Origin of the sequence: Kaistella pullorum, from assembly GCF_014837035.1 — a bacterium.
GTDB classification, from domain to species: Bacteria; Bacteroidota; Bacteroidia; order Flavobacteriales; family Weeksellaceae; genus Kaistella; species Kaistella rhinocerotis.
Genome location: NZ_JACSPS010000001.1, coordinates 1 through 56,273 on the forward strand (window position 1 = coordinate 1; position 56,273 = coordinate 56,273).

Annotated in this window: 54 protein-coding genes and 1 riboswitch; of the genes, 26 read left to right on the forward strand and 28 right to left on the reverse strand. The window is 43.6% G+C overall.

Annotation, left to right across the window (positions count from 1 at the left end; genetic code table 11):
• On the forward strand, positions 1-190 hold a 190-nt coding region (locus H9628_RS00005; protein ID WP_251832064.1), incomplete at its 5' end, for a hypothetical protein.
• A 74-nt stretch (positions 191-264) separates the two neighbouring features.
• On the opposite strand, the gene H9628_RS00010 is transcribed toward H9628_RS00005, so the two are convergent.
• Both H9628_RS00010 and gcvH read right to left on the reverse strand, forming a co-directional pair.
• Complete coding sequence (locus H9628_RS00010; RefSeq protein WP_251832065.1) at positions 265-624, reverse strand: VanZ family protein; 360 nt, start codon at positions 622-624, stop codon at positions 265-267.
• Positions 617-994, reverse strand: a complete 378-nt coding sequence (gene gcvH / locus H9628_RS00015) for a glycine cleavage system protein GcvH (RefSeq protein ID WP_251832066.1) — start codon at positions 992-994, stop codon at positions 617-619. Before gcvH ends, H9628_RS00010 begins: the two co-directional genes overlap by 8 nt.
• Before the next feature lie 164 nt (positions 995-1,158).
• Here gcvH and H9628_RS00020 point away from each other — a divergent pair, with 164 nt between their 5' ends.
• Positions 1,159-2,445, forward strand: a complete 1,287-nt coding sequence (locus H9628_RS00020; protein ID WP_251832067.1) for an aldehyde dehydrogenase family protein — start codon at positions 1,159-1,161, stop codon at positions 2,443-2,445.
• 52 nt (positions 2,446-2,497) lie between these two features.
• On the opposite strand, the gene H9628_RS00025 is transcribed toward H9628_RS00020, so the two are convergent.
• Both H9628_RS00025 and truA read right to left on the reverse strand, forming a co-directional pair.
• Positions 2,498-4,246: an ABC transporter ATP-binding protein gene (locus H9628_RS00025; protein WP_251832068.1), complete on the reverse strand. Its 1,749-nt coding sequence runs from the start codon at positions 4,244-4,246 to the stop codon at positions 2,498-2,500.
• A gap of 73 nt (positions 4,247-4,319) precedes the next feature.
• Positions 4,320-5,069, reverse strand: coding sequence for a tRNA pseudouridine(38-40) synthase TruA (truA, locus tag H9628_RS00030; RefSeq protein WP_251832069.1), 750 nt, complete (start codon positions 5,067-5,069; stop codon positions 4,320-4,322).
• A 62-nt stretch (positions 5,070-5,131) separates the two neighbouring features.
• Here truA and H9628_RS00035 point away from each other — a divergent pair, with 62 nt between their 5' ends.
• Positions 5,132-5,626: a metallophosphoesterase family protein gene (locus H9628_RS00035; RefSeq protein WP_251832070.1), complete on the forward strand. Its 495-nt coding sequence runs from the start codon at positions 5,132-5,134 to the stop codon at positions 5,624-5,626.
• A 31-nt stretch (positions 5,627-5,657) separates the two neighbouring features.
• Here H9628_RS00035 and H9628_RS00040 read toward each other — a convergent pair whose 3' ends face one another.
• Both H9628_RS00040 and cdd read right to left on the reverse strand, forming a co-directional pair.
• A complete protein-coding gene (locus H9628_RS00040) occupies positions 5,658-6,545 on the reverse strand; it encodes a Ppx/GppA phosphatase family protein (RefSeq protein WP_251832071.1) in 888 nt (295 codons plus the stop codon).
• 58 nt (positions 6,546-6,603) lie between these two features.
• Positions 6,604-7,083, reverse strand: coding sequence for a cytidine deaminase (gene cdd / locus H9628_RS00045; protein ID WP_251832072.1), 480 nt, complete (start codon positions 7,081-7,083; stop codon positions 6,604-6,606).
• Between the two features lie 271 nt (positions 7,084-7,354).
• Between cdd and H9628_RS00050 the strand changes: the two genes are divergently transcribed.
• The 3 genes from H9628_RS00050 to namA all read left to right on the forward strand — a co-directional run bounded on the left by H9628_RS00050 (position 7,355) and on the right by namA (position 11,248).
• Positions 7,355-7,921, forward strand: coding sequence for a YciE/YciF ferroxidase family protein (locus H9628_RS00050; RefSeq protein ID WP_251832073.1), 567 nt, complete (start codon positions 7,355-7,357; stop codon positions 7,919-7,921).
• Between the two features lie 19 nt (positions 7,922-7,940).
• Positions 7,941-10,076 (forward strand): catalase, encoded by a 2,136-nt coding sequence (locus tag H9628_RS00055; RefSeq protein WP_251832074.1) that lies wholly within the window; start codon positions 7,941-7,943, stop codon positions 10,074-10,076.
• A 122-nt stretch (positions 10,077-10,198) separates the two neighbouring features.
• Positions 10,199-11,248 (forward strand): NADPH dehydrogenase NamA, encoded by a 1,050-nt coding sequence (namA, locus tag H9628_RS00060; RefSeq protein ID WP_251832075.1) that lies wholly within the window; start codon positions 10,199-10,201, stop codon positions 11,246-11,248.
• Between the two features lie 52 nt (positions 11,249-11,300).
• Here namA and hemL read toward each other — a convergent pair whose 3' ends face one another.
• From hemL to H9628_RS00080, 4 genes are all read right to left on the reverse strand, one after another.
• Positions 11,301-12,584 (reverse strand): glutamate-1-semialdehyde 2,1-aminomutase, encoded by a 1,284-nt coding sequence (gene hemL, locus H9628_RS00065; protein WP_251832076.1) that lies wholly within the window; start codon positions 12,582-12,584, stop codon positions 11,301-11,303.
• 51 nt (positions 12,585-12,635) lie between these two features.
• Positions 12,636-13,685: a glucosaminidase domain-containing protein gene (locus H9628_RS00070; protein ID WP_251832077.1), complete on the reverse strand. Its 1,050-nt coding sequence runs from the start codon at positions 13,683-13,685 to the stop codon at positions 12,636-12,638.
• A 13-nt stretch (positions 13,686-13,698) separates the two neighbouring features.
• Positions 13,699-14,613 carry a 1-aminocyclopropane-1-carboxylate deaminase/D-cysteine desulfhydrase gene (locus H9628_RS00075; RefSeq protein ID WP_394368171.1) on the reverse strand — a complete coding sequence of 305 codons (915 nt, stop codon included), beginning with the start codon at positions 14,611-14,613 and terminating at the stop codon, positions 13,699-13,701.
• Between the two features lie 171 nt (positions 14,614-14,784).
• Positions 14,785-15,114, reverse strand: a complete 330-nt coding sequence (locus H9628_RS00080; RefSeq protein ID WP_251832079.1) for a hypothetical protein — start codon at positions 15,112-15,114, stop codon at positions 14,785-14,787.
• Positions 15,115-15,153: 39 nt separating this feature from the next.
• Between H9628_RS00080 and H9628_RS00085 the strand changes: the two genes are divergently transcribed.
• The 3 genes from H9628_RS00085 (at position 15,154) to H9628_RS00095 (ending at position 17,417) form a co-directional block, all read left to right on the forward strand.
• Complete coding sequence (locus H9628_RS00085; protein ID WP_251832080.1) at positions 15,154-15,330, forward strand: DUF5522 domain-containing protein; 177 nt, start codon at positions 15,154-15,156, stop codon at positions 15,328-15,330.
• An 8-nt stretch (positions 15,331-15,338) separates the two neighbouring features.
• Entirely contained in the window at positions 15,339-15,869 is a 531-nt protein-coding gene (locus H9628_RS00090) for a DUF4136 domain-containing protein (protein WP_251832081.1), read from the forward strand.
• 138 nt (positions 15,870-16,007) lie between these two features.
• A complete protein-coding gene (locus tag H9628_RS00095) occupies positions 16,008-17,417 on the forward strand; it encodes an alkaline phosphatase (protein WP_251832082.1) in 1,410 nt (469 codons plus the stop codon).
• Positions 17,418-17,952: 535 nt separating this feature from the next.
• Here the strand turns inward: H9628_RS00095 and H9628_RS00100 are convergent.
• On the reverse strand, positions 17,953-18,879 hold the full coding sequence (locus H9628_RS00100) for a malate dehydrogenase (protein WP_251832083.1): 927 nt from the start codon (positions 18,877-18,879) through the stop codon (positions 17,953-17,955).
• A gap of 312 nt (positions 18,880-19,191) precedes the next feature.
• Between H9628_RS00100 and epsC the strand changes: the two genes are divergently transcribed.
• Together epsC and cysK are read left to right on the forward strand one after the other, a co-directional pair.
• Positions 19,192-20,007, forward strand: a complete 816-nt coding sequence (gene epsC, locus H9628_RS00105) for a serine O-acetyltransferase EpsC (RefSeq protein WP_251832084.1) — start codon at positions 19,192-19,194, stop codon at positions 20,005-20,007.
• Between the two features lie 52 nt (positions 20,008-20,059).
• Complete coding sequence (gene cysK / locus H9628_RS00110) at positions 20,060-20,992, forward strand: cysteine synthase A (RefSeq protein ID WP_251832085.1); 933 nt, start codon at positions 20,060-20,062, stop codon at positions 20,990-20,992.
• Positions 20,993-21,022: 30 nt separating this feature from the next.
• Here the strand turns inward: cysK and H9628_RS00115 are convergent, their stop codons facing one another.
• From H9628_RS00115 to H9628_RS00175, 13 genes are all read right to left on the reverse strand, one after another.
• Positions 21,023-21,757, reverse strand: a complete 735-nt coding sequence (locus H9628_RS00115) for a DNA-formamidopyrimidine glycosylase family protein (protein ID WP_251832086.1) — start codon at positions 21,755-21,757, stop codon at positions 21,023-21,025.
• A complete protein-coding gene (locus H9628_RS00120; protein ID WP_251832087.1) occupies positions 21,750-22,778 on the reverse strand; it encodes a catalase family protein in 1,029 nt (342 codons plus the stop codon). The genes H9628_RS00115 and H9628_RS00120 overlap by 8 nt, the downstream gene beginning before the upstream one ends.
• 45 nt (positions 22,779-22,823) lie before the next feature.
• Positions 22,824-23,378 carry a biliverdin-producing heme oxygenase gene (locus H9628_RS00125; protein ID WP_251832088.1) on the reverse strand — a complete coding sequence of 185 codons (555 nt, stop codon included), beginning with the start codon at positions 23,376-23,378 and terminating at the stop codon, positions 22,824-22,826.
• Positions 23,378-25,576, reverse strand: coding sequence for an ATP-binding protein (locus tag H9628_RS00130; protein ID WP_251832089.1), 2,199 nt, complete (start codon positions 25,574-25,576; stop codon positions 23,378-23,380). The genes H9628_RS00125 and H9628_RS00130 overlap by 1 nt, the downstream gene beginning before the upstream one ends.
• Positions 25,577-25,623: 47 nt before the next feature.
• Complete coding sequence (locus H9628_RS00135) at positions 25,624-26,640, reverse strand: nucleoid-associated protein (protein ID WP_251832090.1); 1,017 nt, start codon at positions 26,638-26,640, stop codon at positions 25,624-25,626.
• A 145-nt stretch (positions 26,641-26,785) separates the two neighbouring features.
• Positions 26,786-27,079, reverse strand: coding sequence for a thioredoxin (gene trxA / locus H9628_RS00140; protein WP_251832091.1), 294 nt, complete (start codon positions 27,077-27,079; stop codon positions 26,786-26,788).
• A gap of 17 nt (positions 27,080-27,096) precedes the next feature.
• The gene (locus H9628_RS00145) at positions 27,097-27,300 is read right to left on the reverse strand and encodes a DUF6132 family protein (RefSeq protein WP_251832092.1); all 204 of its coding nucleotides are present in this window, start codon (positions 27,298-27,300) and stop codon (positions 27,097-27,099) included.
• Complete coding sequence (locus H9628_RS00150) at positions 27,284-27,505, reverse strand: hypothetical protein (protein ID WP_251832093.1); 222 nt, start codon at positions 27,503-27,505, stop codon at positions 27,284-27,286. Before H9628_RS00150 ends, H9628_RS00145 begins: the two co-directional genes overlap by 17 nt.
• Before the next feature lie 108 nt (positions 27,506-27,613).
• Positions 27,614-29,002, reverse strand: coding sequence for an MBL fold metallo-hydrolase (locus H9628_RS00155; protein ID WP_251832094.1), 1,389 nt, complete (start codon positions 29,000-29,002; stop codon positions 27,614-27,616).
• Positions 29,003-29,224: 222 nt separating this feature from the next.
• The gene (gene dnaK / locus H9628_RS00160) at positions 29,225-31,120 is read right to left on the reverse strand and encodes a molecular chaperone DnaK (RefSeq protein ID WP_251832095.1); all 1,896 of its coding nucleotides are present in this window, start codon (positions 31,118-31,120) and stop codon (positions 29,225-29,227) included.
• A 535-nt stretch (positions 31,121-31,655) separates the two neighbouring features.
• Positions 31,656-33,695, reverse strand: coding sequence for a TonB-dependent receptor domain-containing protein (locus H9628_RS00165; protein ID WP_251832096.1), 2,040 nt, complete (start codon positions 33,693-33,695; stop codon positions 31,656-31,658).
• 62 nt (positions 33,696-33,757) lie between these two features.
• Positions 33,758-34,126, reverse strand: coding sequence for a hypothetical protein (locus H9628_RS00170; RefSeq protein ID WP_251832097.1), 369 nt, complete (start codon positions 34,124-34,126; stop codon positions 33,758-33,760).
• 115 nt (positions 34,127-34,241) lie between these two features.
• Positions 34,242-34,628 (reverse strand): c-type cytochrome, encoded by a 387-nt coding sequence (locus tag H9628_RS00175; RefSeq protein ID WP_251832098.1) that lies wholly within the window; start codon positions 34,626-34,628, stop codon positions 34,242-34,244.
• A 146-nt stretch (positions 34,629-34,774) separates the two neighbouring features.
• Here H9628_RS00175 and H9628_RS00180 point away from each other — a divergent pair, with 146 nt between their 5' ends.
• From H9628_RS00180 to H9628_RS00215, 8 genes are all read left to right on the forward strand, one after another.
• Entirely contained in the window at positions 34,775-35,272 is a 498-nt protein-coding gene (locus H9628_RS00180) for a c-type cytochrome (protein ID WP_251832099.1), read from the forward strand.
• Positions 35,273-35,310: 38 nt separating this feature from the next.
• Complete coding sequence (nosZ, locus tag H9628_RS00185; RefSeq protein ID WP_251832100.1) at positions 35,311-37,311, forward strand: Sec-dependent nitrous-oxide reductase; 2,001 nt, start codon at positions 35,311-35,313, stop codon at positions 37,309-37,311.
• A 52-nt stretch (positions 37,312-37,363) separates the two neighbouring features.
• Positions 37,364-37,960, forward strand: coding sequence for a hypothetical protein (locus tag H9628_RS00190; RefSeq protein WP_251832101.1), 597 nt, complete (start codon positions 37,364-37,366; stop codon positions 37,958-37,960).
• A gap of 31 nt (positions 37,961-37,991) precedes the next feature.
• Positions 37,992-38,402, forward strand: a complete 411-nt coding sequence (locus H9628_RS00195) for a nitrous oxide reductase accessory protein NosL (protein ID WP_251832102.1) — start codon at positions 37,992-37,994, stop codon at positions 38,400-38,402.
• 6 nt (positions 38,403-38,408) lie between these two features.
• Positions 38,409-39,635: a nitrous oxide reductase family maturation protein NosD gene (nosD, locus tag H9628_RS00200; protein ID WP_251832103.1), complete on the forward strand. Its 1,227-nt coding sequence runs from the start codon at positions 38,409-38,411 to the stop codon at positions 39,633-39,635.
• A 51-nt stretch (positions 39,636-39,686) separates the two neighbouring features.
• Entirely contained in the window at positions 39,687-40,400 is a 714-nt protein-coding gene (locus tag H9628_RS00205) for an ABC transporter ATP-binding protein (protein ID WP_251832104.1), read from the forward strand.
• The gene (locus H9628_RS00210) at positions 40,397-41,164 is read left to right on the forward strand and encodes an ABC transporter permease subunit (RefSeq protein ID WP_251832105.1); all 768 of its coding nucleotides are present in this window, start codon (positions 40,397-40,399) and stop codon (positions 41,162-41,164) included. Before H9628_RS00205 ends, H9628_RS00210 begins: the two co-directional genes overlap by 4 nt.
• A 95-nt stretch (positions 41,165-41,259) precedes the next feature.
• Positions 41,260-41,817, forward strand: a complete 558-nt coding sequence (locus tag H9628_RS00215) for a fasciclin domain-containing protein (protein WP_251832106.1) — start codon at positions 41,260-41,262, stop codon at positions 41,815-41,817.
• Between the two features lie 70 nt (positions 41,818-41,887).
• Here H9628_RS00215 and H9628_RS00220 read toward each other — a convergent pair whose 3' ends face one another.
• A complete protein-coding gene (locus tag H9628_RS00220; RefSeq protein WP_251832107.1) occupies positions 41,888-43,117 on the reverse strand; it encodes a hypothetical protein in 1,230 nt (409 codons plus the stop codon).
• On the reverse strand, positions 43,117-43,713 hold the full coding sequence (locus H9628_RS00225; protein WP_251832108.1) for a Crp/Fnr family transcriptional regulator: 597 nt from the start codon (positions 43,711-43,713) through the stop codon (positions 43,117-43,119). The genes H9628_RS00220 and H9628_RS00225 overlap by 1 nt, the downstream gene beginning before the upstream one ends.
• 114 nt (positions 43,714-43,827) lie before the next feature.
• On the opposite strand from H9628_RS00225, the gene ppk1 reads away from it, so the two are divergent.
• Together ppk1 and H9628_RS00235 are read left to right on the forward strand one after the other, a co-directional pair.
• Positions 43,828-45,894, forward strand: coding sequence for a polyphosphate kinase 1 (gene ppk1 / locus H9628_RS00230; RefSeq protein WP_251832109.1), 2,067 nt, complete (start codon positions 43,828-43,830; stop codon positions 45,892-45,894).
• Positions 45,895-45,916: 22 nt separating this feature from the next.
• Positions 45,917-46,087, forward strand: a riboswitch (cobalamin riboswitch).
• 101 nt (positions 46,088-46,188) lie between these two features.
• The gene (locus H9628_RS00235) at positions 46,189-48,102 is read left to right on the forward strand and encodes a TonB-dependent receptor plug domain-containing protein (RefSeq protein ID WP_251832110.1); all 1,914 of its coding nucleotides are present in this window, start codon (positions 46,189-46,191) and stop codon (positions 48,100-48,102) included.
• Between the two features lie 59 nt (positions 48,103-48,161).
• Here the strand turns inward: H9628_RS00235 and H9628_RS00240 are convergent, their stop codons facing one another.
• A complete protein-coding gene (locus tag H9628_RS00240; RefSeq protein WP_251832111.1) occupies positions 48,162-49,586 on the reverse strand; it encodes a CCA tRNA nucleotidyltransferase in 1,425 nt (474 codons plus the stop codon).
• Positions 49,587-49,774: 188 nt separating this feature from the next.
• On the opposite strand from H9628_RS00240, the gene H9628_RS00245 reads away from it, so the two are divergent.
• The gene (locus H9628_RS00245) at positions 49,775-51,211 is read left to right on the forward strand and encodes a peptidoglycan DD-metalloendopeptidase family protein (RefSeq protein WP_251832112.1); all 1,437 of its coding nucleotides are present in this window, start codon (positions 49,775-49,777) and stop codon (positions 51,209-51,211) included.
• Here the strand turns inward: H9628_RS00245 and H9628_RS00250 are convergent.
• Entirely contained in the window at positions 51,198-51,482 is a 285-nt protein-coding gene (locus tag H9628_RS00250; RefSeq protein ID WP_251832113.1) for a hypothetical protein, read from the reverse strand. The genes H9628_RS00245 and H9628_RS00250 overlap by 14 nt on opposite strands.
• A 216-nt stretch (positions 51,483-51,698) precedes the next feature.
• On the opposite strand from H9628_RS00250, the gene H9628_RS00255 reads away from it, so the two are divergent.
• From H9628_RS00255 to H9628_RS00270, 4 genes are all read left to right on the forward strand, one after another.
• A complete protein-coding gene (locus H9628_RS00255) occupies positions 51,699-52,157 on the forward strand; it encodes a GtrA family protein (protein ID WP_251832114.1) in 459 nt (152 codons plus the stop codon).
• 162 nt (positions 52,158-52,319) lie between these two features.
• Positions 52,320-53,045: a lysophospholipid acyltransferase family protein gene (locus H9628_RS00260; RefSeq protein ID WP_251832115.1), complete on the forward strand. Its 726-nt coding sequence runs from the start codon at positions 52,320-52,322 to the stop codon at positions 53,043-53,045.
• Between the two features lie 45 nt (positions 53,046-53,090).
• Entirely contained in the window at positions 53,091-54,536 is a 1,446-nt protein-coding gene (locus H9628_RS00265; RefSeq protein ID WP_251832116.1) for an MFS transporter, read from the forward strand.
• 13 nt (positions 54,537-54,549) lie between these two features.
• On the forward strand, positions 54,550-55,581 hold the full coding sequence (locus tag H9628_RS00270; RefSeq protein ID WP_251832117.1) for a DUF3810 domain-containing protein: 1,032 nt from the start codon (positions 54,550-54,552) through the stop codon (positions 55,579-55,581).
• Positions 55,582-56,273: the final 692 nt, after the last annotated feature.

The window sequence follows — 56,273 nt, forward strand, 5'->3', positions numbered from 1 at the left end:
ATCTATCAACATTTTCGCCCTTAAAAATAATGCTCTTCTGCGCTCCCCCTTCTCTCGATTTGGGACTGCAAAGATACGCACTCTGCCCAATAATCCAAACCAAACCCCGGAAAATTTTTTCCACATTCCACAACTCACTGATTATGCGGGGGAAAAATTTTGCCGGAAGTTTCCCAATAGTAACGATTAACCCGCCCCTGCCACGGCAGGACATAAAAAATCCCGCCGAGGCGGGAAAGGTATATCTTCAAAAAGATTTTATACTTATATATTATACGACCTTAACTTTATAAATATATAGTATCCAGCCAGAACACCCACAGTGTCTGCAACGAGGTCAAGCCCTTCCAGGGAACGGCCAAAGCCCATCACATCCTGCAAAATTTCTGTAAGTATAGAATAGATGAGCATCACCTGTATATATATAGTAAACCTGGTTTTTGGGTATGCGGCCATAAAACAGAAGCCGAGCAAACCAAAGATACTTAGGTGCAACAGCTTATCAATCCCCGAAAACATAAATGGATATTCAAGGTTTTCAACTCCCGGCCGCAGAAGCATATATGTAAGAAATGCCCAATAAATGGGCAAAATCTTTTTAAAAAGTTTTGAAATCTTATCCAAGAGATTCCTGATATTGCTCGGCCGTAAGCAATTCCGAGGCATCTACATCTTCTGCCAACTCCAACTTGATGATCCACCCATTACCGTAAGGATCGGTATTCAACAGTTCGGGCTGACTTTCAAGTTCTTCATTAAACTCTGCCACCTTTCCAGGCAATGGTAAAAACAGGTCTGAAACTGTCTTTACAGCTTCTACGCTGCCAAAAACATCGTTCTCCGCCAGTTCGTCACCCACGGTGTCCACATCTACAAAAACTATATCACCCAATTCGCCCTGGGCAAAATCTGTAATTCCGATGGTAGCGATGTTACCTTCGATTCTAATCCATTCATGCTCTTTGGTGTACCTTAATTCAGACGGTGTGTTCATTTTCTTTAATTTAATTCTTCAAAAATAATTAAAAAATACCATACGGGTAGTCTTTAGAGACTTTATTATATGTAGATCTGAATTGCTTTTACCGTACAGCACGTCTATAATCGATATCTTTGTAGAAGTATGAGCTGCTGCAGCCATTATTAAAAATATAAAAGATGACTTTACAAAAGAAATTAGAGGCCGCCGACAAATCTTTCAGAAACTGGAGAGCGGTTCCGTTTGTACAGAAACAGAAACTACTGCTGAAACTGGCAAAGACTCTCGACAAAAACAAAAAATCATACGCGGAAAACATCACAAAGGAGATGAAGAAGCCCATTTCTCAATCTATTGCAGAGGTAGAGAAGTGCGCACTGATGACCAGATACTATGCAAACGCAAAAAACGTACTTGCCCCTGAAAAGATTGAAACCGAATTCCGCGTTTCAGAAATTCATTACGCGCCCCTGGGCGTAGTTTTAGGTGTGATGCCCTGGAATTTTCCGTTTTGGCAAGTCCTCCGGTTTGCGGTGCCGGCCATATTGGCGGGTAACGCGGTCGTATTGAAGCATGCTTCAATCTGTTTTGGCAGCGGAAAACTGATTGAAAAACTGTTTCTGGATGCAGGTTTCCCAAAAGGCGTCTTTCAAAATCTTGAAATTGGACATTCTGAAGTAAAGACTGTGCTTGAAAATCCCATCGTGAGGGCTGTAAGTCTTACGGGAAGTGAAAAGGCCGGCGCAGAAGTGGCTTCGATAGCCGGAAAAAACATTAAAAAATCTTTGTTGGAGCTTGGCGGAAGCGATGCGTTCATCATTTTGGATGATGCAGATCTGAAGAAAGCCGCAAAAAGTGCTGCCAAAGCAAGACTCCAAAATTGCGGACAGGCCTGTAACGCCGGCAAACGGTTCATCATTCAAAAAAATGTGCTGAAAGAATTTTTGCCCATCTTCATTAAAGAATATCAGAAATACGTCCCCGCAGACCCAATGGAAAAGGACACCAAACTTACAGGAATGGCGCGTCCGGATCTTGCCGACGAACTTGAAAAGCAATATAAAAAGTCTTTGAAAAACGGTGCGGAAGTTATATTACCGCTCGAAAGGATTTCAGATTACGAATTTAATCCCGGACTGATGATGGTGAAAAAAGGCAATCCGGTTTTGCAGGAAGAACTTTTTGGTCCGCTGGGTATTGTGATGGTTGCCAAAAATGATGTTGAAGCGCTGGAACTGGCGAATGACATTCCGTTTGGGCTTGGAAATTCGGTTTGGACCAAAGATAAGAAACGTCAACAGTTCTTTATCGAAAATCTTGAATCGGGAACGGTGAGCTTAAACAAAGAAACAAGTTCCGACCCAAGATTGCCTTTTGGTGGTGCAAAATCATCCGGGTACGGGACCGAACTTTCGCTTATCGCGCTGAAAGAATTTGTAACCGCAAAAACTATCGTCGGTCATTAGATCAGTTCTCACGAAGACAATTTTCCACAAACTCTGATTTATTCAGGGTTTTTTATTTTGCACTCTCTTCTACTTCGTGTTTCAGCTGGGCTTTATACAACGTTGCGTAGTAGCCATTTTTATTGAGCAATTCGAGATGTTTACCTTCTTCTACAATTTTCCCGTGCTCCATCACGATGATCTTATCGGCTTTTTCGATTGTTGAAAGCCTGTGCGCGATGATAATTGAAGTTCGGTTTTTTGTAATTTTTTCGGTAGCGCGCTGAATCAGTTTCTCACTTTCGTGGTCGATGGAAGAAGTCGCTTCGTCGAGGATCAAAATTTTCGGATCCGAAAGATAAGCTCTTAGAAATGATAACAGCTGTCTTTGACCTAATGAAATTGAGGATCCGCGTTCGCGCACCACATAATCGTAACCGCCCGGCAGGGATTCAATAAAATCATCCACTTCAATGTCCTTCGCTACCTGTTTGATTTTCTCTAAAGTCACCGTCTCGTCACCGAACGCCAGATTCTCGAAAATAGTACCGTGGAAAAGGAACACATCCTGCAATACGACGCCGATATGGCTGCGAAGGTTGTACAGTTCGTAATCTTTTAGATCTACATCATCAAGCAAAATCTTACCGGAATTGATGTCATACAAACGCGTGATCAAACTGATGATCGTAGATTTTCCCGCACCTGTAGCTCCTACGATCGCGACTGTCTGTCCCGGTTCTACTTTAAAACTGATCCCTTTCAGTACCTCCTGCTTTTCATCATAGGAAAAATGCACATTGCGGAACTCAATTCTTCCGTCATATTTATCTTTAATGATTTTCCCCTCATTGGGCAGCGCAAAATCTTCATCCATAACTCCTAAAACCCGCTCTGCGCCTACTATTCCACGCTGGATATTATTAAATCTGTCCGCGATTTGTCTTAAAGGCCTGATCAGCATCGAAATATATTGGATAAACGCAATCACCACCCCCGCCGAAATGGTGATGTAACCCCCATAAAACAAAATGAAACCGATGAATAGTGAGGAAATAAGTTCAACAACGGGAAAGAAAAGCGAAAAAATGAAAACCGTTCGGAGCAACGCTGCTTTCAGTGTGATGTTGATGGAATCAAACTTCTGAAATTCGGCTGCCTCCCGGTTAAATACCTGGATTATGGACATACCTGAAAGCCTTTCCTGCACGAAAGAGTTTTGGTTTGCAGTCCACGTTCTCTCGTCACCGAAGGCTTTTTTGAGTCTCTTCTGAAAAAATCTTGTGATCACCACCATTAGCGGCAAAATCGCAAGTGAGATGTAACTGAGGTGAACGTCAACCTGAAACATCATGATGAGAACAAACACAATGCGCAGAATATCCCCGAAAACCATCAGGAAACCGTCCGTATAAACCGTCGCGATGGTTTCTACATCACCTACAGCGCGCGTAACTAGCTGCCCCAAAGCCGTTTTATCAAAAAATGACGTCCGGAAATAGATTAATTTATGGTAAAGACGTTCGCGGATATCGCGGATTACGTTTTGTGAGATGAAATTTGAAAAGTAGACGAGGAAAAAGTTAAGGATTGTTTCTCCGAAAACCAGCGCAACCAGTATGTAAATATGCTTCATCATCAGCTCTTTGTCTTTGAGCTGAATGATGTCTGTATCCACAATCTGCATGGTGAGGTAAGGCCGGTAAGTAGAAATTACCGAAAGCAAAATAGAGATAATAAGCGTAATGATGAACCAGGACCGGAACTTCATCCCAATTCTGAACAGTCTTTTAATAATATCCCAGGTTGATTGTTTCTTCATATTCGCTTAAAATTCTGTGCAAATTTAGTGATTTAGTATTGATGGAGCCTTTACAGATTACCGGCAGAAAATGCTAATCAAATAGTATTCGCTCAAAATCATAACCTACGTCCACCAAAAAAAGACCTTGAGGCGGTGCCGATGTTCCCGCTTTGCCGCGGTCTTTTGCTTCAATGATATCTCTGAAGTCTTCGATTGAAATTTTGCCGTTGCCAATTTCAATCATCGTGCCGACAATGGCGCGGACCATATTGCGCAAAAAGCGGTCTGCAGAAACAGTAAATTTAAGTTCAGTGCCGGTTTTGGTCCATTCTGCGAGATAGATTTTGCAGTTGTTGGTTTTGTTATCGGTGTGCAGTTTGGAAAAACTGGTGAAGTCTTCATACTCTGAAAGGATTTGGCATGCCTCATTCATTCTCTCCAAGTCAAGCGTACGATTGATGATTTGCCACGAAAAATCATTCAGGAACGGATTTTTTTCCAGCGAAACGATGTACTCGTAGGTTCGGAAAGTCGCATCAAATCTGGCATGCGCATCATTAGTTACTTTAAAGACATTTTTCGCAGCAATATCATTGGGCAAAAAACTATTGAGGCGATATACGAGATTTTGCGGAATATCTGAATCTAGATCAAAATGTGCGAAAATCTTTTTAGCATGCACACCCGAATCAGTGCGGCCCGCTCCGGTTATTTTGATATCGCTGCGAAGTATGGTCGACAGGGCTTTTTCAAAGACTTCCTGAACGGTGATTTGTCCTGGTTGAATTTGATAGCCGAAATAATTTTTGCCGTGGTAAGCAAATTCTATAAAATATCGCATGAGGGCAAATTTCCTAAAATATATCGGTAAAAATTAGATAAAAATATAGTAATTTGTGAGGTATGAAAAACATTTTGCTGCTTTCGGACACGCATTCGCACTTGGATGAAAGAATACTGGAATATGCGCAGCAGGTCGATGAAATCTGGCATTGCGGCGATTTTGGTAATATGGAAATAGTGCAGCAGTTAGAAAAAATAAAGCCGCTGCGTGGCGTCTATGGAAATATAGACAGCTATACGATTCGCGCGTCGTTTCCGGAAGTTTTACGGTTTACATGCGAGAATGTGGAAGTTCTGATGATCCACATTGGCGGCTATCCCGGGAAATATTCACCACTCGCGAAAACTGAAATTCAAAAACAGGCACCTAAACTCTTTGTTTCCGGCCATTCGCACATCCTGAAAGCGATGTATGACCAGAAAAACAGTTTGTTGCATCTTAATCCCGGCGCCTGCGGCAGATCGGGCTGGCACAAAATGCGGACGATGATGCGGTTTCAGATCAATGGTGATCAGATTGAAAATCTTGAAGTGATTGAATTAGGTACCAGGTAGGTTTGCTTTAAATATAAATGGTAACGAATAGCTATTTTTTTTTCGTGACCGAATCATAGATACTGTGTACCAAACCGTCTGCAACTGAAATTTTTGGTACAAATATTTTGTTTATATCACCCCATTCCATCACTTTCGTAAAAATCTGAAGCGCCGGCACCAGCACATCTGCGCGGTCTTCCCGAAGATTATGTTTGGCCATCCGCTCAGGAACCGACAATTTATATAAATTTTTATACCAGGTTTTCAGACCCGAAAGTACCAGCGGATTTCCGTCTTTCGTCTTGCTCATCGAGAAGATTTTGTTGATGTTTCCTCCGGAGCCAATCGCAACCAATGGTTTTTTACTGTTGATATTTCGCCGGATCTCCTCTTTCATCTCTTTCCAGTGATCTTCATTTACCTGGTTATTCAGCAAACGTATCGTTCCGATGTCAAATGAACGCGAATATTTTCGCTGGCCGTTTTCGAAAAAAGTAAGTTCCGTACTTCCGCCACCCACATCGATGTAGAGATAAGCAAAATCTTTATCAAGCCCTTCTGCAATATGATTTTCAAAAACCAGGGCCGCTTCCGCGTCACCACTTATTATTTCAATATCGATTCCGGATTCCTCTTTTACCTGCTTAATGATGTCGCGGCCGTTTCTCGCGTCCCGCATAGCACTCGTGGCGCAGGCGCGGTAATGCTCTACCTTGTAAACCTTCATCATACCACTGAAGATGCGCATACTTCCTGTGAGCATTTCCTTCCTTTCCTCGCCTATCTCACCTTTGGCAAAAACGTCAAAACCCAGCCGCAGCGGTATACGCAGAAGATTCAGTTTCGTGAATTCGGCCTTGCCATTCTTTACTGCCTTTACTTCGGAAATCAGCAGACGCGCCGCGTTGCTGCCGATATCTATTGCTGCGATGATCATGTTCAGAAATAATTTGTGTTAATTTTTTCCAATCAACTATTTAATTCAAATAGCAATTTTAAAGGAAGGATGCATCAAATGAAAAGGGCAAAAGATCGCGAACCGAGTTGGTTTTGAAAATTTCCCCGTCCAGCGAAGCAAAATAAATTTCAATTCCCTCTTTTTGGTTGGCTTCATATTCCAGGATAGACTGTCGGCAAGCTCCGCAGGGTGGAATTGGAGTTGAAGACAAAGCGGTTTCCGGCGCACCAATGACGAATAATTTCTTGATCTTTTCACCTGGAAAGTTCGCGGCTGTCCAGAAAATCGTGGTTCTTTCGGCGCAAAGACCTGACGGATATGCGGCATTTTCCTGATTACTGCCGGTAATGATCTCGCCGCTTTCGAGCAACAGTGCGCAGCCTACCGTGAAGTGAGAATATTGGGCGTACGCTTTCTCCCGGATTTTTTTGGCTGCATCAAAGAGTTTCTTCTCCGTGTCGTCGAGCATTTCATAATTGGGGATCGCGTAAAAATTAATTTTAAGTTCTTTTACCATTTTTGAAAATTGGGGAGTAAATATACCTAATAAATTCGACGTCAAACCCATTGTCGGGTAAAAATCAGTGTTTTGAAAAGATGCAAATGTTGTGACAATTTTAACGGAGGGGCCTAATATTTTGGTTTAACATTTGATTCAAATTGTCCCGAATTAATAACCTTTTTCAAACCCCACTTTCACGTCAACAGGTGACAAACAATCATTTCCGACTGCTTTGCACCAGACGTCTTTGAACTTTTAAAAAATCACACACATTAAATATTAACATATGGAAACCAACAAAACAAAATCAAAAAAAACAGAGCAAGCTGCAGAGGCCGGCTCACTCCGAGACCTCTTTATCACCGGGTTGAAAGACATTTACTATGCTGAAAACGCGCTTCTGAAAGCACTTCCTGAAATGTACGAGAAAGCCACCGATGTAAAACTGAAAACGGCGATAAAAGACCACATCTTACAGACAGAAATGCAGGTAGTCCGACTTGAAAAGTCCTTTGAACTGCTTGGTATGAAAGCAGAAGCCAAAAAATGCCAGGCAATTGAAGGCATTATCGCTGAAGGCCGCGAAACTGTAAGCTCAGCCGCAGAAGGACCTGTTCGCGATGCCGCAATCATCGGCAGTTCCCAGAAAGTGGAGCATTACGAGATGGCTGCTTACGGAACCCTCGCAGCTCACGCAAAAGTTCTGAATGAGCGAGAAGTCCTTGATTTGCTGCTTCGCACATTGGGTGAAGAAAAGAAATCAGACTGTCTGCTTACCACCATAGCAGATACAGAGTTGAATTCACAGGCTGCCGGCGGCATGCATCAGTCTAAAGATTTTAAAGCCGTATAACTTTTAAGCAACCTAAATTATGAAAGTAAACGAACAGGAGCCCTTTGCAAACGGCGCAAATCCGAAAATAGAACAACTCGGCAAATATAAAAACAGTGACCATGGCGAATTCATGACCACAAATCATGGAGTGAAAGTGAACGATGACCAGAATTCACTTCTCGGCGGCGAACGCGGACCTTCCCTACTCGAAGATTTTATCTTCAGGGAAAAAATGACGCATTTCGATCATGAACGTATTCCGGAAAGGATCGTGCACGCGCGCGGATCCGGTGCACACGGGTATTTTCAATTGTACAAATCGATGGCTAAATACACGAAAGCCAAATTTTTAAATGACACAAGCATTAAAACGCCGGTTTTTGTAAGATTTTCGACTGTTCAGGGAAGCCGCGGCTCGACAGATATACCACGTGATGTACGCGGTTTTGCAGTGAAATTCTACACTCAGGAAGGCAATTATGACTTGGTTGGTAACAATATGCCGGTTTTCTTTATTCAGGACGCAATGAAATTTCCGGATCTTGTACATGCTGTTAAACCCGAGCCTCACAATGAAATTCCGCAGGCTGCTTCAGCGCACGATACCTTTTGGGATTTTGTTTCGCTCATGCCCGAGACGATGCACAACGTAATCTGGAAGATGAGTGACCGTGGTATACCACGTACGCTACGCTCCATGGAAGGATTCGGAATCCACACTTTCCGGTTTATCAATGAGGAAGGACAATCACACTTCGTGAAGTTCCACTGGAAACCGCTGCAGGGCGTCTTGGGACTGGCCTGGGATGAAGCCCAGCGACTTGCCGGAAAAGATACCGATTTTCACCGGAGAGACTTATGGGAAGCAATTGACAAGGGAATGTACCCTGAGTGGGAACTGGGCGTACAGATCGTTCCGCAGGAGGATGAACATAAATTCCCCTTCGATCTGTTGGACCCTACCAAACTGATTCCCGAAGAAATGGTTCCGGTGGAGATCATTGGGAAAATGACTTTAAATAAAAATCCTGACAACTTCTTCGCAGAAACCGAACAGATCGCATTCCACCCCGGACATATCGTTCCCGGCATCGATTTCACCAACGATCCACTGCTTCAGGGACGACTTTTCTCTTATACAGACACTCAACTTTCCCGTTTGGGCGGACCGAATTTCCATGAAATACCAATTAACCGCTCAATTCCGGATGTCACAAACAACCAACGAGACGGGATTCACCGTATGCAGATCCCGAAAGGAAAAGTTTCTTACCACCCGAATTCGATGGCGCAGGGCTGCCCGTTTCAGGCCATGATGAAAGAAGGCGGCTTCACCTCATTTGAAGAACGCATTGATTCCAGAAAAATCCGCAGCCGAAGCAGAAGTTTCTTCGATCATTTCAGCCAGCCTACGTTGTTTTATAACAGTTTGACCGATCATGAAAAACGTCATGTGCAAAATGCGTTTTCTTTTGAATTGGGTAAAGTGAAACTGGTTCCAATTCGCCAAAGAATGGTGAATATGCTGCTTGAAGTAGATATAGAACTCGCAAATAAAGTCGGTGATCACCTGGGTCTGGTTCCTGAAAGACTGCCTCAACCAATAACGGACAGCATTCCTGCGGATGGTAAACTCGAGGATTATCATTCTTTCAAGGCTGAATTACCGATTAGCGAGGCGCCCTCTGTAAGTATGGCGAATAAACTTCCGACCAACATCAAAGCCAGAAGAATCGCTATTTTAACAGCCGATGGCGTAAGCGACGAAGCATTCACGAAAGTAAAGAAAGTCCTTTGCGAAATGGATGCGCTGGTTCAAATCATTGCGCCGAGACATGGTTTTGTAACGACAGAATCTGGTGATCAATATCAGGTGGACGACAGTTTACTCACCACGGCATCGGTAGTTTTCGATGCGGTCTACATTCCGGGCGGCGAAAGTGTAAAAACCCTTATGGAACATGCGGGCGCCATTCATTTCGTAGCGGAGGCCTATAAACACTGTAAACCGTTCGGGGCAGATGGAAACGGCGCAGATCTTTTGAAGAAAGCAATTCCGGATCTTACTTTACCTGCTGACGGAATCGTCACTGAAGGCGATCTGGATCTTTTTGCAGGATCCATCATCCTTCACCGTTTTTGGGACCGCGAAATGAAACCACTTCCAGCCTAAAACCACTCCTTATATATAATGAGGCTCCCGATTTGGGAGCCTCCTTTTATTTGTCAATGTCTTTAAAAATTAAACTTCCGTTTAAATTCGCTAATTTTGCATCCTCAAAATAATTATTGAATATGCTTTATACACCAATAAAATTCAGAAATTTAGAAATCAAAAACCGTTGGGTTATGTCACCGATGTGTATGTATTCCTGTGAGAACGGACTTGCAAACGATTTCCATTTGTTACATTACGGAAGCCGCGCGCAAGGAGGAACCGGCCTCATCATCGTGGAAGCGACCGGCGTAGTGCCCGAAGGCCGGATCACCAGCAAATGCATGGGAATCTGGAATGATGAACAGGCGCAACAGCTTAAGAAAATTGTCGATATAGTCCATAGCCAGTCTGAAAGTAAGATCGGAATTCAGCTTGCGCATGCTGGAAGAAAAGCATCGACCTGGAACGGCAAACAAACCTCGATGGAAGAAGATGGTTGGGAAACCGTGGCGCCCTCGCCAATTCCTTACCTTGAATCTGAAAGAGTTCCACACGAACTTTCTGCTGAAGAAATAAAAGATTTGGTTGAAAATTTTAAAACTGCTGCCCAAAGATCTTTGGATGCTGGTTTTGATTTAATTGAAATCCACGCCGCGCACGGCTACCTGATTCACCAGTTTCTGTCACCATTATCGAATGTAAGAACAGACGAATACGGCGGCAGTTTCGAAAACAGATGCCGTTTCCTACTCGAAATCGTAGATGCAGTGAACGAACTTCTAGATGAAAACCACCCATTATTCGTAAGAATTTCAGGTACGGAGTATGCGACAAAGGGCTGGAACATCAAAGACAGCGTAGCATTAGCCAAAATCTTAAAGGAAAAAGGTGTAGACCTTATCGATGTTTCAAGCGGCGGAAATATCCACGGCGCAAAGATTTCTTTATTTGATGGCTACCAGGTTCCGCTGGCCGCGGCCGTAAAGAAAGACGCGGAAATTGCAACCGGCGCTGTAGGTCTGATAAAAACCGCAAAACAGGCAGAAGAAATTTTGCAGAATGAACAGGCGGACTTAATTTTTGTCGCGCGTGAAATTCTCCGAAATCCTTATCTGCCGGTTCGCGGTTCATTTAAGAACAACGACAACTGTTTTTTCCCTCACCAATACGAAAGAGCCAGGCCTTAATTTGCCTTTAAAATAAGAAAGCCAACTTCAATCAGTTGGCTTTTTTTGTTTTTTAAGAATATTGAAACTGGCTGATGACTTCCAGCGTTCTGTCGATTTCTTTTTGCTTAATGGCATCCGAAATAAACCAGGTTTCGTAGCCGCTTGGCGGCAGGTAAATGCCATTCTTCAGTAAGAAATGGAAGAAATTATTGAACAGCGAATGGTTCGCATGCGCCGCTTCATCAAAATTCGAAACTGCGTTAATGTGGAAAAAGATGCTCATCATCGAACCTTTCCGGTTAATCCGGTGCTGAATGTCTTTAGAATTCAATATTTTCCCGATCTCAAAATCGAGGGTTTCTGTCGTTTTATTGATGTTCTGATAGAAGTTTTCGTCTTTTCTGATCAGTTCCAATGTGGTAAGTCCGGCACGCATCGCTAAAGGATTGCCGCTTAAAGTTCCGGCTTGGTACACCGCACCTTTCGGCGCGAGGTGATCCATAATTTCGTTTCGTCCGGCAAAGGCTCCCACCGGTAGTCCGCCACCAATTACTTTTCCGTAAGTCACCAAATCAGCTTTCACATTGAAAACTTCCTGTGCGCCACCAAAACCGAGACGGAATCCGGTCATCACTTCATCAAAAATCAGCAAAGCGCCATTTTCGTCGCAAAGCCTTCTCAAGTTCTGAAGGAAATTGCTTTCCGGCAGCACGCAACCCATATTTCCGGCAACGGGTTCTACGATGATTGCGGCAATTTGGCCCTCGTTATGTCTGAATAAATCTTTAACTTGTTCGATATCATTGTATCTGGCAAGCAAAGTATCTTTTGCAGTTCCCGCCGTAACACCAGGAGAATTTGGATTACCAAACGTGGCGGCACCGCTTCCGGCTTTAATAAGAAAAGAATCGGAATGTCCGTGGTAGCAACCTTCGAATTTGATGAATTTATCTCGTCCCGTAAAACCGCGCGCTAAACGGATCGCGCTCATACACGCTTCTGTTCCGGAAGAAACCATTCTTATCTGGTCGATATTCGGAACATTTTCTACGATAAGTTTAGCAATCTCGGTTTCGAGTTCTGAAGGAGTTCCATACGAAAAACCGTTTTCAGCCTGTTTTTTAATTGCTTCAAGTACTTCCGGATGCGTGTGCCCTAAAATAGCTGGGCCCCAGGAGTTAATATAATCAATGTAGGTATTGTCATCCGCATCCGTCATGAAGGCACCTTTCGCCGATTTCATAAAAACGGGCACGCCGCCCACCGATTTGAATGCCCGAACCGGGGAGTTTACGCCGCCCGGAATATATTTGTAGGCTTCATCGAATAGTGCAGAACTTCTTTGATATAACATAGTTGTGGGTTGTTGGGTGATGGATGATGGTTTTCGCAGTAACCAAAATGCTTAGCTGCGCGGCTTTTTGTCTTTAAGATAAAGTGTCTGCCCGGTCTTGGGCTGTTCGCCGTATGCCATCCGGTTTTTATCGTACAGTTTACTCAGCTTGATTCCGAATTTCTGGGAAATTTCGTGCATTGACTCGCCCACTTTTGGTTTATAAGTCGCTACATTTCCGGTCGAAGATTTACCCTCGAGGAAAATGATATCGTTTCTTTTTAAATTCGTGCCGTCAAGTTCGTTCCACTTCATCAGTTTGCTTTCTGAGATTCCGAATTTTTTGGATATAAGTCCGAGTTCGGTGTCTTCCGGAATCACCACGAACTTTTTACCGCCATTTGGATGGTTTTTTACCAAAATCGTACTCAAGATTTCTGCACGTGTTTTAATGGCATCCACTTTCTGTTGCTGTTTCGCGTAAGACGTCTGCTCATAAGGAACCGTAACGGTGATTGGTCTGGACGAGGCTTTATTCTGATCGAGTTGTGCCATGAAGATCTTATCTTCGCGCAGACCCGGATAGAGTTTCAGAACCGTGTAGAGAACTTCTTTTGAACTGGTATTATCGAATTCGTAAAGTCTGTTTTTCTCAATTTTATCAATCAATATGTAAGCATAGCGCGGATTGGTGGCGTAACCTGCTTTTTTCAGTCCATGTGCCCAGGCTTTGTAATCTTTGATATCGAGCTTGAAGAGGTTTGTGTAATATTTCCGGTAAGCCAGGAATTTTGAATGGTCTTCGTAAGACTCGCGGGGATCGTCGTACACGCGGAAACATTCATTCGGGGCATCGTCTGTATGCGTCATTGTCTTGCCCGTCCAGTCTTCTTTACATTTAATTCCGAAATGATTTTTCCCGATCTGCGCGAGGCGGCTTTGTCCTCCACCGGTTTCCAGAAGTCCCTGTGCGAGGGTAATTGAAGCAGGAATCTTGTATTTTTCCATCTCTTCTACAGCATAAGCAGCAAATTTCTGAATGTACTGCTCGTCGTTTTTCCAGGTCTGTGCCTTAAAATTCGCCAGAATAATCAATGAAAATATCAACAGTGTTTTCCTCATTCCCATATTATTTTTATTTAACTGTCGTCTTTATCAGAGGTCGCTCATTTTTTTTAAGCATTTCGTTGGCGCCTTTTATTCCCTGAAGTCCGCCGGTATGAAACGCGAGGATAGTGCATCCTTCCGCAAAAAAATTCTGTTCGATAAGTTCAAAAAGCTTCCTCATCATCTTTCCGGTATACACGGGATCCAGCGGCACTCCGTATTTATCGTAAAAACTGTTGATAAAACGGTTATTTCCGTCGGTTATTTTGCCGTAACCACCATCAGCAGCGTCTATCAGTTCAAAATTTTCTTTGCCGGAAAGTTCTGAAACCTTCGCTTCCAGGGAAGAATCTTTGACGACCTTAAAACCTAAAACTTTCTGGTTTTCCTCGGCAAAGCGCGAGATTCCCGCGACAGTTCCACCTGTGCCAACCGCAGTGCAAAGATAATTAAAACTTTTTGTAGCATTTCCAAGCATGTGTTGAATGCCATTCACAGCAACCTGATTAGTGCCGCCTTCCGGAATTATCAGGGCCTGGCGAAATTCTTTCTGTAGATTTTGGGTTAAAGAATCTTTGTCACGGAACGTCTGGCGGTTCACGAAACGGAAACGCATTCCGTCCGCAGATGCTTTCGTTAACGTTTCGTTTTCGTGCCATTTCTGTTCGAGTTCTTCACCGCGGATGAGGCCGAGCGTGGCGATACCAAGTTCGCGGCCGAGCGCAGCGACGGCCGCGATATGATTTGAGAAGGCGCCGCCAAATGTGATGAGCACCGGGTTTTCGATTTCCTGAGCCAGATACTGATTGATATTATAGAACAGTTTCCAGAATTTATTACCCGAAATTTCGGGGTGAATCTGGTCATCTCTTTTAATGAAAAGCCGGATGTTTCTGTTTAAATGAATCTCCGTGAGCGGAACTTCGTGCGTTGGCATTTGCATGAGGTAAAGTTCGAAAAAAGTTTTGAGAGAAGATTTAGTCTGTTAATGATTAAAAATTCTGGCCGAAACGCTCCGCGCCCCGGATTGAACGGCCTGTTTGAGCGCTTTTTATGTAGCGCAGCGGAATAAAAAAGCGAGTAGTGAAAGCCGGAAATGGCGCCCAAATAAAAATCAGTAACGGTATTTCCAGAAGCTCCAGAATTTTCTTGTCTTCAAATAATCCGAGTTATTTTCCATCGCATACGCTTCGCGTTCAAACGAAATGGATTTGTACGCCTGATACGGATCTTTGAGTTTGAAAAACAGATAATAATACTCGATTACATACCACAAATAGAAAAAAATAACCAACATCTCAAGTTGCTGCCGAAGATGTATTTTCTCGTGATTGATAAGCACCGCATTTTCGCGCAGGGCCGATGACCGAACCAAAACAACCGGAAAAAGGGCGATCGCGGAAATTTTTGTATTTTTGAGAAGTGACCGTGCGATAATAATCATCAAACAAAGATAAAATTTTCGGCCGTTTACATTTAACCCATGAATCAAAACAGTATCAAAGAAAACGAAGACTTTTACTATAACGAACAGGGATACAGGGTTTTCACCGAAAAATATCACCTAAAACGCGGCTATTGCTGCAAAAGCGGCTGCAAACACTGCCCATACGGATATGATAAAAAGACCGACCGTTTTATAAAACCGATTAAAAAATAAATCTACCAATGAAAAAATATATTTTTCTGCTTTTAGCTTCAGGATCCCTGGCCTTCACTTCCTGCAGCCCGTTCCAGGTAAAATCTGACTATGCAGAGACCGCAAATTTCAACGCATACAAAACGTATAAACTGAGAATTGATGACCTGAAACTCAACGACATCGATAAAGACCGCGTGCTGAACGAGGTTTCGCGTCAGTTGCAGACTAAAGGGATGAGCGTTTCCGACAATCCGGACCTCATCGTGAATGTAAAAGCCAATCACAAGAAAATTCAGGATATCCAAAGTACGCGCCCGATTGGCATGTACGGCTGGGGCGGCCCATTCGGTTGGGGTGTGGGAATGAACAGAACCTGGACTTCGAACTACAACCAGGGAGGTTTGACGCTCGACCTTATCGACGCGAGAACCCAAAAACTGGTGTGGCAGGGAATAGGCAGCGGAATTTCCGTGGATTCTCCTAAATCCAAACAAAAGCAGATCCCGGAAATCGTAGCTGAGATCATGGCAAATTACCCGCCGCAAAAAGGCAGATAATTATTTAAATATACTTTTAAAACCGCTGTTTCGGCGGTTTTTTTATTTCTTATTCTGTAATGTTAATTATTCCGCAGTCTTGCACAGAAGCGTCTGCGGTTTAAATGATCTTCCGTAAATTTGAAAAAAATAGGATCAATGAAAAGAAGGGAATTACTAAAGAACGGTTCACTGGCACTGGGCGGACTGTTTCTTACACCTTTTACTGCAAAAGCGAATATCTTCAAAGAAGAATTCGACGGTAAAAAAGCAAAGAATATTATATTTATGGTGAGCGACGGTATGAGTATAGGCACGCTCCAAATGGCCGATATGTACAGCCGCCGCAAACTGGGACGACCTTCACACTGGCTCTCTTTATATGAACAAAACCTCGTACAGCGCGGACTGATGGATATGGCTTCAGCCAGTTCTGTTGTTACTGATTCGGCAGCCGCGAGTTCGTCCTGGGGCGGCGGACACCGCGTGACAAACGGCAGTCTGAATATTGGCGTGAACGGCGAAGAATACCTGCCCATCCTTCAGAAATTTAAAAAAGCAGGTAAAAAGATTGGTCTGGTGACCACGGTTCCTGTAACGCACGCCACGCCCGCGGGCTTTTCCGTTTACAGCAAAAGCCGGAATTCACAGGAAGAGATCGCGTCGGTTTACTCAGGGCTGGGTTTTGAGGTAATCATGGGCGGCGGAAATAAATATTTTGACGCCGCTCAGCGAAAAGATAAAAAAGACATGTACACGGTTTTCAGGAACAAAGGTTATTCCGTAGCACGCAATAAAGCAGAAATGAATGCGGCACCCGCCAATAAACCACTGCTCGCCACGTTTGACGAAGATGCGCTGCCCTATTCTACCGATCATCTCAGCAGCAGCTTTATGAAGAACAACATCCCGACACTGGCGGAAATGACGTCAAAAGCCATCGGACAGCTGAAGGATGACAAAAACGGTTTCGTAATGCAGGTGGAAGCCGGAAAAGTGGACTGGGCCGCACACGGTAATGATATTTCAGGCTTGATTTACGACCAGCTCGCCTTCGATGATGCCGTGAAAGTGGCGGTCGATTTCGCTAAAAAAGACGGAAATACGCTTGTGGTAATCACCACTGATCATGGCAATGCGAATCCCGGACTTATTTATGGCAAGAAGGTGGATGAAAATTTCGACCGCATCCAGAAATTCTCGCAGACCAACGAATGGATCCTGCAGGGAATCAGCAGCGGCGACAGCACAGCCAAGATCAAAGAACGGATCTCTCAGGCCAATGCGGGCATTATGATTTCGGATGATCAGGCAAAAGAAATCCAGTCGTATTATGCCAAAGCCCAAATGGAAGACGGCGTATACAACCCGCGGCATCTGCCCTTTAAATTATTGTCGCAGATCCAGCAGGAGTACACATCCGTGGGTTGGATCAGTATGGACCATTCGGCCGATTACAGCGAGGTGGCCATGTTCGGGCCGGGCAGCGAAAAGATGAAATCTTTTATGAAAAACACCGATATGCATACCTTTCTGCTGAAGGTTGCCGAGGTGGAGAATAAGTTTTAAGACAGCTCCGCAGAGAAAGCAAAACGCCCCGAACTTCGGGGCATTTATTTTTATTTGTGATTATTTTAATACGGTTGCGTTTTTTTCGTAATACTCTTCCGCAGTAGGAAAAAATGAAAGCGACACCGCATTCGGATCTCGCGTAGGGACACCGGGGATACCGGGAGCGATCGCCCTTTAATCAAGGGGTAAAAACGTTTCGGGTTGCCCCGCCTTCGCTGCCAGTTCTGTGGCTTCGTCAGTCTCTTCTAGAGCCTTCCTCAGCGGCTCGGTGTTCTTTTGCTGCCTGTTTTCAGCTGCCTGACAGTTAAATTTCAGTAACTTTTCATGATCTTTCGTTTCTGAGGAACATTATTTCACTGCTTTATTGCCCTTTTCTATATTCGTAATTAAGGAATTTTTTTCTGTACGTACGAACTGAATGGTCCGTACGTACGAAAATATTTTCCGTACGTACGTTTTTAAGTCGTTTTCAATATAAAAACAAAAAAAACCTTCCGCTTCCGGAAGGTTTTCTTTATATAAAATCGGTTTTTTAGAATTTCAAATCCCCGTTTACTTCTCTCACTGCTTTCGCAGCTGTTGCAAATTTTTCTTTTTCTGCATCGGTCAGGCTGATCTCCACGATTTTTTCAACGCCATCTTTGCCGATGATTGCCGGAACGCCTAAGCAGATATCGCTTTCGCCGTATTCACCGTCAAGCATTAATGAACATGGAATCATTTTTTTGTGGTCGCAAAGGATAGACTGTACCATTACTGAAACTGCCGCTCCCGGTGCATACCAGGCAGAAGTTCCTAAAAGTTTGGTCAGCGTTGCGCCGCCTACCTTGGTTTCTTCTTCCACATAAGCCTGCTTTTCAGCATCTAAAAATTCAGTTACAGGAACACCGTTACGGGTTGCTTTGCTCATCAGCGGCAACATTCCGGTATCACTGTGTGCGGCGATCACCATTCCGTCAACATCGGAGATCGGGCATTCCAAAGCTTCAGCCAGTCTGTATTTGAAACGTGCAGAATCAAGCGCGCCGCCCATACCGATAATTTTGTTTTTCGCTAATCCAGAAGTTTTGTGTACAAGGTAAGCCATGGTATCCATCGGGTTTGAAACCACGATGATGATCACGTCCGGCGAATGTTTCACAAGGTTTTCTGTAACCTCTTTCACGATGCCCGCATTGATGCCGATCAGCTCTTCTCTGGTCATGCCCGGTTTTCTTGGGATACCGGAAGTGATCACGGCCACTTTGGAACCTGCAGTTTTGCTGTAGTCGGCGGTAGTACCAGTCACCTTGGTATCAAAACCGTTCAGTGACGCGGTCTGCATCAGATCCATGGCCTTACCTTCTGCAAAACCCTCCTTGATGTCTACTAAAACTACTTCTGAGGCAAAATTTTTCATTGCAATATACTCTGCGCAACTCGCGCCTACTGCACCTGCTCCTACTACGGTAACTTTCATATGTTTTAATTATTTATATTTATTCGTCATATGGCAACTGCGCTCCCATATGGTTTGTCTGTTAAATCTTTCCAATTGCTCCGGCCAAATTCTGCAGAGGTCATATTTAAATATACTTAATAATCAAATGCAACGCTGCCACCTATTTGCCTGTCTGCAGCACAAATTTAAGCAAATATGAACCGTTGACCAACTGATTGCCAGATGATTTTTGACCAAATTCAGCGCACCGTACAGCCACATTAAACTTACCATGCATCAATAATTCAGAACTTTATCTTAACTAAATTTGTTATTCAAAATATTTTTAATATGAGTTTTGCACAGCACCTTACGCACGGCTACACCCACCGCTCGATAGATATCGACAGGAAAAAGACCGAAGATTTTATCGACCGGTTTTTCAGGTTCGTGTTCTTTCTCGAAGTGCAGCGATGCACCAAACTGCCCGACATAGAAACACGTCTGCAGCAGTTTAAAGATGAATTTACCGAAATCTTAAATTCTGTAAGCAAAGACAGCGCAGAGGCTGATGCAGAATATTTTTTTTCCGAATTTCCGAAAGTTTACAACACACTTGAAGCGGATGCACGCTATATGTTTGAGAATGATCCTGCCGCTAAAAATGTAGAAGAAATCATATTTTCTTACCCTGGATTTTTCGCAATTGCTGTTTATCGCCTCGCACATGAGCTCGAGAAAAAAAAAATCCCGCTTATACCAAGGATTTGGACAGAATTTGCACACAGCAGAACGGGCATAGACATCCATCCGGGCGCACAGATCGGCTCACCCTTTTTTATCGATCACGGCACGGGAATCGTGATCGGCGAAACCACCGTCATCGGCAACTACGTTCGCCTTTACCAGGGCGTTACGCTGGGCGCGCTGTCTGTGGCCAAAGAATTGCAGCATAAAAAAAGGCACCCAACCATCAAAGACAATGTGGTGATTTACGCAAACGCTACGATACTCGGTGGCGAAACAGTGATTGGTGATGGCTCGCTTATTGGCGGTAATGTTTGGATTACCGAAAGCGTCGCGGCTGATTCGGTGGTTTTTCACAAAGGGCAGGTCACTGTGAAAAACAAATTTCCGGGGCAGGAACCGATTAATTTTATTATTTAAAATTTACCTCGAAAGGAACTAATAAAAAATTAAACATTACAAATACTAAAATATGAAACTGAATACCGTATTAGAAGCCATTGGCAATACGCCCACAGTCAGAATTAATAAACTTTTCGACCGAAATCTTGAAGTTTGGATGAAACTTGAGCGGCAAAATCCCGGCGGAAGCATCAAAGACCGCATTGCTTTGTCTATGATAGAAAAAGCCGAGCGCGAAGGTAAAATCACAAAAGACACACTGATCGTAGAACCTACTTCAGGCAACACGGGCGTTGGCCTCGCCATGGTTTGTGCAGTGAAAGGTTACCAGCTGGTGCTTGTAATGCCGGAGAGCATGAGCGTTGAAAGACGGAAACTCATGTCCTCTTATGGAGCCAAATTCGTGCTGACACCGCGTGAACTCGGCACTTCCGGGGCGGTGAAAAAAGCAATGGAAATGGCCGAAGAACTTGACAACGTGTGGATTCCGCAGCAGTTTGAAAACGAAGCCAACCTCGAAATTCACCGAAATACGACGGCGCAGGAAATTCTCACCGATTTCCCTGAGGGTTTTGATTACCTGATTACCGGCGTAGGAACTGGCGGACATATCACCGGCGTAAGTGAAATTCTGAAACAGAAATTCCCAGCACTGCAAAGTTTCGCTGTAGAACCCAAAGATTCACCCGTAATTTCGGGCGGGGACCCCGGCCCGCACCCGCTGCAGGGAATTGGTGCCGGATTCATCCCAAAAGTTCTGAATACAGAAATCCTAGACGGAACTATTCAAGTAGAAAAAGAAGAAGCCTACGAATTCACTAAAAGATTAGCGCGCGAAGAAGGAATTTTAGCCGGAATATCAACAGGTGCATCGCTGGCGGCCATCAATAAAAAACTGGCAGAAATCCCGGACGGATCGAAAATCCTTACTTTCAACTATGACACCGGGGAAAGATATTGGTCTGTGGATGGGCTTTATGAAGAAAATGAGTTCACTTATTAAAATTAAATCCTGCCAAACGGCAGGATTTTCTTATTCATATTTTTTCTGGCACTTCGGACAAACGTAGGTCTTGCGTTTCACCTTTCCCATTTCCTCAATGATCAGTTCCCGCTTATCTTTCGGGCAGATTTTCTTGCCGTAAATCAGTGTTTTCTCTTTCACCTCATCTTTTTTCGACTGTTCTAAAAATTCGTAGGCATAATTGACAACTGATTCAATAAGGAACATTAGTTTCTTTTCCGGAATATTCTTTACAATGGTTTCGGGATGGATCTTCGCGCGGTACAGAGCCTCAATGCGAATGATGTTTCCCACACCCGTGAACAAATCCTGCTCCATCAATACATCGCCTATCATCTTGTCTGCGTATTTTTCCTGCACGGTAGACAGCACATATTCTCCGTCGAATTCATCTTTCAGGATATCGGTCTTATAATTAAAGTGATCCTGTGGCTTGCCCGGAATAATCTTGGCTTTAGAAATATAAAAATTGATTTCCGCTTCCTCAAACTGGAGGGCGAAACTGGCATTCACCTTTTTTCGCTTGTTGATCAGCATGCTACCGAAGAGGCCCAAATGCACGGTCACAAAGAAATCTTTAAAAACAAATATGAAATTCTTGCCGTAGGCATCCACATCCAGAAGTTTCACATCTTTAATCAGCGTTTTATCTACCTCTGCGTAGCCAGTTGCCTCTACCACGTTTTTTCCCTTGTAGCGGTTCAGTTTATTCTTCAGATTGAGAATTGTAGGTCCTTCAGGCATATTTTTTTTGATTTAATGTTTGGCGCGTTTTCACAGACATATCGTATATTTTGCGGCGGACCTGCTGCATCCGTCCGACCGGTTGAAGTTCGGGAATATTTTCAAACGGATTGAATGAAATATTCTCGTAGTCTAAATTTTCGTACGCAGATAAATCTTGCTGTGAAAGGATAATCTTACCGACCGTAATAAGCTCTGAATGTTTTTCACGCCAGTGCTTGAGAAGGTTGTTGACCGGTGTTTTAGATTTATTCACCGCCAGTTGCACCTGAAAATCGAGCGACAGTTCATTTTTCGAGAAGAAATCTTTTAGAAGCTCAGCCTGGTCCAGATCATTACCTTTTTGTACCGGAAGCGTAAAATTCGGTTTCAGACGCACCTTCGCTACCCTTTCGCCGAACCGGAAACACCCCACGGAATGAAAGTCGTATGTTGGCAAAAACTGTCTTTCAATATCGAAAAATTTAAGCACATTCCGCAAGATTCCTGGCAACTGAAAATCAAAGAAAAGACTCATGCCGGACCACAAAAGCGATGGAGCCTTGAGAGCCGCAAGAATATAATTTCGGCGCAAAGCGATGAAAAAACGGTTGGCCCTGATATGGATTTTAAGGAATTTGCTGACTGAATTGGTCACAAAAACAGGAAAATTAACCAGCGGAAACTTGGCACTTTTGGGTTCACTTTTATTGTAAATCTTCAGAGAACAACCGTAAATAGGATATTCCCAAACTCCTTTGGTCACAAAAAAATTGGGATGCGAGTAGCGCATGATGATTCCTAAATTTGCGCCGCCCAAAAGCCGCGCGATATCCACCGCATCATTTTTTACCGGAATAAAATGTCCGCGAACAAATCCGAAAGATTTTGCGTGAGCGTTTCGCGTTGCATGCTTGGTTTTGTTGACTTTAGCCGAAACCTGCACGGCTTTTTCGATCAACGGCAAATCCTCAGCAAGGAGTTTTTCCTCTGCCTTGGTAAGGGCGTCCATCCCGGGCGAATAAGTCTGGAAGCGTTTCATAAGCGTTTTGCTTTAAAGCCATCAAAAATGAAACCACGAAACCGATCAATCGGGCAAATTCAGCAGGAAACGGTAGGCATTTTCAGCACCTTTCAGGCAGTCTTCTTCATCCGCAGGATTTATTTCGCGGTCCAAAACTTCCTTAAAAGTCTTCCAGTACGAGCCGGTGTGCGGACCGTAGCAACGGAAGTAGTGAAACGGCGCATCTTTAAACTCATTAAGTTTCGAAAGTTGTTTGGCAATCATATTTCCGCCTAATGTGGAACCCTCCATTACATAGAAAATTCCCCATGCTTCCGCCACACAGTCTACGGAACTTAAAACTTGTACTTTTGGTAGGTTGGCACCCAACGCCAGCATATCTTCTTCTGCCAGTTTGATTTTACGTCGCTTTTCTAAGTGTAAATCTGCCGCAGCTTCATCAGGAATCAGGCTGAATACAACATTTTCGAACGCACTCAGCATCTCATAATTGTATAGAAGCAGTTTTCGGTAATCTTCGATATCAAATCCGCCTTCAAATATTTTTGATGAATTGAATTTCTTTTCGGTAAGATCGTGCAGATGCCGTGTGCCGGACTTAAGTTTTTCGGAAATCATCAAACCGTTCTTGGATTTTGGAAAGTAAGTTTGAAGACGGTTTCTTTCTCAGCAGTACTTTCATACGAAATATCGCCGCCAAGACGCTTCATAATGCGGAAAACAATAGAAAGGCCGACGCCGTTGCCCTGGAAGCCCTTGGCATTTTCCATACGGCTGAAAATCTTGAACATTTTTGCCTGATCTTTCGCCGGAATACCGATCCCGTTGTCCTTCACGCTGTATATCACTTTATCACCTTCTTCGCGACCGTGAATCTCAATTTTTGGATTCGCACTTTTGCTTGAGTATTTCACCGCGTTACCGATAATATTAAGGAAGACCTGTCTCATCATCGTTTCGTCCGCAAGAACATTTGGTGTTTTACCGATGACTACTTCGGTAGTTTCACTGATGGTAAGCTGTGCATCAAGGCAAATTTTTCTTATTGTAGATGCAGTTTCGAGTTCTTTGAGCTCTATTTCGGTAGATTTAGCTTTGCTGAGCTGCAACACGCCGCGCATCATGCTTTCCATTCCTAGAATTTCGGCTAAAATACTGCCCACTCTTTTTCGGACTTCCGGATTGTCGTGATGAGCACGTTCAAGCAGTTGCGCATTAAGTTTCATCACCGTAAGCGGAGTACCCAGATCGTGAGAGATGGTGTAGGAAAAACTGTCGAGTTCTTCGTTGAGATTTCTCAGTTCATCATTCAGTTCCTGTACTTTGCGGAACTGGCTGTAGGTGGTTTCCAGAATGGCGGCTACCACTCTCTTTGCTGCTATGACATCCCGGTTTTTCCACGGCGTAGCCTTTCCTTTTATGTTTTCAATATAGGTAGCAAAAGATTTCCGCGGCGAGATCACATATTGCTGGTCGCCGTTCAGCACCGTCTCCGTAGTATCTTTTGATGGATTTCCGGCCCAAAGAAGCTGGGTATCAATTTGCCGGCGGAACCAAATCATCAGTTCGTTACGCTCATCATCGGTAAAGCCAAACATCACGCCGGCCGCATTCACCATCTGACCCATATTACCTTCCAGCGCGTTGCTGAAGTCATTGGTAGAATAAAAATTCTTCAATGGATTTTCACGGGCATACTGCACGATCTGAAGGATATCCTCATCCGAGGGCACAAAGCCGGAGGTGCGAATATTTTGACCTACCACAACGGCCAAACCGTCAGCAGCGGGATAATCCCGCATGCTTTCTATATTCGCAAAAAGCGAAGATTCCACCGAATTGTGCTGCAGCAGTGCGGTTTTTAATTTTTTAATATGGCTTTCAAGTTCAATACTGTCATTCAATATCTGGCGCGTTTTGTAAGACGCGTAGGCGTTCGCCGCGATTACCGTGAATACTTCAGACCGTATTCTGTTCACCAGATCGATATGTTTAGCTTTAGTATTCTGGCAGGTCACCATTCCCCAAAGCTTATTGTCTATGACGATAGACGTACTGAAACTGGACTCTGCACCGGCATTTTTAAGGTATTGCCCATGCACTGGCGACATAGCGCGCAGCGTAGAATAGGTAAGGTTCACAGGCTCCTGAAGTTTAGAAATAATAGGAACCGGTGCAGAACTTACATTACTGAATATCCTTTTCCGTTTTTTAAGATACAGGTCACGGGCCTGACGCGGAATATCACTTTCCGGATAATGGAGGTTCAGATAGCTCTCAACATCGTTTTTCAGTTTTTCTGCGATTACTTTTCCGCTTCCGTCTTCCAGGAAACGGTACACCATCACACGATCATAATCTATAGCCTCGGCGATAGAATTCAACAGTTGTTCCCAGATTTCCGCTGAGGTGGTGGCGTTGCTGATGCTCTCATACTTTTTGCTGACGAAGGTTCGCGTGTGGAAATGTTCGATCACTTTCTCTATTTCAAGAAAGACCACTCCCTCGTATCTATAAATGGTGAGGTGATAATTTACATCGTTGATCGAAATCTTGTCCAGGAAAACATCTACGTCCTTTAGATTTTCAAATTCCAGATTACCCAGCACCACAGATTCAAGAAGTGGCGCAAAGGCATGTGAATTCTGCTCTAAAGTTTCGCCCAGAACATTTTCGTCTGCATTAAAAATCTCTGAAATATTCTGGCTGAAAAAGGAAATAGTTTTCGTTGAAGGATCTAAACCAATTATGTAGCCGAAATCCTGTATATGACCGGAAATGTGGATCTTCTCCTCGTGGCAATCGACTAAGTTCATAAAAAAAGAAATAATAAAAGCTCCGTCAACAAATTTAAGATTTTTTTTTACTTCTCTTCTTCAAAGTACAATCTGTAGTATTTTCCCCTCTCGTCCTGGCCTGTTTCTATCATTTTGCGGTCGCCGTGAACATAAATATGGAAGTTTTTATCCAATTTAATTACACTTTTAAAACCGCGGCTTTGCTTTTTCACCGCCGCCTCGCTGATGGCAAAGTCCTCTGAGATCGAGACCTGCATTTCCTGTTCATAATCAGATTTAAAATTGCTGAAACTTTCGATCACGTTTTTGTCTTCCAGCACTTCCTGTGTGAATTCTTCATAATCGAAGCTTTCTTTTTCCTTGAAAAAATTGATTGATTTGTTCAGAAAATCGGCCTGATCTGCCTTTGAGACTTCAAATTCCTGGGGTAGCTGCTTCGTGATGAATTCTTTGTAAACCGACAGCGTTTCCTGCGTGTGAAAATATTCGTCATCGCGCTGTTTTACTTTCAAGAAATTTTCAAACCAATAATCAGCATCACCATTTTTGTTGTTATCAACCACCGAAACTGCGTAACCGGACTCTTTCGAACTGTTATAGATTAAAGCGCCTTTATCCAATTTAGAAAGCCCGATGCCGTAATCTTTTTCAATGTCAAAGGTTTCCCCCTGCGGAAAAATCTTCAGGAAAGGATTTTTGTTTTCGGTTTTAAATATCCCGATTGAATCTATTTTATGCCCGTCCGCATTTTCTTCGCCCTCAAAATAAACGATGAAGAGTTCGCCGCTTTTTACACGTGGGTTTTCCGTGATATCGTATAGATGCTGCGCGATATTTTCGGCTTCTTCTACAAATTTCGTTGGATTCCCGAAAATCTCTGAAACCGCCCCAAATACCGTATTATTAACAAGATAAGTTTCACTGTAAAAACGGTACTGTTCTTCAGATTTAAATGATTTAAGGAAAAAATCCTCAAGCAGTTCTGTCATTTCTTCTGCGAGATCCAAAGGTTGCTGCGAAAGGATCAGCGATTCCTGATTAATACGGTTACCGACTTTATGTACAATTATTTTGGAGATCATGAAGTAAAATTTTAGGGATGCAAAGATAATTTTAAAAGTCCGGCATTCCGAAATTTTCCGCGTAAACTGACGCGGCGAATATTTAACAAAAAAAAACCTCCGAAAATAAATTCAGAGGGTTCCTTTTTCAAACTAAAATTGAAATTTATTTGTGCTGAGTGATAACCGTTGCGAGCTGATCTGCAGACATCACGCCAGCCTGTTTCCACACCTGCTCGCCATTTTTGAACAGGATCAAAGTCGGAACGCTGCGGACCTGGAATGCGGCTGCAACCTGCGGATTCTTATCAATATCAATTTTTAGTATTCCGGCATCTTCACCTACTTTCTTCTTTAAATCTTCAAGAATAGGCGCCATCATCTTGCACGGGCCGCACCATTCAGCAAAAAAATCCACTAAAACAGGTTTATCCTGACTGATTATTTCTTTAAATGTCATTTTAATAAAATTTAAAATTAAACTTCTTTCACCTGCTTCTTGAACGTCGACAACAGCAGGCCGCCCATCATGGCGCCATATACCGTACTGTTGATCGGTTTGGAGGTGATCGCACATGTACCGGTATTGCAGCCAATAAAATGCCAGTATAGATAGCTGGCCAGTGCGCCTGCAAAAACTCCGATAATCGTCAGAAAGTTTCTATTAACGAACTTCTTCATATTCTATTTCTTTTTCATTTCCTGTGACGGAAGGTTTGGTTTCGCACGCAAGGCCACAGCCTTTATTTGCGAGCGCCATATACGTGAAAAACACGCCAAATCCGAGTAAAAACCACTGCTGTGAGCGAACGCTTTCCCCGACCATCAGCACACCAAGCGAAAACCGCAGGATGCGCATCAGATGCCAGTTCTTAAGTAAATTCATTGTGTGTTTTAATGTAGAAACGAGCAGCAAACTCTCTGTTTACACGGTAATCTGCCGCTTGTTGTTTAGTTTTAATTTGCCTTCGGGATCACCTTGTTTTTATTCAAATCACTGTACGACCGGTTTTCCGGCTGCTTTCCATTCTTTCATGCTGCCCGAGAAAGTTTTCACATTGAAACCGTTTCTGTGCAGTACAGACTGTGCAATGGCGGCGCGGTCACCAGCCTGGCAATAGATCACCACTTCACGGTCTTTGCTCACTTTATCTAAATCATCCTGAATGGTTCCGTAAAACAAATTCACAGCGCCTTCAACATGTCCGGCTTTATATTCAGATTCATTTCGCACATCAATAACCTGTGCATCACCACTTTTTGCAATCTGCTCAAATTCTTCAACCGAGACGATATCCGCTTGTTGCAGTTCAAGCGGAAGGTCATTCACAGAAGTGAAGAGGCCATAGATATTGTCCATCCCGATTCGCATCAGTTTACGGGTGAGGTCTTCGAAAGCATTTTCATCCGCGATCAGAATGAATTGCTCTTTGTAATTCATCTGCCAGCCCATCCACGTCGCGAATGAATTTGTTCCCTGAATATTAAGTGAACCCGGCACAAAACCTTTGTTGTATTCCAATTTATTCCTCGTATCGATTATCTTGATGCCTTTATTGTACGCTGCTATAAACTCATCAACAGACAGTTTCGGATGTTTCGGAACTTCAACAAGTAACGGCCGGTCGACTTTGTTGAGTTTTTTCATCATTGCAAAATATTTTGGCGGTTCAGGCTGGCCATTCAAAAGTTCATTTGTGAAAGCATTTTCATCTTCGCCATATTTAAATGCCCAGTTGCGAACCAATTCATACCCAACCGTAGAACTTGGAACCGCGCCCAACGCTTTTCCACAGGCAGAACCGGCACCGTGACCTGACCAAACCTGGACGAATTCCGGCAGATCAGCAAATTTCTTCAGTGAAGCGAACATCTGATGTGCGCCTTCTTCTTTGGTTCCCGTAATTCCGGCGGCTTTTTCAAGCAAATCTGGACGGCCGATATCTCCCACGAAAACGAAATCTCCTGTGAAAACCATCACCGGTTCATCGGTTGCAGGATGATCTGTCAGCAAAAAAGTGATGCTTTCGGGCGTATGTCCCGGTGTGTGCATCACTTTGAACGTAAGATTTCCCACACGGATTACATCACCATCGCGGAGACCTTGATGAGCAAATTCATACTGCCAATCTTCACCGCCTTCATCAGACAGATAAAGTTTAGCACCAGTCACAGCCGCGAGTTCGCGTGAACCTGCAAGAAAATCTGCATGGATATGCGTTTCTGTAATGTGCGTGATTTTCAGATTATTTTTCTTTGCAATATCAAGATATACATCGGTATCGCGCTGCGCATCGATTACGATGGCTTCGCCTGATGCCTGGCAGCCTACGAGATAACTTGACTGTGCGAGCGTCTTATCAAAAATGTGTTCAAAAAACATATCAGTATTTTTTATAGTTTTCTAATTTATGGTGCAAATATCATACGTTCGGCGCACCTACACAGTAACATAAGTTACATTCGGTCTGGTATTTGCAAAAAAACCGGTTATTTAAGCATTTGAGCATGAAATTTTTAAAATAAATTTAAAAATTCAGCTTAAAAAAAAGACGCTGTCAACAAATGTCAACAGCGTCCGTCATTATCAAATATTTATCGGGTATTATTTTACCTCTTCAAAATCTGCATCCTGAACGTCATCAGCGCCACCGCCTGCATTTGGGTTTCCACCCATATCTGCACCCGGCTGACCTTGCTGTCCTGCAGCGTACATCTCTTCGGAAGCAGCCATCCAAGCAGCATCTAGAGCTTCAGTTTTGGTCTTGGTTGCTTCAAGATCTTTAGCTTCGAAAGCTGTTTTCAGTTCCGCCGCCGCAGATTCTACAGCTGCTTTCTTATCAGCAGAAAGTTTGTCACCAAATTCTTTCAGTTGCTTCTCAGTTTGGAAGATCAAGCCATCGGCTTTGTTGAATACTTCAACTTCTTCTTTTTTCTTAGCATCCGCAGAAGCATTTTCTTCCGCTTCACGCTTCATTCTTTGGATCTCATCATCTGAAAGTCCTGAACTCGCCTGAATCTTGATTGACTGTTCTTTACCGGTACCTTTGTCTTTCGCAGAAACGTGAAGGATACCGTTCGCGTCAATATCAAATGTTACTTCAATCTGCGGAACACCTCTTGGTGCTGGCGGAATGTCTGTAAGATCAAAACGTCCGATTTCCTTATTATCGTTGAACATTGGTCTTTCACCCTGCCCTACTCTGATCGATACAGCAGGCTGATTGTCGCTTGCGGTAGAGAAAGTCTCAGATTTTTTCGTCGGGATTGTGGTGTTTGCATCGATAAGTTTTGTGAAAACAGAACCCATTGTCTCGATACCCAATGAAAGCGGAGTAACGTCCAGAAGAAGCACATCCTTCACATCACCTGTCAATACACCACCCTGAATAGCAGCACCAATTGCCACCACTTCATCCGGGTTCACACCTTTCGAAGGCTTTTTACCGAAGAATTTCTCTACTTCTTCCTGAATGATCGGGATTCTGGTAGAACCACCAACCAAAATTACCTCATCGATATCTGAAACAGAAAGTCCGGCATCAGAAAGTGCTTTTTTACAAGGCTCCATTGATCTTCTCACCAAATCGGCAGAAAGCTGCTCAAATTTAGCTTTAGTCAAAGTTTTCACAAGGTGCTTAGGACCTGTTGCCGTAGCTGTAATATATGGAAGGTTAATTTCCGTTTGAGTTGAAGACGAAAGCTCGATTTTCGCTTTTTCAGCTGCTTCTTTCAAACGCTGAAGCGCGATTGCGTCGGCCTTAAGGTCAACTCCTTCGTCAGTTTTGAATTCGTCTGCCATCCAGTTGATGATCACATCATCGAAGTCATCACCACCAAGGTGAGTATCACCATTTGTAGAAAGTACTTCGAAAACACCGTCACCAAGGTCAAGGATCGATACGTCAAAAGTACCACCACCTAAATCGTACACTGCGATTTTCTGGTCTTTGTGCGCCTTATCCATTCCGTAAGCCAAAGCAGCTGCTGTAGGCTCGTTGATGATTCTTTCAACGGTCAGACCCGCGATTTCACCGGCTTCTTTTGTCGCCTGTCTTTGAGCATCGTTGAAGTAAGCTGGAACAGTGATTACCGCTCTTGTCACTTCCTGACCAAGGTAATCTTCAGCCGTTTTCTTCATTTTCTGAAGCGTCATTGCAGAGATTTCCTGTGGCGTATATTCTCTGTCGTCAATCTTCACTTTTACCGTATCATTCGGACCTGCTACCACTTTATACGGAACTCTGCTGATCTCGCTTGCATCATCCTTGAAGTGAGTACCGATGAATCTTTTGATTGAATAAACTGTCTTTTCAGGGTTGGTAACCGCCTGTCTTTTTGCAGGGTCACCTACTTTTCTTTCACCGTCTTCGGTGAAGGCTACGATGGAAGGTGTAGTTCTTTTACCTTCCGCATTTGGGATTACAACGGCATCCTTACCTTCCATAACGGCAACGCAGGAGTTCGTTGTACCTAAATCAATTCCGATTATTTTGCTCATAGTATGTATTTTTTGCTTTTAAATTTTTATTTAAACACCCTTTCTCCAATTTTATACCAAGCAAAAAAGTGTGACAAATTGACCTTTTTTTACTTATAAATCTTTTTGTACCGTCTCATCGCCGTCTTAAGGACTAACACAAGTCCAGATAAAATACTCAATATCTTTTTTTTGCATTATTGATAATGTTTAGTATAACTATTTAATACAAATACTTTTTTTTAGTTGAATTATATGGATTATCAATGCAGGAAATGGAATCGCATTAACGTTTTATCATATCTGTACGTTGATATATCATATCTATTCGCTGATATAGCATTTCCGTACGCTGATATTCCATTTCTGTGCGCTGATATCCCATTTCTGCACGGTGATATCCCATTTCTGCACCCTGATATATCATTTCTGCAAGCCAAAATGCCATTTCTGCAACCCAATATTCCGTTTTCAGAAGTCCCGGTATGTCAGCTGACAGATTTAATAAAAAAAAACACTTCGTGCAGAAGTGTTTTTGTAAACATTAAATTTAAAATCAAAACGAATAGGTAAAGCCCAGATTGAAACTGCGGCCACGCTCCAGGATGCGCACACTGCGGTTGCCGGTAAGCGTGCGGTTCAGGTGTTCTGCATAAGCATTATCAAACAGGTTGCTGACCTCCGCATCGATGAAGGCATTGCGGAAAACTTCGTACTTACCATGCAGGTCCACCACCGAAAATGCCGGTGTCTGAAGTTCGCCAAAGCCTGGATCGACTCTGTTTTGAGCGGCGGCATAGCGATAATTTACCGAAAAAATGACGGGCGACAGGTCGGCCTGCATTTTCCAGCGGAAATCGAGCGGGAAGATCTCGGGCAAAGGTTTTTTGGTATCCAGATCTTCGGCATAGGTAAACGATACAGCCATTTCAGATCTAAGTTGAGGTAAAAACTTCCAGTTGAATCTGGATTCAAAACCGGCTTTCATCGCACGCTCCAGATTTTGTATCTGCCGCACACCGGGACTTTTCATGGACGAAGGCATAATGTTTGGCCGGATGATACCGGAAATATAATCGTGCAGGAAAGCGTAGAAAACATTGGTCTGGAAAAAGACTTTCTCACGGCTAAAGGTGAAGATCAGGTCGGCTTGATTATTTATTTCCGGTTTTACATTTGGGTTTCCGAGAATCTCATAATTGTCATTTCCAACCGGAAACAGATTGATAAATCTTTCGGTAAGGCTGCCGCTGCGCTGTGCACGGCCCGCCCAGAGCGCCACCTGGAAATGCTGACCGAAATTGCGGCTGTAACCGACGCTGATGTTTGCGTTGATATCGCTCGCCTTGGCTTCACCATATAACATTCCGAAAAGCTTTGATGGTGCTTTCGCCTCGCCAGTATTCACATCAAGCCGTGTGGAAACCGTGAGTTTCGCAGAAGGCATCAGATGCTGGTATTCTGCAAACCACCCCAACTGTCGGATTTCCGCATCCTGCCACGCAGTGCCGTCTTTCATCGGCATGCCCGGCATCATCGGCATTACCATGCTGATGTTTTCGGCGGCCTCGTGCCGGTAATCGACGCCTGTAAAAAGGACATTGTTTTGCCAGCTTTTCTTCAGTTCGCCGCGACCGCCAAGTGTCACAGACCTTACGTCAGAGACCATCGTGTGGTCCGGGCTGCCCATGGAGTGATCGACCACCGAATAAAAAGAATTGAAATCAAATTGATTGAAAAAAGAGTGCTGAAATTCCGCCAAATGTTTGAGTTGGAACATCCACGCTTTGTCATAAATAAGGTCCATCGTCAGCGCAGCAAATTCCACATCACGGCCTTGGTTTGTGTTTACCTGCAGTGTGGTAAGGTGGTTTTCATTCCATTTAAAACTTGCTTTGGTGCCGATATTGTACCGCAGAAACGCAGAGCGGACCTCATCGCCATTACCGTCTTTGTAACGATCGCCTTTTTGATATGAACCGAAAAGATTCCAGACCATTTTCTTTGAAGTAAGTTCTGTAAACGCTTCGTTCCGGAAAACCGAACCGTTGCTTTCGAAGCCGGTGGATACACGTCCTCCGAACTCAGGTTCATCTGAAAATTTAGGTTTCAGCGTGACAAAATTTACCGTACCACCAAAACTGTTGCCGTGTCTGAAGTGGTATGGCCCTTTGAAGATTTCGGCTTCCTGCACCATGTTCATATTGACGTGACTCACCGGCGGATCCATACGGCTCGGGCACGCATTTGCCGCATGGGCTGCACCGTCGATCACAATGTTTAGCTGCTCATATTTAAAACCTCGCAAAACCGGGTCTGTCGCGTAGCTGCCGGCTTTCTTGATACCGGAAATCTCAGGAATTGAGCTAAGGAATTTGCCCGCGTCATGATTCAGAAGATCTGTGTTTGAAGTAGTAATACGGGATTTGTTTTTGTCTCCCGCGCCGATTTTGATGATTTTCACCACTTCAATATTTCGGTAGCCGAGGCTGTCTTGGGATTCCGTCTGCGCCTTAGCTGCAGACGACAATATGAGCGCGGCAAACACGGCACGAAACTTCAGCCCGCCGGTAGCCGGATTATAATTGAATAACATAGAATTTTGGAATTTAATTTAAAGATGTGCACCGCCAGACTTTGGCAGTACATTTCAGAACATCAAGAATTTAAATTCCAGCAATTGGGAGGTGGGTTCGGAACATTGAGCGATACTGCACTCCAACGGATAAATGTATGGCGTACGGCAGCAATTTCAGTAACAAATCCGCGGTGCGGAACGGACAGTTTAATGCCTTCCAGCGGATAGAAATCAAAACTGAAATGATTAAAACTTAGACTTTTGGGATTTTTCTGCGCATCTTTTGTTATCTGACATTTGCCGTGGCATTCCATCTCCGGGCGGCTGCGGTTTTCGCAGACATTCTCGTAATAATCTGCGTTCAGATTATAATCCAGCAGAAAAATCAGATTCTTTGTGCCGGAAAAAAACACCAGCGAAGAAAACAATATGGAGAACAGCAGTTTCACTGTGTCAAAATTAAGGCAATTAGCAACCCGGAAACGCTAAACTGTCATTTGTCATGATGACAATGGTCATAAAAAAACTCCGCCCAGAGGCGGAGTTCAGCGTAAACCTATATTGTTACTTCTTTAATGTCAGGATATATTCAACCATCTTTTTGGCGTTTTCCGGACTCATACCAGTGTGCGGCGTCATCGGGATCTCACCCCAGTTTCCTTTACCACCTTCGATAATCTTAGTTGCCAGCATATCGATATCTGCCTCTGTATATTTATCAGCAACTTCCTGATAAGATGGGCCTACTATCCGCGCATCTACTTTATGACAGGTAAGACAGTCTGCCCCCTCAATAAGCGCCAAACCTTCATGTTTTCCGGCAGCTGCCGAATCTACAACAGCAATGTTCGGCTCCTCCATCATCACATCACTTTCTTTCCCGGAGTCTACTGTATCCTTCCCGCAGGAAAAAGCCATCATTAAAATTCCAATCGCAAAATATTTATTCATAGTTATATTATTTAATGCAAACTTATTTGTTTTCTATAAAGGTAACAAGCAAATATGACGATAAATATCATACCAAACATATGATCTGAGTCATACGCGCTTGGGCATAAAACTTTCTACTTTTGAGGTATAAAAATAATTAAATTATGAATTCATTAAAAACAGTTGCTTTAGCAACCTTCGCCTTTGCATTGTTCTCGTGCGGCGGCGACCAGAAATCAGATTCAATCCCAACAGCCTCAAACACAGACACTCCGGCAGCTACTGAAGCGCCTGCTGGCGGTGCTGATGCGTCTGCCTATGACCCTAAACGTGGTCTGGGTCCACATGAAAATGTAGACGTAAGTAAATTCGATCCTGCAATGGCTGCAGCGGGTAAAAAAATCGCTGATGTGAAATGTACATCATGTCACAAACCTACCGACGAAAAACTTGTGGGTCCAGGCTGGAAAGGCGTAACCCAAAGGCAGACTCCGGAATGGATCATGAACTTCATCAGCAACCCAGATCCAATGATCGACGTGGACCCGGAACTTCAGAAACAACTTGAGCTTTGTCTGGTAAGAATGCCTAACCAAGGTCTTGCTGACAGCGAAGCCCGCGAAATTCTGGAATACATGCGCGAAATTGACGGCGCGAAGTAACTATCCAGGTACTTAAAAAAAACATAAACAGATACATAATGAAAAGTCTTAAATTATTTGGACTGGCATCCGTAGTGGCTTTAAGTGCGCTCACAGGATGCAAACCAAAAGGTACAGAAACTGCGGTAAGCGGCGACGCAGCTCAGAAAGTGTATGTAGCTCCAGGCAAGTACGATGAGTTCTACAACTTTGTGAGTGGTGGTTTCAACGGTCAGGTGAACGTCTACGGATTGCCGAGTGGCCGACTGCTGAAAGTTTTGCCGGTATTCTCACAAAATCCGGAGAATGGCTACGGCTACAGCGAAGAAACCAAACCTATGCTGCAGACTTCACACGGCTTCATTCCGTGGGATGACCAGCATCACCTTTCCCTGTCGCAGACCAATGCGGAAGTGGACGGAAGATGGCTTTTTGCGAACGCGAACAACACGCCACGCGTCGCAAGACTAGACCTCAAAACCTTCAAGACTGTTGAGATCCTTGAACTTCCGAATTCCGCCGGTAACCACTCTTCACCATTCCTTACAGAAAACACGGAGTTTGTAGTTGCAGGAACACGTTTCGCCGTGCCGATGGATGACGTGAGCGGTGACGTACCGATTGATACGTTCAAAGAAAATTTTAAAGGCGTACTTTCATTTATCGGAATTGATCAGCAAACCGGTGATATGGATCTAACTTTCCAGATCGAAGCGCCGGGTATCAACTTTGACCTGTCACACGCCGGAAAAGGCAAATCAAAAGACTGGTTCTTCTTTTCGTGCTACAACTCTGAAAAAGCAAATACACTGCTGGAGGTGAATGCGTCGCAAAACGACAAAGACTTCATCATGGCAGTAAACTGGAGAAAAGCGGCAGAGCTGGTGAAAGCAGGCAAAGGAAGAAAGGTAGCCACCAACTATGCACACAACAAGTGGGATGAGAGCACGCACAGCGCCACTTCAACCATGAAGAAAGAAGTCACTGTACTTTCTGTGGAGGACATGAAGGATGCAATGTATATGATTCCGTGTCCGAAATCTCCACACGGATGCGATGTAGACCCAACAGGTGAATATATCATCGGTTCCGGAAAACTTGCCGCACTGATCCCTGTCTTTAGTTTTGACAAAATCCAGAAAGCGATCGCGGATAAAGCATTTGCAGGAGAATATGACGGCGTACAGGTAATCAAATATGAAGCAGCACTTTACGGTGAGGTTCAGAAACCGGGCTTAGGTCCGCTCCATACTGAATTTGACGGAAAAGGAAACGCGTACACCTCGATGTTCGTATCTTCTGAAGTAGTGAAATGGAATATTAAAGACCTTAAAGTTTTAGACAGAACACCAACATTCTACTCCGTAGGTCACCTGATGATCCCTGGTGGCGATTCTGGCAAACCTTTCGGGAAATATCTTGTAGCTTACAACAAGATCACGAAAGATCGCTATCTGCCCACCGGTCCGGAATTGGCACAATCAGCTCAGCTTTATGACATCAGCGGTGATAAGATGCAGTTGTTGCTGGATTTCCCAACCTTCGGCGAGCCACACTACGCGCAGGCATTACCGGGCGAGATGATCTCTAAAAATCAGGTCAAATTCTTTAAGATAGCAGAGAACAACCATCCATATGCCACCAAAGGCGAAGCAGAAAGTAAGGTGGTACGGGAAGGAAATAAAGTGCATGTGTACATGACTTCCATCCGTTCTCACTTTGCACCTGATAACATTGAAGGTATTCGTGTTGGTGATGAAGTTTACTTCCATGTCACGAACCTTGAACAGGATTGGGATGTGCCGCACGGTTTCGCGATCTTAGGAAACGAGAATGCAGAACTCCTCATCATGCCGGGTGAAACCTGCACGCTGAAATGGGTTCCGAAGAAAGCAGGAATGTTCCCGATGTACTGTACAGACTTCTGCAGCGCGCTGCACCAGGAAATGCAGGGTTATGTGAGAGTTTCGCCCGCGGGAAGCAACACTCCGCTGATCTACTCGCTGAACAATAAAAAAGACAACGCACAAAGCCCTGTAAAATCAGGAGAAACTAAATAACAGTTTAGTAACAAAGGGCAGAGTTTTCTGCCCTTTTTTAATTTAATCCGACATGAAAAATACTGGCCTATCTAAGTTTACACGCATTCTGTTAGCCGTATGTGGAATCGCGCTGGTCATTTCAATATTTGTTCCGCTGTGGTCCATCTATCTGGAGGCGCCGCAGTACCCTGAGGGACTTTCGATGTTTCTCTGGGCAAATAAGATCACCGGCGAATATGAGATAATCAATGGACTGAATCACTATATCGGTATGAAAACCATCCATCCTGAAGATTTCTGGGAGTTTGAAGTTTTACCGTACGCACTGGGATTTTTCGCACTGCTTTGTTTTTTGGCGGCAATACTTAATAGAAAATCGTGGTTGTATGTCACCACAGTGCTGTTCCTTGTCTTTGGGGTTGCGTTTATGGTTGACTTTTGGCTGTGGGAATATGATTATGGCCATAATTTAGATCCAAATGCTGCCATCGTAGTACCGGGCATGTCATACCAGCCGCCATTGATCGGCTTTAAGCAGTTACTCAATTTCGGCGCGTATTCATACCCAAATATTGGGGGAGGAATCATGTTTGCGGTTGCTGGTATTTTGGCTATCTTAGCTGTAATAGAATACCGGAAACCCACATCTGAACGTGTCCTTTCCTAAAATAATGTCTTAATAATTAAATAAAATCCGAATGAAATTTCCAAAACTTCTAATTCTTGCATTTTCCGTGATCGCGATGCTTTCCTGCCAAAAAAGTGGACCAAAAGAAATCGCGCTTGGCAAAGACCAGTGTGATAACTGCCGGATGACAATCAGTCAACTTGGCTACGCCACAGAGCTGATAACCGAGAAAGGACGTGCGTATAAATTTGACGACATCATGTGCATGACGATGTACGAAAACTCAAATCCTGACAAAGCTAAAAATGCTAAACTATATGTAGTAGATTATCCTTCCGGCAAATTCCTCGAAAAAGCCAAAGCGACCTTAATCAAAGGTGGAAAAATAAAATCGCCGATGGGTGGTAATACTCAGGCCTACCAAACCCGTGCAGCAGCCGAAAAAGCTGCAGCCAACATGGGGGCAAGTCTCACCAAATAATAAATCATGATCAGATTTTTGTTACTGTTGATGCCGCTATTTACATTTTCGAATGTACTTAAAGTCGGCAAAAACGAACAATTTAAAACATTAAAACAAGCTGTCGCCGCATCGAAAAGTGGCGACAGTATTTTAGTACACAGCGGCCACTACCGCGAAGGCAACATCAGCATTACGCATCCACTTTCACTGATCGGCGTTGGCAGACCCATCTTGGACGGCGAAATGAAGTACGAAATTATTTCCATGCGTGCCAACAACATCCACATCAGCGGTTTCAGAATCATCAATTCCGGCGAAGACGAAATAAAAAACATAGGCGCTGTACGGCTTTATAACAGCCAATATTCTACGATAACGAATAACATTTTCGAGAACAACTATTTCGGAATCTATATCCAACGCGGTTTTCGCTGCCTTATTGCCAATAACAGAATCATCACATCGCGGTCAAAATCGCAGGAAGGCGTGGGCGATGGCATCCACGGATGGGTTAGCGATGAACTTTGGATCAAAAACAACCACATAGAAGGTCATAAAGACGGCATCTACCTCGAAAAAGTGATCAACTCCTACATTTACCGGAACTATTCCACCAAAAACCTGCGCTACGGTCTGCATTTCATGAACTCTAATGACGACGTGTATGTGAACAATGTTTTCGATAACAACAACGCCGGCGTAGCCGTGATGTACAGCAATAATGTCGGTATGGTGGGCAACAGTTTTATCAATAACTGGGGAGATGCCAATTATGGACTGCTGCTGAAAGACATCAGTTTCAGCAAAATAAAACACAACCGGTTCTCAAACAATACCATCGCGATATTCATGGATGGTGCTACAAAAATCGATTTCTTCAAAAATAAGATCGAAAATAACGGTTGGGCCATGAAAATCAATTCAAACTGCATGGAAAACAGGGTCATCAACAATAATTTCATCAATAATACCTTTGATGTAAGCACAAGTGGAACGATGGCAATGAACGATTTTAAACGGAACTACTGGGACAAATATGAAGGCTATGATCTGGACAAAGATAAAATAGGCGACATCCCCTTCCATCCATTGAGCCTCTACGCCGTATTGGTGGAAAACAATCCATCGATCATGCTCTTGTTCCGTACTTTCTTCGTGGATTTACTCGACCGTACGGAGAAAATTCTTCCGAGCCTGACACCAGAAAACTTTGTGGATGCCGAACCGTTAATGAAAAAAGTGGAGATTTAAAAATACTTTAAACCTCCTCAAACATCCACCCTCAGACACCCTGAAATTAAAATGATAGACGTAAAGAAACTCACCAAGAAATTCAATAAGTTCACAGCGCTGGATGACCTGAACCTGCAGTTCACCGACAGTAAATCTATTGCACTGATCGGCCCGAACGGCTGCGGAAAAACGACACTTATTAAATGTATTTTAGGTCTGAATGTGATAGAAACCGGTGATATCCTGGTGGACGGAAAAAGTGTGAAGGAAGATTTCCGGTATCGTGAGAACATCGGTTATATGCCACAGATCGGCCGATACCCAGAAAACATGACTATCGGGCAGACCATACAAATGATCAAAGACACCCGAAAAATACCGGCAAGCGAACTTGATACCGAATTGCTTCAGGATTTTGCTCTTGAAAATCTTTACCACAAAAAAATGCGCACACTTTCGGGCGGTACCACACAAAAAGTAAGCGCCGTGCTGGCCTTCATGTTCAACCCCAAAATCATCATTCTCGATGAACCCACCGCAGGCCTCGATCCTTTATCATCCGAAATCCTCAAAAAGAAAATCATTAAAGAAAAAAACAAAGGAAAACTAATCATCATCACCTCACATCTGCTGAGCGAACTCGATGAGATCATCAGTGAGGTGGTTTTCATGAATGAAGGCAGGATCATCGTGCAACAGTCTGTGGAAGATCTTATGACCGAGCATAAAACCGAAAAAATATCAGAATCTATCATCAGTATTTTAAAAGAAATGAAGAAATGAACAAGATAGCCCGCTTTATACTTTTTGATATTTTAAAAAACAAGATCGTCATTTTCTACACGGTTTTGCTGTTCATCATTTCGTGGTCTGTCCTGGGCCTCGAAGGCAATTACACGAAAGCTACGCTTAGCTTGCTTAATGTAGTTTTACTCGTAGTGCCGCTCGTAAGCATCATATTTTCTACCATTTATGTTTACAACAGCAGCCAGTTCATTGAGCTGTTGCTCAGCCAGCCAGTTGCGCGGGCAAAAGTTTGGTTTAATATTTTCCTGGGGCTTGCCACGGCTCTTATCCTGGCATTTCTTGTAGGTTGCGGACTGCCGATACTGCTCTATTCATCTATTGAAACGGGTTTTTCGCTCATTATCATCGGTATTATGCTTTCAGTCATTTTCACGTCATTTGCGATGCTTGCGGCAGTGCTCACACGTGACCGCGCGAAAGGAATTGGAATTTCAATTTTTATCTGGATGTTTTTCAGCATTATTTATGACGGAATTCTGCTCGTCTTAATGTTCCAGTTTGCAGACTACCCCATCGAAGGCATTATGGCAACACTTGCAGGACTCAATCCTGTGGGTCTTTCACGGATATTCGTGTTGCTGCAACTTGATATTTCAGCAATGCTGGGTTATGCCGGCGCTGTATTCGCGCAGGTTTTCGGCTCGGGCGGCGGCATGGGAATCTCGCTTGTCGTACTGCTGCTTTGGGCTGCTTTTCCGTTTTTGATTTCACTGATTAATTTTAATAAGAAAGATTTGTAGCACTGACAAAAGTCACCGAGCAAAGATCTACTTTATGATCGCAGTCATACTTATTAACTTGATTTTCAGTGTATTTTTATATAAAATTAAATCAAATGAAAAAGACTGTTTTTATTGTAGGAGCTTCGCTGCTGATCCTTGCATCCTGCCAGAAAACCGACACGGTAACCGCTGCGAACACAGATGCAACAACTGAATCAGTAGGTCACGGTCAGGATGGCATTCAGGATGATGATTCAAATCCGAATATCGTGCAGCTCGCGGTGAAAAATCCGGACCTGTCCACGCTCGTGAAAGCTGTGCAGGCCGCCAGCCTCGAAGCGCCGCTCAGCAGCACCGGGCCTTTTACGGTATTTGCACCGCTCAATTCGGCCTTCGATAAGTTGCCTGCAGGCACGGTAGACGGCCTCATGAAACCCGATCAGGCAGATGCGCTTTCAGATATTCTGAGTTATCACACTTACGTAGGTGTCATCAAGGAAGATCAGATGTCAGACGGCCAGTCTTTAGGCATGGTAAACGGAAAAAATATTAAAATAACAATGGTAGACGGCAAACCGGTGATCAATGGAAAAGCGAAGATCGTCGCTACAGTTCCGGCCTCAAATGGCGTGGTTTACGCAATCGACGAAGTTTTGCTTCCGGAAAAATAATGCAGCTTTTTTTAATTTAATTGTTTTTAAGACCGCGGCTTACATTTATCTGTAAGCCGCTTTGTTTTATTTAAATCTTTGAAATCTGCTGCGTGTTCTTCCTTTTTAAATTAAAGAACATTATCACCAATCCAATAAAAATCAGCACCGCAACCGCTAAAAGTAAATGTTGTGAGAATGGCAGCGATATGTACTTGATTGAAAGTACTCCCATAATGCCGAGTAACGCTTCCTGCAGGAAAATGCCGAGCAGATAAATTTTCAGACCGAGCAAAAGTGTCTTTCCGATGGTAAAATAATTGGTGGCAAGGATTTGACTGACAAGGAACGTTGCAATGCACATCAGCAAAACAAGATGAAGATAAGCGATGACCACGTTTCTGAAACCGAATGCAAACTGGCTCAGTGCAGGGATATTAGAACCAAGTTGCAGCGCTATTTTCACCGCAAAGGCAAATCCGACAAAGATCAGCACGAAGCGCTGCATTGGCGACCACTTCAGTACCAAATGTGTCCAACTTCTCTTTACAAAATTATAAAGCATCACGGCACCCGCCGTTTGCATCAGCGAAGCAATTACGATAATCACGAATATATACACCGGCAGTTTTAACCAGAGAACCGAAAGCCCAAAACCTATTAAACATCCGATGAACATTAGCCAAAACAGCAGACGGTTTTCCCTGGCGCCAATTGAAGAACCGGCTTCTTTCAGCGAGTAGAGCAGCAGCCCGATGCAGGAGAAAATAAAAAATCCGTTGTACTGAAAGTGCAGGTAATAATATTCTGAACCGAGATACCAATCCTGAGTCACATTATTAGAACTCATCATGTAACCCAAATTGAAAACGCCCGCCGAGGAAATCACCGCAAAAAACAATCCGCCAAGGAACCAGATTTTTGAGGTATCCTGCAGTTTTCTGGAATCCATGTAAAAACAATAAGCAAATCCAAAACTGACAAAAAGTGCCGCCGCCGAAGCCGCGATCGAACCCCAAAAATAACCTCCGTAGATGAACAGTCCCAGCATGGCGAAAGACGCTGTGAGGTTGGCAATGATAAGGTAGCGGTACTTGCGTACATTAAGGTTTGGTAAATTTTTGAGCAGATAATCGGTCAACAATACGTAAAGTATGTTGGTGATCCAGCCATAGAATGCAAAATGAGAATGCGCTTCCTGCACATGTTTCTGATCCAGGAACGGCAGCGAATACGGAATCTTATACCTCATCACCACGCCGAGCAGCGCTACGATCACGAAATTAAACAGTGCAAATTTCAACCAGAACGTCCGTTGCATCAATAGTAAATTTTATGGTTTACAAGTTCTATCTTATTTTCTCTTTCCATCTTCTTTACGGTACGGATCACCGTTTCTACAGCTAAACCGGTAGAATTGGCCATTTCTTTCCGCGTAACATTGATGATGGTTTTCTCCTCGTCTTCTATGCCGAGACCACGTTTGTAGATTTTCAGGAAACTCAGCACACGCTCGTGCGGACACTGATGCACGATGCTTTTTAGCCTTAAAGTTTTTTCGTAAGCTTTCTTCGCTATTTCTTTAGTAAAACCAAACATCATCGGCGGATGTTCAGCCATGAAATTTTGGAAAATATCGTCGCTGAAGTAGAAGACTTCCGCAATTTCACTTGTTATTACAGCTGTGGCGGGATATCTTTCCGCAAGCAGAAACGGCGGTTCGCCAAGGAACTGATGTTCCAGCACTTTGTTTATCAGAAACTCCTTGCCTTCAGAATCGGTGTTATAGATCTTCACTTCGCCTTTCATCAGATAATACAGGAAAGAGGCGCGCTGGTCTTCCCGGAAAAGTACATCTTTCCGCTTCAGCTGTAAGACCGGAATTCTGCCGCGTACAAGCATTTCTCGTGTAAACATAGATCGGATTTGTCGTAAATTTAGTTAAAATTTTCGGCACAAACGCCGGCTTTTTACACAATTACGACATATTTATCCTATTTTTGAATCTAACCAAAAAAACCAGTTCAACAGATGCCGGCAGAATTTAATCCGCGCGATATTACGTGGCTCGCCTTTAATGAAAGAGTGCTGCAGGAAGCGATGGATCCGAAGGTTCCGTTGCACTTGCGGATCCGGTTTCTTGGAATTTTCTCTAATAATCTCGACGAATTTTTCCGCGTTCGTGTCGCCGGACTGAAACGTGCGATGGATTTTAAAACCAAATTCATCACCGAATCTTTTTACCAGCCACCTTCAAAGATCCTGCAAACCATCAACGAGATTGTTTTGCGCCAGCAGCAGGATTTTGACAAGACCTGGAAGAAAATTCAGATGGAGATGTCCTCTGAAAATGTGTTCATCAGAACCACCAAAAATCTCACAGAAGACCAAAAAGTTTTCGTGTGGAGATATTTTGATGAGATCGTGGAAAGCAACGTGATTCCCATTTTGCTTCATGAGAATTCACCGATGCCCTATCTGCGAGACAAGTCCCTTTACATGGGCGTTGCGATGCGCCGCGGCGATTTTCAGTACGCCAGCAACTACGCGATTATTGAGATTCCCTCGCGCGCGGTGGGACGTTTTGTTTTGCTACCCTCTGAAAATGACGAGAAAAACGTGATGTTGCTCGAAGATGTGATTGCGTTTAATCTTCCGCATATATTTTCTTATTTCGGGTACGATGAGTTTCAGGCGCATTGCTTTAAAGTTACCAAAGATGCCGAGTTTGATTTGGATAACGACATCAAAACAACCTTAGCCGAAAAGATCGAAAAGGGCATAAAATCGCGCCGCAAAGGGAAACCCACACGTTTCGTTTTTGACCGCGAGATGGACAAAGCTTTGCTCGAATTTCTAATCCGGAAACTTAATCTTTCGAAAAAAGACAGCATAATTCCGGGTGGGAAAATCCACAATTTCCGGCATTTCATGGACTTTCCAAAGGTTTTCAAAGCCTACAGCGCACCGCTGGAACGCACGTCTTTCGACCATACTGTATTTGCAGATAACCGTGTGACAGATGTGATACTGAAAACTGACGTACTGCTCACTTTTCCTTACCACGCCTATACACCTGTCATCGATCTGCTCCGCGAGGCGGCAATGGACCCTGATGTACGCTCGATACAGATCACCGCTTACCGTTTGGCGAGCCACTCTAAAATAGCAAACGCACTGATTAACGCGGTACGGAACGGCAAAGATGTCACAGTAATGCTTGAGCTGCGCGCCAGATTCGATGAAGAAAGCAATCTGGAATGGAAAGATATCTTCGAACAGGAAGGCGTAAAGGTTCTGCTCGGTATTCCGAACAAGAAAGTGCATGCGAAACTTTGCGTCATCAAAAAACGTGTTCACAACAAGACTCTGCAGTATGGCTTTGTAAGCACCGGAAACTTTAACGAAAAAACCGCTAAAATCTATGGTGACCACCTGCTGATGACCGCCGATCGCGGCATCATGGCAGATATCAATAAAGTTTTTAATGTACTTCGCAAACCTAAACACGATTTTTTGCCTGTACTGAAATCGTGCAAAAGCCTGCTTCTTTCTCCAGAATTTATGCGGGAACGCATTTCTGAGCTTATCGACCGTGAAATTGCGGAAGCCAAGGCGGGCAGGAAAGCAGAGATGATCATCAAAACCAATTCGCTCAGCGACCGCCAACTTATTTCAAAACTTTACGATGCTGCGCAGGCCGGTGTTACAGTAAAACTGATCGTACGCGGAATCTACTGTGCTGTGAACCAAAAAAGTTTCAAGAGGAAGATTCAGGCCATCAGTATTGTGGATGAATATCTGGAACATGCGCGGGTGATGTATTTTTACGGAAAAGGCAATGAGGACATCTATATTTCATCCGCTGACTGGATGACGCGAAACCTCGATTACCGCATAGAAGCCGCTGTACCGATAATCCAGAAAAATTTAAAGAAAGAAATAAAAGACATCCTCGATATCCAGCTGAATGACAACGTGAAAGCGCGAATTTTAGACAAAAAACTCCGCAATGAGTATGTGAAAAATGGCGGCGTCGAATACCGTTCACAAATTGAAACTTACCGCTATCTCAAAGAGCTTTCGCTCAAATCTTAGCTTTCCTAGCTGGTTTTGCTGTTTTAATTGTATTATCTTCGCCAAACTTTTGGAAAAGGGAACCGCGTGCAAACCGTGGACTGTCCCCGCAACTGTAAATCACATCAAAGAATTGTTTCAAAAAAAACCACTGGAAACGGGAAGGTGAAACAATGTGAAAGTCAGGAGACCTTGCCGAAAGTATGATTAACAAACGCTTTCGGAGGAAGAGTCGTGAATAGCTGAACGTTTCTGTTCGGCTGTTTTCCCTACATTTTTTCCGATAGGCACATCTTTAACTTAAATTATTCTTTAATGAAAAAAAGATTGTTTTTTGTTGGAGCAATGCTTGTCCTATCATCAGACATTTTTGCCCAACAGGAGAATGAAACGCAGATCGAAACCGTGACGATCGCTTCAAAGACGAAACAACAACTTTACAAAACCGGCAAAAACGTGCAGCTGATCAGTGCTGCGGACCTTGAAAAACATCAGGGCCAGAGTTTACCTGAGGTGCTGAACCAGGTCGCCGGCTTCCAGATCGTAAGCAATTTCAACAATGGCCAGGAACCCAAAGCCATGAAAATCCGCGGTGGCAAGAGTGCAAACGTATTGATTTTAATGGATGGCGTGCCACTGAAAGATGTCACCGGAAACGACTATAATGTTTCGGATCTGCGGCTTCTGTCACAGGAAAGTGTAGAAAGCATCGAGATTCTGAACGGTGCCTCATCTGTACTTTATGGGAGCAACGCCACTGTTTCGGTGATTAATATCAAGACCAAGAAAACAGCAACCCGCAGTATAGAAGGCATTTTAGGTGCGCGCGGAGGTTCGTTTTCTACGTTTGCGCAAAATGCTTTGTTGAAAGGAAAAATCAAGGATTTGACTTATCACGTTTCGGGATTCAACGAAAAATCTGACGGACTTTCATCAGCTGAAGGCGAAAATTTCGAGAAAGACGGCTTTGAAAAACAAAACATCAGCGCGATGGTCGGCTATTCATTCGGGAATTTCAATCTGAATGTAAACGGCGGTTGGAATCATCATCTTTTCGATTATGACGGTGGTGCATTCAGTGACGGAGTTTATCGCGCAGATGACCGGCAGCATTTTGTAGGCGCGAATGCAAACTTTAAATACAAAAACGGTGAAATTGCCTTTAACACAAGGTTTTCGGGCAACGAGCGTTTGGGTCAAAGCTTTGTAAATTCCGCATATCAGGATGATTTCTCCTACGCCGGACGCAGTTTCTTCAGTGAAATATTTAATAATTACAGATTTTCAGAGCATGTGAATATCACCGTCGGTGCACAGTTCGAAAATCAAAAAATGGGCGCAAAATCTCTTCCGTGGGGAAAAACGCAACTGGAAGATGTCCTAAAACTTGAAGATACTGAGCTTCATGCAACCGATATTTTTGCCAATGCAAATTTCAGTTTTAATATTTTGAATCTTGATGCCGGTGCGCGCCTCACAGACAACTCAAAGTTCGGCCAACACTGGGTTTACAGCCTTAATCCGTATCTCCTGAAGGAACTTGAAACATATTATCTTAAAGTGGGCTACTCCTACTCCACTGCTTTCATCGCGCCAACGCTGTACCAGACTTACGGCTCATTACCTTACGTTTTGGCGAATTTTGAACTGGAGCCGGAAACCAATTTTGCACATGAAATCGATTTGAGCTTGGGCAAAAAAGACCGCACTCTCGTGTTTAATGCCAGCTTTTTCTTTAGAAATGAAAAAAATGTCCTCACTTACGGTATCGTAGATTTTCAAACTTACGCCGGACAGTACCTAAATGTGGCCGAAAATAAAGCCAAAGGTTTCGAACTGGGTGTGAATTACCGTCTGCATCCGATGCTACGCTTGGGAGGCAACTTCAGTTTTGTGGAAAAAGAGGACGAGGCGACAATGCTGAGACAGCCAAAACAGCGTGTAAATTCTTATGCTGAATTTCAGCCGTTTTCAGGAACCCGAATTACCGTGAACCACCAGTTTATCTCAAAACGAGCTGATTCTTTTTACAACGAAAACACTTTCCTCGTAGAAGAAGTGATGTTGGATAGTTTTAACTTATTTAATTTAAATATTAACCAAAAAATAAATTCAAAAATTGATGCTTACCTCAATATCGGAAACGTGTTGAATACATCATACGTTGATGTGATCGGATATACCACGAAGCCCCGAAATTATATGCTCGGCGTCAACTATCGGTTTTAGAAAATTTTTTTTGAGTGTAATAAAAACGCCCTTTGATGAATTCAAAAGGGCGTTTTATTTCATTCTGCAAGGATAAGTCCGAGCGATTTTGCCTCGTTGATCACGAAATTTCGGGCCTGCACAGGATCGTTTTCGATTTCGCCTTCCAGGATTGCTTCTTTTACTTTCTCTTTTAATATCCCGATCTCACGGCCTGGCTTAATATTAAAAAGTTTCATGATTTCCTCACCCGAAATAGGTGGCTGAAAATTTCGGATGTGGTCTTTTTCTTCAACTTCACGTATTTTTTGCGCCACATATTCAAAGTTTTTCTTGAATTTTTCCTGTTTGGAAGAATTTTTTGTGGTAATGTCGGCTTTGTTAAGGATGAAAAGATCCTCCAGGTCATCACCCGCGTCGAAAAGCAGTCTGCGCAAAGCCGCGTCCGAAGTTCCGTCATCGATCAGCGCGATTGGCCGCGATGAAAGCTTCACCAATTTCTGTACGTACTTCATGTCCGGGCCAAGCGGCAGTTTCAGCCGGTGAAAAATAGATTTCACCATTTTTGAACCGAGAAATTCGTGACCGTGAAATGTCCAGCCGGTACCTTCCACAAATTTTTTAGTCGGAGCCTTCCCGATATCGTGAAGCAGCGCAGCCCAGCGCAGCCACAAATTGTCGGTGTTCTGGGAGATATTATCTACCACTTCCAGCGTGTGCCAAAAATTGTCTTTGTGCGTCTGACCTTCCACTTCCTCTATGCCGCGCAGCGCGGTAAGTTCGGGAATAATCAATGGCAGCAGCGATGTTTCTTCCAAAATCCTGAGACCGAGCGAAGGTTTTGCAGACATCATGATCTTATTGAATTCCACCATGATTCTTTCCATCGACACTATTTTCAGCCGCTGACTTTCAGTTTTGATCGCTTCAAGTGATGATTTTTCTATTGTGAAATTTAAAGTAGATGCAAAACGCACCGCGCGCATCATCCTGAGCGGATCGTCAGAATAGGTCTGAACAGGATCGAGCGGTGTTCGCAGGATTTTCTTTTTAAGGTCTTCAATGCCATTGAAGGGATCTACCAGTTCGCCGAAGTTTTCCTTATTGAGCGAAATGGCCAGCGCATTTATGGTAAAATCGCGGCGCTTTTGGTCATCCTCCAGCGTTCCGGTTTCCACCGCGGGTTTGCGTGAATTCTCAGCGTAGCTTTCTTTCCGCGCCCCGACAAATTCTATCTCAAGGCCGTTGTATTTAAACATTGCCGTGCCGTAATTTTTGAAAACCGAAACTTTGAGATTGGGATTGATTTTGTTTGCAAGTGCTTTGGCTAAAGCAATTCCGCTGCCCTCAGTCACAAAATCTATATCCGTCAACTGGCCGCGTTTCAGCAGTAAATCCCGCACGAAACCGCCTACAATATATATACTTTGGCCATTTTCTGACGCTACCTCGGACGCTAGTTTAAAGAGCCTGAAATTTTTAGACTGGGTAAGATTAATGATCATAATAAGGAACAGCGTTGTAAGAGCTGTTTTTAAGTTTTTGCAAAGATACAGAAACTGTACGCCGTAGAAAACTATGAGATCTCGCGGGCCAATACACCCAAAATATACTTTAAAGATATGTTTTAGATGCTAACTATTTAATTTGCCGATGATTAATTATTAATTTTAAGTATTAAAAAACACAAGTGATGAAAACGCAAAATTTACTTTTCAGTCTGTTTCTGCCTGTGGTGCTTTTCGCACAGGCCAGTGAGGAGAGCTACCCAATTGCTAATCAATTTGCCGCAGAAAATTCCTTGCGTCCGTATGAGAGCCGTTTCACCGGCGTAAAAGTCGCAAAGAGTGAATGTTTGAACGACGCGCAGCTTATGCAACTGAAATATCAAATTCAGCAGAACAGGAAACGGATTGTGGCTAAAGATGCGCAGGCTTTTTCGAAAATCAGGAAACTTAGTCTCTTCCAGAATCCGTTTCGCCCAAAGGCAGGCTTTAATGATTACGGCTATCATACCCTGAATTACCAGGTTGACCACAACCTGACGCCGAACAACAACCTGCTCGACTACAATTGCGGCACGCGAACCTACGACTGGGCCAACGGCAACCATGCGGGAACCGACTACATCCTCTGGCCGTATCCCTGGAAACGTATGCAGGAAAACGTGATGGAAATTGTAGCTGCAGCACCGGGAATCATCGTGGAAAAGCGAAACAGTTTCGCAGATCTGAACTGTACCAACAATGGAAACCCAAACTGGAACGGTATCGTAGTAGAACATGCAGACGGCACTTTTGCCATCTATATGCATTTTAAAAAAAATTCAGCGACTGCCAAGGAAGTAGGTGATACGGTGACCGCAGGTGAATTTTTGGGTTTAGCCGGCAGCTCAGGCAGCAGCACTATTCCGCATCTGCATTTTGAGATACGCGATGCCGAAAGCAATGTGATAGATCCATATCAGGGAAACTGCAATCCGACTGTCACACAAACATGGTGGATGCAACAGGAACCCTACTATGTTCCGCGAATTAACAGGATTTCCACGCACTCCGTAAGCACCAATGACACTGCCTGTCCGGTGGTAGAAAACACTTATGAAAAGACCAATTTTGACACGGGAGACCCGATGGTGCTGAAGCTGTATTACCGTGACATCAAACCCGGAGATGTAACGGCGATTAAAATTACCGGACCATCAGGGAATATCGTATCAAATTACACCTGGACTCAGGATTGGGGTGTATTTTATGCCACTGCCTGGGCCTACTGGACTTTCAACATCACATCCAGCTGGGAAACCGGCATATATAATATTCAGGCAAATTTTGGCGGGAACAGCTACACCACTGCTTTCGGTGTACGGACCCCATTGGGAAGCAATGAACACAATCTGGATGAACTGATGATTTATCCAAATCCGGTAAGGGATGTACTCACCATTAAGAACTTCACTGAAGGAGATAAAATCGAAATTCTGGATTCGACGGGGCGGTTGATTAGAGGTTTGGCCGCAGATACCAAAACAGGGAAACTGAATGTCAGTGTGCTTCAGGCCGGGAACTATTATCTGAAAATATCTGTAAAAGATCAGCGCGTGAAGCTGCTGAAATTTACGAAGAAATAGCAGGCGGGCCGGTTTGGGAAGCAGACGCAGTATTTTCGGGGGCGATAAGCCAGGTGCCGATTTCGTCTTCGAGGTATTGCGTTTGAACGGTAACCGCGTCTAAGAAATCATCAGGAACGTTGGCGGTCTCACAGGTTTGCAGGTGCCAAAGTTCTTCGCTCATCAGTTCATATTCTGAAAAAATTCTGCGAAAACGATCACTTTTTTGTTCCAATGCTTCAATCTGTGCTTTTTGCGGATCAAATTTTCTGTAACGGCGTTTTGGTTTCATTGAAGACATTTTTTTGGCGAGATTATACAACAGTAGGCATACGGCTAAAGCTTCTATACGGTTTTTGTGTTTATAAAACTCTGGTTTATAAAGGATTGTGAATCTGAAATTTGCGAGAAATAAATGTATAGATAATATGCCCATCAAAAAAATTTTTAACAGGAATTTCTAAATGTTTAACATATAGTTATAAATTTGCGGCCAACTTACTTAACTATGAGGGAGCTTTTGATTAAGCAAAAACAAATTGCATTTTTTATTCTGGCCGGCGCGCTGAGTGCTGCCGCAGAGATCGGCTCCTTCAAAGTATTCAGTGTGTTTTTACCGCAAATATTTCCGGGTGAATATAATTTTTACGGGATTCACTTCCCGCTGAGTAATATTTTTTCAACCGGCGTAGGAATTTTTACCAACTATTTCCTCAGCATCTGGTTTGTATTTCAACGCGGCAAGCACTCGAAAAAGCGTGAATTCGCCTATTTTATGGGCATATCTGTGCTTTCTACATTCGTCAGTTTGGCATGTTTCCAGATTTTCTTCCGCATCTTTTACCTCGAACATATCGATGCGGGCATCTTCGTCTTCAGCCGCGAGATACTGAGTAAGGTCTCAGCGATCCTTCTTGTGTCTGTACTGAACTATACCGTGAAAAAGAATATTATCTTTAACGGATAAATACAGGACGTGCGCGGCCGCAAATATAAATGACAGAAGTTTTAGCCCCGGTTGAACGGCCTGTTTGAGCTCTCCCGCAGCTTGCCTGCGGGAAGCGAGTAGTGAAAACGGGTATGCTCTGCAAAGATTACGATGGCTCGTTGCTCCTAAAAAAGATTCTTAATGACAGTGATTTTAAATTATTTGTGGCGTGGCTGGATGATTTTGCTCGGCGCTGTGCTAACGCTCACGCTCGGAATTCCGGTTTTGCTGCTCTCTATAAGGAAAGAACATTACCCGTACGCTTATAAAATCATCAGGATCTGGTGTTTCGGTATGTTCTACGGCATGGGTTTCCGCTATACGCTCACGGCTCTCACCGAAAAAAAAATTGACCCAAAGACGCAGTATGTCTTCATCGCAAACCACACGTCCATCATGGATGTGATGCTGCCGTGTATCCTGATGCCGCACCATCCGCTGTGCTATGTTGGCAAGAAGGAGCTTGTGAAAATTCCTGTTTTCGGTACTATTTATAAACGAATCTGCGTGATGGTGGACCGCAATTCTGCCCGAAGCCGCGCAGAGGTTTACCGCCGCTGCAGCGAACGGATGGAAGAGGGACAGAGCATCGTGATTTTCCCTGAAGGTGGCGTCTCCGACGACCCGAGCGTGGTTTTAGACAAGTTTAAAGACGGCGCTTTTGTACTCGCGAACAAGCATCATTCGCCTTTACTTGTGTATACGTTTGTAGGACTGAAGGAATTTTTTCCGTTTGATGCATCCAAAGGCCGACCCGGCAGGATAAAGATATTTTTCAATGATATCTTGGCACCTGAAATGGGCGTAAACGGACTGAAAGACGAGGCTTATTCACAAATAAAAAAAGTTCTGCTGAACTCTAATTGAAATATTTATTGGTTATATTTGTTTTTAAGAAATCATTAACAAAACATGAGTACAAATACCGTAAAGACCAATTGGGCGCAATTTATCCCATTGGTAACCGTCTTTTTCTTCTGGGGCTTTGTAGCCGCGAGCAATGATATTTTGATCCCTGTTTTCAAAAAAGCCTTTAATCTTACACAAGGCCAAAGTCAGCTAGTTTCAGTGGCGTTCTACATTGCGTACACCGTGGGTTCACTGATTTACCTGTTCATCTCAAAAAGCCTCCGCGGAGATTTGGTGAATAAAATTGGGTATAAGAACGGTCTCATCTACGGCTTATTGATTTCGGTGGTTGGTACGTTGTTTTTCATTCCGGCAGCAAATAACAGTTCATTTATCCTGATGATCAGCGGACTTTTCGTAATCGGACTTGGTTTTTCATTACTTCAGATCGTGGCGAACCCGCTTGCAATTGCTTTGGGACCGAAAGAAACGGGCTCTCAGCGCTTGACGCTCGCCGGCGGGATCAATAATTTCGGTACAACTGTGGGTCCACTGATTGTATCTTTCGCAATTTTCGGGTCTGCAAGCGCAGCCAATACCGAGGCGAGTATTGAAAGCGTAAAACTTCCGTATTTAGGCTTGGGAATCGCGTTTATTCTCGTAGCAATTCTGATTAAATTCTCCAAGTTACCGAAGATTACAAACGTGGTAAAAGAAGATACAGATGATTCGCCCGATGGGCATCACAGAACTTCGGCTTTCCAATATCCGCAGCTTGTACTTGGTATGATTGCCATTTTCGTCTATGTAGGCGTGGAAGTTGCAACGGCGAGCAACCTGCCGGCGTACATGGAGAATGATCTAGGTTTTGAAACCAAAGATATTGCTCCCTACATTTCGCTTTACTGGGCTTCACTTATGATTGGCCGATGGGGAGGCGCAGTAGAAGCATTTGATGTGACCGCCGGTGCAAAGAAAATCCTGACTTTCCTGGCTCCTTACCTGGCTTTTGGAGTGTTTCTCGCGGTAAATGCCATCGCGAAGCATGATTTAAGTCCATTTTACATCTATGGTCTCATTATTTTGGTAATGATTTTCGCAGATATCATGAGTAAAGGCAACCCGGCCAGAATGCTGCTTATTTTCTCGTCGCTGGGCATCCTCGCGCTACTCATCGGTATGGCCACAACAGGAATGGTTTCCGTATATGCTTTTACAAGTGTAGGTCTGTTCTGCTCAACGCTTTGGCCGTGTATTTTTGCACTTGCGATCAACGGTCTCGGCAAGCACACCAATCAGGGCTCCAGCTTCCTGATCATGATGATTATGGGTGGTGGTATCGTTTCATGGCTGCAAGGTATGTTGGCCGATATGACGAATATTCACTTCAGCTATATCATTGGCGTACTATGTTTCGCTTATCTGGTATTCTACGCGATCCGTGTGAGCGGAATCCTGAAAGCTCAGGGCATTGACCTGAACCAACTCAACAACAAAGGTGGACACTAAGAAAATATTTATAATGAAAAGATTTTGGGCAGGTTTATTACTTGCCCAATTTGTTTTGTTCTATATCCTCTCCGGGACAAAATTTTTTGTGGACGCGGCCGCCGCGCTGTTCGAGTACAAGAAAGTGGCTCATCAAAAACTTGCCTCTTACATACCGTTTTCGCTCGGAGATGTTTTTTATATTGTAGTAGGTGTGTTCTTACTGCTGCTTTTAATTAAGATTTTCAATAAAGCTACGCGGAGAAAAGCGTTTGTTCAACTATTAATTTTCATTAATCTGTTTTATTTCATTTACCAACTTTCGTGGGGAATGCTGTATTTTCAGGCGCCACTTACGGAAAAGTTGCCCAAGCGCGAAATCACTGCGGACCGAACCAAAGCTCTGGCTCTCCTGTATCTTGAAAAATGCCGTGAAACCCGAAAACTTGTGGATGAAGATGAACGCGGAGTGTTTACATTCAAGCCGACCAGCTTGATTAAGTTAGAAATCTTAAACCGTCAGGAGGAGTTGCCTGAGGAGTTTAAAACCAAGACTGCGACCAAAATCGATGCCTTCAAACCCAGTTTGTATCGCGGGGTCGTAAGTTATTCCGGAATATTAGGTTATTACAATCCATTCACTGCAGAAGCGCAGTACAATGATCAGCTACCCGCCAGCTACATTCCGTTTACCCTTGCGCACGAAAGTGCACACCAGCTAGGTTTTGCACGTGAGCAGGAAGCCAATTTCATCGGTTACCTGATGGGCCGAAATTCTGAAAATGCAGCACTACGCTACTCCACCGAATATGCGGTGCTAAAGGCATTGCTAAATTCACTTTTAGAGGAGCACAAACCATTTGTAGACAGTGTATTGTCTCAATACTCAGCGGAAATGAAGCGTGACAGACAGGCCGAAATCAATTTCAGGAACAAACATAAAGGTCCGCTCGACGTGTTTTTTGGAATCACTAATGATTTATTTCTTAAAAGCAATCAGCAGGACGGAAGCGTGACGTATTCTTACTTTGTAGATTTACTTATCCGTTACGAAAGTGCCGAATAGGTAAAAAAAAGAATCGCACCTTACGATGCGACTCAAAACACAAATGATGAAAAAAAATTTAGCCTTGAATAAAACTTTACAGCCTTATTAAGACGGTGTAAAAGTATAATAAAAGTCTGACATGAACAAATAATTTACTCTGAGCCAGGGAAAATAATTAAAATTACGAGTTTAGGGAAAACGCCTTTTCTTTAAATTTTTTAAACAAACATTTAACAGATTATATTGAATTTCGGTTATAAATAGGAAATATTCAGCAGCAAATTATTATTGTACGGATTAATAAAATTTCAAAATATTTAAAAATTCTGAAAAAAATTTTATTTGAGTACGGCTTTTAAGGTGAATTTTGACTTTTCACGCAAGTTCACATTAAAAATGTCTTCATTAAAACGAAGTATTCTATTTAACGGATTGAGGCACAACCACTTCTTCAAAATATTTTTTACAAGTTCAAACTAGAAAACAAAAAAGCCCAACAACTGTTGGGCTTTCAAGTGTAGCGAAGACGGGAATTGAACCCTGTCCGCCGGGGCGGATATGAATCCTGCGCTACTATTTCACATTTTGTTTTATCCAATCCCTCCCAACACCGGACTTCAGCCAAATTTCTCGGGACATTGCTGCGCCTTTTGTATTGAAAAATTCGACATGAATAACTTCCCAAGGCCTGTATTTTATGGTAAAACCTC

Bases quoted from the DNA above. Each gene is read 5' to 3' on its own strand.
- trxA (WP_251832091.1), bottom strand. From the start codon at position 27,079: ATGACATTTAAAGAAATAATCAGTCAGGATAAACCTGTTTTAGTGGAT.
- H9628_RS00150 (WP_251832093.1), bottom strand. From the start codon at position 27,505: ATGAATTTACTTAAGAACTGGCATCTGATGCGCATCCTGCGGTTTTCG.
- H9628_RS00255 (WP_251832114.1), top strand. From the start codon at position 51,699: ATGAGGGAGCTTTTGATTAAGCAAAAACAAATTGCATTTTTTATTCTG.
- H9628_RS00145 (WP_251832092.1), bottom strand. From the start codon at position 27,300: ATGAAGAAGTTCGTTAATAGAAACTTTCTGACGATTATCGGAGTTTTT.
- namA (WP_251832075.1), top strand. From the start codon at position 10,199: ATGCTTTATACACCAATAAAATTCAGAAATTTAGAAATCAAAAACCGT.
- H9628_RS00095 (WP_251832082.1), top strand. From the start codon at position 16,008: ATGAAAAGAAGGGAATTACTAAAGAACGGTTCACTGGCACTGGGCGGA.
- truA (WP_251832069.1), bottom strand. From the start codon at position 5,069: ATGCGATATTTTATAGAATTTGCTTACCACGGCAAAAATTATTTCGGC.
- ppk1 (WP_251832109.1), top strand. From the start codon at position 43,828: ATGCCGGCAGAATTTAATCCGCGCGATATTACGTGGCTCGCCTTTAAT.
- H9628_RS00035 (WP_251832070.1), top strand. From the start codon at position 5,132: ATGAAAAACATTTTGCTGCTTTCGGACACGCATTCGCACTTGGATGAA.
- H9628_RS00175 (WP_251832098.1), bottom strand. From the start codon at position 34,628: ATGAATAAATATTTTGCGATTGGAATTTTAATGATGGCTTTTTCCTGC.
- nosZ (WP_251832100.1), top strand. From the start codon at position 35,311: ATGAAAAGTCTTAAATTATTTGGACTGGCATCCGTAGTGGCTTTAAGT.
- H9628_RS00225 (WP_251832108.1), bottom strand. From the start codon at position 43,713: ATGTTTACACGAGAAATGCTTGTACGCGGCAGAATTCCGGTCTTACAG.
- H9628_RS00080 (WP_251832079.1), bottom strand. From the start codon at position 15,114: ATGATTATTATCGCACGGTCACTTCTCAAAAATACAAAAATTTCCGCG.
- H9628_RS00130 (WP_251832089.1), bottom strand. From the start codon at position 25,576: ATGAACTTAGTCGATTGCCACGAGGAGAAGATCCACATTTCCGGTCAT.
- H9628_RS00070 (WP_251832077.1), bottom strand. From the start codon at position 13,685: ATGAGGAAAACACTGTTGATATTTTCATTGATTATTCTGGCGAATTTT.
- H9628_RS00025 (WP_251832068.1), bottom strand. From the start codon at position 4,246: ATGAAGAAACAATCAACCTGGGATATTATTAAAAGACTGTTCAGAATT.
- H9628_RS00075 (WP_394368171.1), bottom strand. From the start codon at position 14,613: ATGCAAATGCCAACGCACGAAGTTCCGCTCACGGAGATTCATTTAAAC.
- cdd (WP_251832072.1), bottom strand. From the start codon at position 7,083: ATGGTAAAAGAACTTAAAATTAATTTTTACGCGATCCCCAATTATGAA.
- dnaK (WP_251832095.1), bottom strand. From the start codon at position 31,120: ATGAGCAAAATAATCGGAATTGATTTAGGTACAACGAACTCCTGCGTT.
- H9628_RS00240 (WP_251832111.1), bottom strand. From the start codon at position 49,586: ATGATCATTAATCTTACCCAGTCTAAAAATTTCAGGCTCTTTAAACTA.
- H9628_RS00125 (WP_251832088.1), bottom strand. From the start codon at position 23,378: ATGATTTCCGAAAAACTTAAGTCCGGCACACGGCATCTGCACGATCTT.
- H9628_RS00100 (WP_251832083.1), bottom strand. From the start codon at position 18,879: ATGAAAGTTACCGTAGTAGGAGCAGGTGCAGTAGGCGCGAGTTGCGCA.
- H9628_RS00055 (WP_251832074.1), top strand. From the start codon at position 7,941: ATGAAAGTAAACGAACAGGAGCCCTTTGCAAACGGCGCAAATCCGAAA.
- H9628_RS00215 (WP_251832106.1), top strand. From the start codon at position 41,260: ATGAAAAAGACTGTTTTTATTGTAGGAGCTTCGCTGCTGATCCTTGCA.
- H9628_RS00085 (WP_251832080.1), top strand. From the start codon at position 15,154: ATGAATCAAAACAGTATCAAAGAAAACGAAGACTTTTACTATAACGAA.
- epsC (WP_251832084.1), top strand. From the start codon at position 19,192: ATGAGTTTTGCACAGCACCTTACGCACGGCTACACCCACCGCTCGATA.
- H9628_RS00265 (WP_251832116.1), top strand. From the start codon at position 53,091: ATGAGTACAAATACCGTAAAGACCAATTGGGCGCAATTTATCCCATTG.
- H9628_RS00260 (WP_251832115.1), top strand. From the start codon at position 52,320: ATGACAGTGATTTTAAATTATTTGTGGCGTGGCTGGATGATTTTGCTC.
- H9628_RS00090 (WP_251832081.1), top strand. From the start codon at position 15,339: ATGAAAAAATATATTTTTCTGCTTTTAGCTTCAGGATCCCTGGCCTTC.
- H9628_RS00270 (WP_251832117.1), top strand. From the start codon at position 54,550: ATGAAAAGATTTTGGGCAGGTTTATTACTTGCCCAATTTGTTTTGTTC.
- H9628_RS00115 (WP_251832086.1), bottom strand. From the start codon at position 21,757: ATGCCTGAAGGACCTACAATTCTCAATCTGAAGAATAAACTGAACCGC.
- H9628_RS00135 (WP_251832090.1), bottom strand. From the start codon at position 26,640: ATGATCTCCAAAATAATTGTACATAAAGTCGGTAACCGTATTAATCAG.
- hemL (WP_251832076.1), bottom strand. From the start codon at position 12,584: ATGTTATATCAAAGAAGTTCTGCACTATTCGATGAAGCCTACAAATAT.
- H9628_RS00250 (WP_251832113.1), bottom strand. From the start codon at position 51,482: ATGAAACCAAAACGCCGTTACAGAAAATTTGATCCGCAAAAAGCACAG.
- nosD (WP_251832103.1), top strand. From the start codon at position 38,409: ATGATCAGATTTTTGTTACTGTTGATGCCGCTATTTACATTTTCGAAT.
- H9628_RS00120 (WP_251832087.1), bottom strand. From the start codon at position 22,778: ATGAAACGCTTCCAGACTTATTCGCCCGGGATGGACGCCCTTACCAAG.
- H9628_RS00235 (WP_251832110.1), top strand. From the start codon at position 46,189: ATGAAAAAAAGATTGTTTTTTGTTGGAGCAATGCTTGTCCTATCATCA.
- cysK (WP_251832085.1), top strand. From the start codon at position 20,060: ATGAAACTGAATACCGTATTAGAAGCCATTGGCAATACGCCCACAGTC.
- H9628_RS00195 (WP_251832102.1), top strand. From the start codon at position 37,992: ATGAAATTTCCAAAACTTCTAATTCTTGCATTTTCCGTGATCGCGATG.
- H9628_RS00190 (WP_251832101.1), top strand. From the start codon at position 37,364: ATGAAAAATACTGGCCTATCTAAGTTTACACGCATTCTGTTAGCCGTA.
- H9628_RS00155 (WP_251832094.1), bottom strand. From the start codon at position 29,002: ATGTTTTTTGAACACATTTTTGATAAGACGCTCGCACAGTCAAGTTAT.
- H9628_RS00180 (WP_251832099.1), top strand. From the start codon at position 34,775: ATGAATTCATTAAAAACAGTTGCTTTAGCAACCTTCGCCTTTGCATTG.
- H9628_RS00165 (WP_251832096.1), bottom strand. From the start codon at position 33,695: ATGTTATTCAATTATAATCCGGCTACCGGCGGGCTGAAGTTTCGTGCC.
- H9628_RS00205 (WP_251832104.1), top strand. From the start codon at position 39,687: ATGATAGACGTAAAGAAACTCACCAAGAAATTCAATAAGTTCACAGCG.
- H9628_RS00040 (WP_251832071.1), bottom strand. From the start codon at position 6,545: ATGATCATCGCAGCAATAGATATCGGCAGCAACGCGGCGCGTCTGCTG.
- H9628_RS00050 (WP_251832073.1), top strand. From the start codon at position 7,355: ATGGAAACCAACAAAACAAAATCAAAAAAAACAGAGCAAGCTGCAGAG.
- H9628_RS00245 (WP_251832112.1), top strand. From the start codon at position 49,775: ATGAAAACGCAAAATTTACTTTTCAGTCTGTTTCTGCCTGTGGTGCTT.
- gcvH (WP_251832066.1), bottom strand. From the start codon at position 994: ATGAACACACCGTCTGAATTAAGGTACACCAAAGAGCATGAATGGATT.
- H9628_RS00020 (WP_251832067.1), top strand. From the start codon at position 1,159: ATGACTTTACAAAAGAAATTAGAGGCCGCCGACAAATCTTTCAGAAAC.
- H9628_RS00220 (WP_251832107.1), bottom strand. From the start codon at position 43,117: ATGCAACGGACGTTCTGGTTGAAATTTGCACTGTTTAATTTCGTGATC.
- H9628_RS00210 (WP_251832105.1), top strand. From the start codon at position 40,397: ATGAACAAGATAGCCCGCTTTATACTTTTTGATATTTTAAAAAACAAG.